This window comes from Micromonospora sp. NPDC004551 (assembly GCF_040609975.1).
Lineage (GTDB): Bacteria > Actinomycetota > Actinomycetes > Mycobacteriales > Micromonosporaceae > Micromonospora.
This window is the reverse complement of the sequence record NZ_JBEXLM010000028.1, coordinates 1-55558: the sequence shown is the minus strand read 5'-3', so window position 1 is coordinate 55558 and position 55558 is coordinate 1. Positions and strand designations below refer to the sequence as shown.

General features: G+C 74.7%; 59 protein-coding genes, 1 pseudogene and 1 riboswitch (1 of these 61 cut by a window edge). Of the genes and pseudogenes, 46 read left to right on the top strand and 14 right to left on the bottom strand.

Annotation, left to right across the window (positions count from 1 at the left end; genetic code table 11):
- The 5 genes from ABZW14_RS26945 to ABZW14_RS26925 all read left to right on the top strand — a co-directional run.
- A protein-coding gene (locus ABZW14_RS26945; RefSeq protein ID WP_355351560.1) for a cytochrome P450 crosses the window boundary here: on the top strand, window positions 1–304 show its end. Its footprint begins 971 nt before the window's first position; 304 of the gene's 1275 nt are visible here — the last part of the coding sequence; its start codon lies beyond the left edge, outside the window; the stop codon is at window positions 302–304.
- Between the two features lie 42 nt (window positions 305–346).
- Window positions 347–907 carry a peptide deformylase gene (gene def / locus ABZW14_RS26940; RefSeq protein ID WP_355351558.1) on the top strand — a complete coding sequence of 187 codons (561 nt, stop codon included), beginning with the start codon at window positions 347–349 and terminating at the stop codon, window positions 905–907.
- Between the two features lie 5 nt (window positions 908–912).
- Entirely contained in the window at window positions 913–1839 is a 927-nt protein-coding gene (gene fmt, locus ABZW14_RS26935; RefSeq protein WP_355351614.1) for a methionyl-tRNA formyltransferase, read from the top strand.
- Complete coding sequence (locus tag ABZW14_RS26930) at window positions 1836–3395, top strand: transcription antitermination factor NusB (RefSeq protein ID WP_355351556.1); 1560 nt, start codon at window positions 1836–1838, stop codon at window positions 3393–3395. The genes fmt and ABZW14_RS26930 overlap by 4 nt, the downstream gene beginning before the upstream one ends.
- A 219-nt stretch (window positions 3396–3614) precedes the next feature.
- Window positions 3615–5354 carry a M28 family peptidase gene (locus tag ABZW14_RS26925; protein WP_355351554.1) on the top strand — a complete coding sequence of 580 codons (1740 nt, stop codon included), beginning with the start codon at window positions 3615–3617 and terminating at the stop codon, window positions 5352–5354.
- Window positions 5355–5397: 43 nt separating this feature from the next.
- Here ABZW14_RS26925 and ABZW14_RS26920 read toward each other — a convergent pair whose 3' ends face one another.
- Window positions 5398–6288, bottom strand: coding sequence for a septum formation family protein (locus ABZW14_RS26920; protein ID WP_355351552.1), 891 nt, complete (start codon window positions 6286–6288; stop codon window positions 5398–5400).
- A gap of 87 nt (window positions 6289–6375) precedes the next feature.
- Window positions 6376–7263, bottom strand: coding sequence for a septum formation family protein (locus tag ABZW14_RS26915; protein WP_355351550.1), 888 nt, complete (start codon window positions 7261–7263; stop codon window positions 6376–6378).
- A 259-nt stretch (window positions 7264–7522) separates the two neighbouring features.
- Between ABZW14_RS26915 and rpe the strand changes: the two genes are divergently transcribed.
- The 7 genes from rpe (at window position 7523) to ribH (ending at window position 13803) form a co-directional block, all read left to right on the top strand.
- Complete coding sequence (rpe, locus tag ABZW14_RS26910) at window positions 7523–8203, top strand: ribulose-phosphate 3-epimerase (protein WP_355351548.1); 681 nt, start codon at window positions 7523–7525, stop codon at window positions 8201–8203.
- Window position 8204: 1 nt separating this feature from the next.
- Window positions 8205–9161: a response regulator gene (locus tag ABZW14_RS26905; protein ID WP_091263806.1), complete on the top strand. Its 957-nt coding sequence runs from the start codon at window positions 8205–8207 to the stop codon at window positions 9159–9161.
- A gap of 81 nt (window positions 9162–9242) precedes the next feature.
- A riboswitch (FMN riboswitch) is annotated at window positions 9243–9415 on the top strand.
- A 173-nt stretch (window positions 9416–9588) separates the two neighbouring features.
- The gene (gene ribD, locus ABZW14_RS26900; RefSeq protein ID WP_355351546.1) at window positions 9589–10650 is read left to right on the top strand and encodes a bifunctional diaminohydroxyphosphoribosylaminopyrimidine deaminase/5-amino-6-(5-phosphoribosylamino)uracil reductase RibD; all 1062 of its coding nucleotides are present in this window, start codon (window positions 9589–9591) and stop codon (window positions 10648–10650) included.
- A gap of 1 nt (window position 10651) precedes the next feature.
- Complete coding sequence (locus ABZW14_RS26895) at window positions 10652–11263, top strand: riboflavin synthase (protein ID WP_355351544.1); 612 nt, start codon at window positions 10652–10654, stop codon at window positions 11261–11263.
- A complete protein-coding gene (gene pnuC / locus ABZW14_RS26890) occupies window positions 11260–11958 on the top strand; it encodes a nicotinamide riboside transporter PnuC (RefSeq protein ID WP_355351542.1) in 699 nt (232 codons plus the stop codon). Before ABZW14_RS26895 ends, pnuC begins: the two co-directional genes overlap by 4 nt.
- Window positions 11959–12034: 76 nt before the next feature.
- Entirely contained in the window at window positions 12035–13300 is a 1266-nt protein-coding gene (locus ABZW14_RS26885; RefSeq protein WP_355351540.1) for a bifunctional 3,4-dihydroxy-2-butanone-4-phosphate synthase/GTP cyclohydrolase II, read from the top strand.
- Between the two features lie 2 nt (window positions 13301–13302).
- A complete protein-coding gene (gene ribH, locus ABZW14_RS26880) occupies window positions 13303–13803 on the top strand; it encodes a 6,7-dimethyl-8-ribityllumazine synthase (RefSeq protein WP_355351538.1) in 501 nt (166 codons plus the stop codon).
- Between the two features lie 90 nt (window positions 13804–13893).
- Here the strand turns inward: ribH and ABZW14_RS26875 are convergent, their stop codons facing one another.
- Window positions 13894–14601, bottom strand: a complete 708-nt coding sequence (locus ABZW14_RS26875) for a hypothetical protein (protein WP_355351536.1) — start codon at window positions 14599–14601, stop codon at window positions 13894–13896.
- Between the two features lie 190 nt (window positions 14602–14791).
- Here ABZW14_RS26875 and ABZW14_RS26870 point away from each other — a divergent pair, with 190 nt between their 5' ends.
- From ABZW14_RS26870 to ABZW14_RS26810, 13 genes are all read left to right on the top strand, one after another.
- Window positions 14792–16795, top strand: a complete 2004-nt coding sequence (locus ABZW14_RS26870) for an ATP-binding protein (RefSeq protein ID WP_355351534.1) — start codon at window positions 14792–14794, stop codon at window positions 16793–16795.
- Between the two features lies 1 nt (window position 16796).
- Window positions 16797–17468, top strand: coding sequence for a response regulator transcription factor (locus tag ABZW14_RS26865; protein ID WP_355351532.1), 672 nt, complete (start codon window positions 16797–16799; stop codon window positions 17466–17468).
- Between the two features lie 52 nt (window positions 17469–17520).
- Window positions 17521–17802: a phosphoribosyl-ATP diphosphatase gene (locus ABZW14_RS26860; RefSeq protein WP_315974656.1), complete on the top strand. Its 282-nt coding sequence runs from the start codon at window positions 17521–17523 to the stop codon at window positions 17800–17802.
- Window positions 17803–17846: 44 nt separating this feature from the next.
- Window positions 17847–18692, top strand: a complete 846-nt coding sequence (gene hisG / locus ABZW14_RS26855) for an ATP phosphoribosyltransferase (protein WP_355351530.1) — start codon at window positions 17847–17849, stop codon at window positions 18690–18692.
- Window positions 18689–19651 carry a DMT family transporter gene (locus tag ABZW14_RS26850; RefSeq protein ID WP_355351528.1) on the top strand — a complete coding sequence of 321 codons (963 nt, stop codon included), beginning with the start codon at window positions 18689–18691 and terminating at the stop codon, window positions 19649–19651. Before hisG ends, ABZW14_RS26850 begins: the two co-directional genes overlap by 4 nt.
- Window positions 19648–20121 carry a PH domain-containing protein gene (locus tag ABZW14_RS26845; protein ID WP_355351526.1) on the top strand — a complete coding sequence of 158 codons (474 nt, stop codon included), beginning with the start codon at window positions 19648–19650 and terminating at the stop codon, window positions 20119–20121. The genes ABZW14_RS26850 and ABZW14_RS26845 overlap by 4 nt, the downstream gene beginning before the upstream one ends.
- 308 nt (window positions 20122–20429) lie before the next feature.
- Window positions 20430–21080, top strand: a complete 651-nt coding sequence (gene infC / locus ABZW14_RS26840) for a translation initiation factor IF-3 (RefSeq protein ID WP_355351524.1) — start codon at window positions 20430–20432, stop codon at window positions 21078–21080.
- An 18-nt stretch (window positions 21081–21098) separates the two neighbouring features.
- A complete protein-coding gene (rpmI, locus tag ABZW14_RS26835) occupies window positions 21099–21293 on the top strand; it encodes a 50S ribosomal protein L35 (protein WP_355351522.1) in 195 nt (64 codons plus the stop codon).
- Window positions 21294–21325: 32 nt separating this feature from the next.
- Window positions 21326–21718: a 50S ribosomal protein L20 gene (gene rplT, locus ABZW14_RS26830; protein ID WP_091263835.1), complete on the top strand. Its 393-nt coding sequence runs from the start codon at window positions 21326–21328 to the stop codon at window positions 21716–21718.
- Between the two features lie 32 nt (window positions 21719–21750).
- A complete protein-coding gene (locus ABZW14_RS26825) occupies window positions 21751–22635 on the top strand; it encodes an RNA methyltransferase (protein WP_355351520.1) in 885 nt (294 codons plus the stop codon).
- A gap of 171 nt (window positions 22636–22806) precedes the next feature.
- Window positions 22807–23880: a phenylalanine--tRNA ligase subunit alpha gene (pheS, locus tag ABZW14_RS26820; RefSeq protein WP_355351518.1), complete on the top strand. Its 1074-nt coding sequence runs from the start codon at window positions 22807–22809 to the stop codon at window positions 23878–23880.
- Between the two features lie 40 nt (window positions 23881–23920).
- On the top strand, window positions 23921–26470 hold the full coding sequence (gene pheT, locus ABZW14_RS26815; protein ID WP_355351516.1) for a phenylalanine--tRNA ligase subunit beta: 2550 nt from the start codon (window positions 23921–23923) through the stop codon (window positions 26468–26470).
- Between the two features lies 1 nt (window position 26471).
- Window positions 26472–26936, top strand: a complete 465-nt coding sequence (locus ABZW14_RS26810) for a S26 family signal peptidase (RefSeq protein ID WP_355351514.1) — start codon at window positions 26472–26474, stop codon at window positions 26934–26936.
- Window positions 26937–26981: 45 nt separating this feature from the next.
- Here ABZW14_RS26810 and ABZW14_RS26805 read toward each other — a convergent pair whose 3' ends face one another.
- Window positions 26982–27197, bottom strand: coding sequence for a hypothetical protein (locus ABZW14_RS26805; protein ID WP_151461614.1), 216 nt, complete (start codon window positions 27195–27197; stop codon window positions 26982–26984).
- 156 nt (window positions 27198–27353) lie between these two features.
- Between ABZW14_RS26805 and ABZW14_RS26800 the strand changes: the two genes are divergently transcribed.
- From ABZW14_RS26800 to ABZW14_RS26790, 3 genes are read left to right on the top strand one after another with little or no spacing between them, the layout of a single operon-like run.
- The gene (locus tag ABZW14_RS26800; protein ID WP_355351512.1) at window positions 27354–27905 is read left to right on the top strand and encodes a MauE/DoxX family redox-associated membrane protein; all 552 of its coding nucleotides are present in this window, start codon (window positions 27354–27356) and stop codon (window positions 27903–27905) included.
- 17 nt (window positions 27906–27922) lie between these two features.
- Window positions 27923–28462, top strand: a complete 540-nt coding sequence (locus ABZW14_RS26795; RefSeq protein ID WP_355351510.1) for a hypothetical protein — start codon at window positions 27923–27925, stop codon at window positions 28460–28462.
- Window positions 28459–30375, top strand: coding sequence for an ABC transporter ATP-binding protein (locus ABZW14_RS26790; RefSeq protein WP_355351508.1), 1917 nt, complete (start codon window positions 28459–28461; stop codon window positions 30373–30375). Before ABZW14_RS26795 ends, ABZW14_RS26790 begins: the two co-directional genes overlap by 4 nt.
- A gap of 158 nt (window positions 30376–30533) precedes the next feature.
- Here ABZW14_RS26790 and ABZW14_RS26785 read toward each other — a convergent pair whose 3' ends face one another.
- On the bottom strand, window positions 30534–32063 hold the full coding sequence (locus ABZW14_RS26785; RefSeq protein WP_355351506.1) for an AfsR/SARP family transcriptional regulator: 1530 nt from the start codon (window positions 32061–32063) through the stop codon (window positions 30534–30536).
- Window positions 32064–32284: 221 nt separating this feature from the next.
- Here ABZW14_RS26785 and argC point away from each other — a divergent pair, with 221 nt between their 5' ends.
- The 8 genes from argC to argH are packed head-to-tail and all read left to right on the top strand — an operon-like array spanning window position 32285 to window position 40703.
- Window positions 32285–33286 carry an N-acetyl-gamma-glutamyl-phosphate reductase gene (argC, locus tag ABZW14_RS26780; RefSeq protein ID WP_355351504.1) on the top strand — a complete coding sequence of 334 codons (1002 nt, stop codon included), beginning with the start codon at window positions 32285–32287 and terminating at the stop codon, window positions 33284–33286.
- Window positions 33287–33341: 55 nt separating this feature from the next.
- On the top strand, window positions 33342–34514 hold the full coding sequence (argJ, locus tag ABZW14_RS26775; RefSeq protein ID WP_355351502.1) for a bifunctional glutamate N-acetyltransferase/amino-acid acetyltransferase ArgJ: 1173 nt from the start codon (window positions 33342–33344) through the stop codon (window positions 34512–34514).
- Window positions 34511–35398 (top strand): acetylglutamate kinase, encoded by an 888-nt coding sequence (gene argB, locus ABZW14_RS26770; protein ID WP_154225885.1) that lies wholly within the window; start codon window positions 34511–34513, stop codon window positions 35396–35398. Before argJ ends, argB begins: the two co-directional genes overlap by 4 nt.
- Window positions 35395–36591 carry an acetylornithine transaminase gene (locus ABZW14_RS26765; protein ID WP_355351500.1) on the top strand — a complete coding sequence of 399 codons (1197 nt, stop codon included), beginning with the start codon at window positions 35395–35397 and terminating at the stop codon, window positions 36589–36591. The genes argB and ABZW14_RS26765 overlap by 4 nt, the downstream gene beginning before the upstream one ends.
- Entirely contained in the window at window positions 36588–37511 is a 924-nt protein-coding gene (argF, locus tag ABZW14_RS26760; protein WP_355351498.1) for an ornithine carbamoyltransferase, read from the top strand. The genes ABZW14_RS26765 and argF overlap by 4 nt, the downstream gene beginning before the upstream one ends.
- On the top strand, window positions 37508–38023 hold the full coding sequence (locus ABZW14_RS26755; protein WP_355351496.1) for an arginine repressor: 516 nt from the start codon (window positions 37508–37510) through the stop codon (window positions 38021–38023). The genes argF and ABZW14_RS26755 overlap by 4 nt, the downstream gene beginning before the upstream one ends.
- Window positions 38020–39225 (top strand): argininosuccinate synthase, encoded by a 1206-nt coding sequence (locus ABZW14_RS26750; RefSeq protein WP_355351494.1) that lies wholly within the window; start codon window positions 38020–38022, stop codon window positions 39223–39225. Before ABZW14_RS26755 ends, ABZW14_RS26750 begins: the two co-directional genes overlap by 4 nt.
- Window positions 39226–39239: 14 nt before the next feature.
- Window positions 39240–40703 (top strand): argininosuccinate lyase, encoded by a 1464-nt coding sequence (argH, locus tag ABZW14_RS26745; protein ID WP_355351612.1) that lies wholly within the window; start codon window positions 39240–39242, stop codon window positions 40701–40703.
- A 40-nt stretch (window positions 40704–40743) separates the two neighbouring features.
- Here the strand turns inward: argH and ABZW14_RS26740 are convergent, their stop codons facing one another.
- Both ABZW14_RS26740 and ABZW14_RS26735 read right to left on the bottom strand, forming a co-directional pair.
- Window positions 40744–41097, bottom strand: a complete 354-nt coding sequence (locus ABZW14_RS26740) for an MmcQ/YjbR family DNA-binding protein (protein WP_355351492.1) — start codon at window positions 41095–41097, stop codon at window positions 40744–40746.
- A gap of 94 nt (window positions 41098–41191) precedes the next feature.
- Window positions 41192–41617, bottom strand: a complete 426-nt coding sequence (locus tag ABZW14_RS26735) for a DNA-binding protein (protein WP_355351490.1) — start codon at window positions 41615–41617, stop codon at window positions 41192–41194.
- A 92-nt stretch (window positions 41618–41709) separates the two neighbouring features.
- Here ABZW14_RS26735 and ABZW14_RS26730 point away from each other — a divergent pair, with 92 nt between their 5' ends.
- From ABZW14_RS26730 to ABZW14_RS26710, 5 genes are all read left to right on the top strand, one after another.
- Window positions 41710–42327, top strand: a complete 618-nt coding sequence (locus ABZW14_RS26730) for a DNA-3-methyladenine glycosylase (protein ID WP_355351488.1) — start codon at window positions 41710–41712, stop codon at window positions 42325–42327.
- Between the two features lie 81 nt (window positions 42328–42408).
- Window positions 42409–43491, top strand: coding sequence for an exo-alpha-sialidase (locus ABZW14_RS26725; protein WP_355351486.1), 1083 nt, complete (start codon window positions 42409–42411; stop codon window positions 43489–43491).
- On the top strand, window positions 43492–43767 hold the full coding sequence (locus tag ABZW14_RS26720) for a MoaD/ThiS family protein (protein WP_355351484.1): 276 nt from the start codon (window positions 43492–43494) through the stop codon (window positions 43765–43767).
- A gap of 136 nt (window positions 43768–43903) precedes the next feature.
- Window positions 43904–45043 (top strand): LLM class flavin-dependent oxidoreductase, encoded by a 1140-nt coding sequence (locus tag ABZW14_RS26715; protein WP_355351482.1) that lies wholly within the window; start codon window positions 43904–43906, stop codon window positions 45041–45043.
- On the top strand, window positions 45040–45666 hold the full coding sequence (locus ABZW14_RS26710) for an FMN reductase (RefSeq protein WP_355351480.1): 627 nt from the start codon (window positions 45040–45042) through the stop codon (window positions 45664–45666). The genes ABZW14_RS26715 and ABZW14_RS26710 overlap by 4 nt, the downstream gene beginning before the upstream one ends.
- 36 nt (window positions 45667–45702) lie before the next feature.
- Here ABZW14_RS26710 and ABZW14_RS26705 read toward each other — a convergent pair whose 3' ends face one another.
- Both ABZW14_RS26705 and ABZW14_RS26700 read right to left on the bottom strand, forming a co-directional pair.
- Complete coding sequence (locus ABZW14_RS26705; protein ID WP_355351478.1) at window positions 45703–46593, bottom strand: universal stress protein; 891 nt, start codon at window positions 46591–46593, stop codon at window positions 45703–45705.
- A 108-nt stretch (window positions 46594–46701) separates the two neighbouring features.
- Window positions 46702–47597, bottom strand: a pseudogene (locus ABZW14_RS26700) (universal stress protein).
- 159 nt (window positions 47598–47756) lie between these two features.
- Between ABZW14_RS26700 and ABZW14_RS26695 the strand changes: the two are divergent.
- Window positions 47757–48233 carry a cyclic nucleotide-binding domain-containing protein gene (locus ABZW14_RS26695; RefSeq protein WP_355351476.1) on the top strand — a complete coding sequence of 159 codons (477 nt, stop codon included), beginning with the start codon at window positions 47757–47759 and terminating at the stop codon, window positions 48231–48233.
- Here ABZW14_RS26695 and ABZW14_RS26690 read toward each other — a convergent pair.
- Window positions 48203–48490 carry a hypothetical protein gene (locus ABZW14_RS26690; RefSeq protein WP_355351610.1) on the bottom strand — a complete coding sequence of 96 codons (288 nt, stop codon included), beginning with the start codon at window positions 48488–48490 and terminating at the stop codon, window positions 48203–48205. The two genes, ABZW14_RS26695 and ABZW14_RS26690, sit on opposite strands and share 31 nt — an antisense overlap.
- Window positions 48491–48733: 243 nt before the next feature.
- On the opposite strand from ABZW14_RS26690, the gene ABZW14_RS26685 reads away from it, so the two are divergent.
- The 3 genes from ABZW14_RS26685 (at window position 48734) to ABZW14_RS26675 (ending at window position 51335) form a co-directional block, all read left to right on the top strand.
- On the top strand, window positions 48734–49237 hold the full coding sequence (locus ABZW14_RS26685) for a GNAT family N-acetyltransferase (protein WP_355351474.1): 504 nt from the start codon (window positions 48734–48736) through the stop codon (window positions 49235–49237).
- 10 nt (window positions 49238–49247) lie between these two features.
- Window positions 49248–49874 carry a hypothetical protein gene (locus tag ABZW14_RS26680; RefSeq protein ID WP_355351472.1) on the top strand — a complete coding sequence of 209 codons (627 nt, stop codon included), beginning with the start codon at window positions 49248–49250 and terminating at the stop codon, window positions 49872–49874.
- Between the two features lie 126 nt (window positions 49875–50000).
- On the top strand, window positions 50001–51335 hold the full coding sequence (locus ABZW14_RS26675) for a hemolysin family protein (protein WP_355351470.1): 1335 nt from the start codon (window positions 50001–50003) through the stop codon (window positions 51333–51335).
- Window positions 51336–51338: 3 nt separating this feature from the next.
- Here the strand turns inward: ABZW14_RS26675 and ABZW14_RS26670 are convergent, their stop codons facing one another.
- The 4 genes from ABZW14_RS26670 to ABZW14_RS26655 all read right to left on the bottom strand — a co-directional run bounded on the left by ABZW14_RS26670 (window position 51339) and on the right by ABZW14_RS26655 (window position 53718).
- Entirely contained in the window at window positions 51339–51656 is a 318-nt protein-coding gene (locus tag ABZW14_RS26670; RefSeq protein ID WP_355351468.1) for a PRC-barrel domain containing protein, read from the bottom strand.
- Window positions 51643–52023 carry a hypothetical protein gene (locus tag ABZW14_RS26665; protein ID WP_355351466.1) on the bottom strand — a complete coding sequence of 127 codons (381 nt, stop codon included), beginning with the start codon at window positions 52021–52023 and terminating at the stop codon, window positions 51643–51645. The genes ABZW14_RS26670 and ABZW14_RS26665 overlap by 14 nt, the downstream gene beginning before the upstream one ends.
- The gene (locus ABZW14_RS26660; RefSeq protein WP_355351464.1) at window positions 52020–53246 is read right to left on the bottom strand and encodes a divalent metal cation transporter; all 1227 of its coding nucleotides are present in this window, start codon (window positions 53244–53246) and stop codon (window positions 52020–52022) included. Before ABZW14_RS26660 ends, ABZW14_RS26665 begins: the two co-directional genes overlap by 4 nt.
- Before the next feature lie 82 nt (window positions 53247–53328).
- Entirely contained in the window at window positions 53329–53718 is a 390-nt protein-coding gene (locus ABZW14_RS26655; RefSeq protein WP_355351462.1) for a PaaI family thioesterase, read from the bottom strand.
- A 97-nt stretch (window positions 53719–53815) separates the two neighbouring features.
- Here ABZW14_RS26655 and tyrS point away from each other — a divergent pair, with 97 nt between their 5' ends.
- A complete protein-coding gene (gene tyrS / locus ABZW14_RS26650) occupies window positions 53816–55099 on the top strand; it encodes a tyrosine--tRNA ligase (protein WP_355351608.1) in 1284 nt (427 codons plus the stop codon).
- Window positions 55100–55558: the final 459 nt, after the last annotated feature.

The window sequence follows — 55558 nt, the reverse complement described above, 5'->3', positions numbered from 1 at the left end:
CCGGGACCCCCGCCGGTACCCGGAGCCGGAGCGGTTCGACCCGTGGCGCCCGCAGGTGCACCCGCTGTCCTTCGGCGCCGGCCCGCACTACTGCCTCGGCGCCGGCCTGGCCCGGCTGGAGGCGCAGGTGGCGTTCCCGCTGCTGCTGCGCCGGCTGCCCGGCCTCGCCCCGGCCGGGCCGGGGGAGCGGCGGATCCGGCTCACCCTGCGCGGGTACGCCACCCTGCCGGTCACCGTCGGTGACGAGGCGTCCCCGATCACCGATCGCGGTACGCCGGCCGGGGCGACCGGATCGACTCCGTAGACTGGTACGGCACCACCCGTCCCAGACAAGGAGCCACTCCGCGTGACCGTCCAGCCCATCCGTCTGTTCGGCGATCCGGTGCTGCGCACGCCGGCCGACCCGGTCGTCGACTTCGACGCCGAGCTGCGCAAGCTCATCGCCGACCTGACCGACACGATGCGCGAGCAGAGCGGTGCCGGCCTGGCCGCGCCGCAGCTCGGGGTGGGCCTGCGGGTGTTCACCTTCGACGTCGACGACGTTCTCGGGCACCTGGTCAACCCGGTGCTGGAGTTCCCCGACGCCGAGGAGCAGGACGGCCCGGAGGGCTGCCTGTCCATCCCGGGGCTCTACTTCGACACCAAGCGCCGGCAGAACGTCATCGCCAAGGGCTTCAACGGCTACGGCGACCCGCTGCAGATCGTCGGCACCGGGCTGATGGCCCGCTGCGTGCAGCACGAGACCGACCACCTCGACGGTGTGCTCTTCGTCGATCGGCTCGACCCGGCCGGCCGCAAGGAGGCCATGAAGGCGATCCGCCAGGCCGAGTGGTACGACGAGGCCGCCCCGCCGACCGTCAGGCTCAGCCCGCACGCCGCCGGCAACCCGTTCGGCCTGGGGCGGTGACCCGGATGCGCCTGGTCTTCGCCGGCACGCCCGCTGTCGCCGTGCCCGCCCTGGACGCCGTCGCCGCCTCCGGTCACGAGCTGCTCGCCGTGGTCACCCGTCCCGACGCCCCCGCCGGCCGGGGGAGAGGACTGGCCCGCTCCCCGGTCGGCGCCTGGGCCGACGCGCACGGCGTCGAGGTGCTCACCCCGGCGCGGCCGCGCGAGCCCGAGTTCCTCGACCGGCTGCGCGAGCTGGCGCCGGACTGCGTGCCGGTGGTCGCGTACGGCGCGCTGGTGCCGCCGTCGGCGCTGGAGATCCCCCGGCTGGGCTGGATCAACCTGCACTTCTCGCTGCTGCCCGCCTGGCGCGGGGCGGCGCCGGTGCAGCACGCCGTGCTGCACGGCGACGAGCTGACCGGGGCCAGCGTCTTCCAGTTGGAGGAAGGATTGGACACCGGCCCGGTCTACGGCACCGTGACGGACGAGGTGCGGCCCGCCGACACCTCCGGCGACCTGCTGGAGCGGCTCGCCCACTCGGGCGCCGGGCTGCTGGTGGCCGTGCTCGACGCGCTGGCGGCCGGCACCGCCCGGGCCGAGCCGCAGCCGGCCGACGGGGTCTCCCTCGCGCCCAAGCTCACCGTCGAGGACGCCCGCGTCCGCTGGGGCGACCCGGCCTTCGCGGTGGACCGGCGCATCCGCGCCTGCACGCCGGCGCCCGGTCCGTGGACGACCTTCCGGGGCGACCGGGTCAAGCTCGGCCCGGTCACCGCGGTGGCCAACGGCCCGGAGCTGAAGCCCGGCGAGCTGCTGGTGGAGAAGTCCCGGGTGCTGGCCGGCACGGGCACCGTCCCGGTGCTGCTCGGCGAGGTGCGTGCGGCCGGCAAGAAGGCCATGTCGGCCGGCGACTGGGCGCGCGGCGCCCGGGTCACCGCCGGCGAGGTGCTCGCGTGACGGGGCCGTCCGAGCCCGGGCGTTTCTCCGAGGGCCCGCGCGGCGGCCGTTCCGGCGACGCCGGGCGCGGCGGCGAGCGCTTCGCGGACCGGGGCCGGCCGGAGCGCGGCGAGCGCCCGGGGCGCCGGGGCGACGGGCCGCCGCGCGAGGGGCGCTTCGGCGCCGACCGGCGCGGTGGCGGCCGGCGACCGGTCCGGCCGGCCGTGGACCTGCCCCGGCACGTCGCCTACCAGGCGATCGCGGCGGTGCACCGGGACGACGCGTACGCCAATCTGGTGCTGCCGGCGATGCTCCGCGACGAGGGGCTGACCGGCCGGGACGCCGCCTTCGCCACCGAGCTGACCTACGGCACGCTGCGCCACACCGGCACCCTGGACGCGATCATCACCGACGCGGCCGGCCGGGACGTGCAGCGGATCGACCCGCCCGTGCGGGACGCGCTGCGGCTCGGGGCCTACCAGCTCCTGCACACCCGGGTGCCGGCGCACGCCGCGGTGTCGTCCACGGTGGACCTGGTCCGGACCGTCGGGCCCGGCGCCACCGGGTTCGCCAACGCGGTGCTCCGCGAGGTGGCCGGCCGGGACACCGACGGCTGGGTGGCCAAGCTCGCCCCGTCCGAGGAGACCGACCCGATCGGTCACCTGGCGCTGGCGTACAGCCATCCGCAGTGGATCGTCCGGGCCTTCGCCGAGGCGCTCGGCGGCGACCTGCGCGAGACCGCCCGCCTGCTCATCGAGGACAACGAGCGCCCGCCGGTGCACCTGTGCGCCCGGCCGGGGCTGGCCGACCCGGTGGCGCTGGCCGACGAGGTCGGCGGGGCGCCCGGCGCCTTCTCGCCCTACGCCGTCTACCTGTCCGGCGGCGCGCCGGGTGAGCTGGCTGCGGTGACCGAGGGGCGCGCGCACGTCCAGGACGAGGGCTCCCAGCTGGTGGCGAACGCCCTCGCGGTGGCGCCGCTGGAGGGCCCCGACGGCCGCTGGCTCGACCTGTGCGCCGGTCCCGGCGGCAAGGCGGGCCTGCTCGGCGCCCTGGCGGCGGAGCGCGGCGCCCGGCTCACCGCGGTCGAGGTCGCCGAGCACCGGGCCCGGCTGGTCGCCCAGGCCACCCGGGGCCTGCCGGTCGCCGTGGTGAACACCGACGGGCGCACGGTCGGGGCCGATCCGAAGCTGCCGGAGGGCCACTTCGACCGGGTGCTGGTCGACGCGCCCTGCACCGGCCTCGGCTCGCTGCGCCGGCGGCCCGAGTCGCGCTGGCGCCGCCAGCCGTCGGACCTGCCGCCGCTGACCCGGTTGCAGCGGGAACTGCTCAGCGCCGCGCTGCGGGCGGTCCGGCCGGGCGGCCTGGTCGCGTACGTGACCTGCTCGCCGCACACGGTGGAGACGCACGTGACGGTCACCGAGGCGTCGCGCCGGTGCGGCTTCCCGGTCGACTTCGTCGACGCCCGCCCGCTGCTGCCGGCCGGCATGCCCGGGCTGGGGGACGGCCCCACGGTCCAGCTGTGGCCGCAGCGGCACGGCACGGACGCGATGTTCCTGGCGGTGCTGCGCAAGGGCTGAGCGCGGACCCGGCCGACGGGTCGAATGTCCACAGGTGAATACAAAAGCGGGACCGGCGACGCCGGTCCCGCTTTGTGTCATGTGACATCCCCGTTGACTCTTACATTGATACATGTAACTGTTCCGATCACCGGTCCGCCGACGCCGGGGCCTCCACCGGGGCCCACGGGTCGCGCCACCCCGCCAGCACGTCCCCGCCGACCCCCACGAGGAGTCTCCATGAGACGCAGAACGCCGACCGCGGGCCTCGCGCTCGCCCTCTTCGCCGCCGTGACGGCGACCCTCACCACCACGGCCGCCTCCGCCGCCCCCGCGCCGGTGAGCGCCGCCCCCGCGCTCGCCGCCGCCGCGCCGGACATCTCGGTGACCAACGTCCAGGCCCATCTCACCCAGCTCAACAGCATCGCCACCAGCAACGGCGGCAACCGGCGGGCCGGCTCGGCGGGCCACACCGCCTCCGTCAGCTACGTGAAGGCCAAGCTCCAGGCCGCCGGCTACACGGTTTCCGAGCAGGTCTGCACGACCTGCACCTACCGGTCGAACAACCTGATCGCCGAGTGGCCGCAGGGCCCGGCCGACCAGGTGGTCATGTTCGGCGCGCACCTGGACAGCGTCTCCGCCGGCCCGGGCATCAACGACAACGGCTCCGGCTCGGCCACCCTCCTGGAGAACGCGCTCGTGCTCGCGCAGCAGAACCCGAGCATGACCAAGCGGGTCCGGTTCGCCTGGTGGACCGACGAGGAGCAGGGCCTCAACGGCTCGGAGTTCTACGTCAACTCCCTCACCGCCACCCAGAAGGGCTACCTCAAGGGCTACTACAACTTCGACATGGTCGGCTCGACCAACGGCGGCTACTTCATCAACCGCCTCACCTCCACGACGGCGGCACCCCTGAAGGCGTACTGGGATTCGCTGAACCTCCAGCCGGAGGAGAACGTCGAGGGCCAGGGCCGTTCCGACGACTACCCGTTCCAGCAGGCCGGCATCCCCACCTCCGGCTACGCGGCCGGCGCCAGCGCCCGCAAGACCACGGCCCAGGCCGCCAAGTGGGGCGGCACCGCCAACACCGCGTACGACTCCTGCTATCACCGCTCCTGCGACACCACCAGCAATGTCAGCGCGACGGTGCTCAACCGCAGCGCCGACGGCGTGGCGTACGCGATCTGGCAGCTCGCGGTCGGCGGCGGCACCCCGACCAACGACTTCTCCGTGGCGGTGAGCCCCACCTCCGGCAGCGTCGCCCCGGGCGGCTCCACCACCGCCACCGTCAGCACCGCCACCACCAGCGGCACCGCCCAGACGGTGAACCTGTCGGCCACGGGCGCCCCGAGCGGGGTCACGGTGAGCTTCAGCCCGTCCTCGGTCACCTCGGGCGGCTCGGCCACCATGACCGTCAGCGCCTCCGCGACCGCGACCACCGGCACCTTCACCATCACGGTCACCGGCACCGGCTCGGTCACCCGCAGCGCCGCCTACACCCTCACGGTGACCGGCATCGGCGGTTGCGCCGGCGGCCAGCTCATCGGCAACAGCAGCTTCGAGTCCGGCAGCACGCCGTGGACGGCCAGCTCCGGCGTCATCACGAACTCGTCGAGCCAGGCGGCCCGCACGGGCTCCTACAAGGCGTGGCTCGACGGCTACGGCAGCACGCACACCGACACGCTGTCGCAGTCGGTGACCATCCCGGCCGGGTGCGCCAGCTACACCCTGTCGTTCTGGCTGCACATCGACACGGCCGAGACCACCACGAGCACCGCGTACGACAAGCTGACCGTGCAGGTCGGCTCGACCACCCTGGCGACGTACTCGAACCTCAACGCGGCGAGCGGCTACGCGCAGCGCAGCTTCAACCTGGCCGCGTACGCCGGGCAGACCGTGACGCTGAAGTGGACCGGGGTGGAGGACGCCTCGCTCCAGACCAGCTTCGTCCTCGACGACGTGACGCTCCAGGTCGGCTGAGCGACCCGGGCGGGGTGGGCCGGGCGGCCCGCCCCGCTCCCGCTCAGTCGATCGGCAGGGCCTTGGTGCCGCCGCCCTTGAGCGAGCGGGTCAGCGTCCGGTCCGACACCCAGAGGAAGCACTGCACGCCGCGGTCGCCGTCCTGCCACTCCTCCTCGTACGGGTGGTAGATGATCGTGCCGGCCCGGTAGACCAGGTCGCCGTTGTTCGGCACCTTGACGTACTTCGCGACCAGCCCGCGGCAGCCCTTGTGGGCCCGCAGCGGGGTGCGCTTGAACTCGGCGTAGCTGACCTCGGGGAAGTGGTAGACCCCCACGAACTCGGCGTGGTGCTTGGCCGTGCAGGCGACCGGCTTCATCTCCTCCACGTCGTCCTTGCGGAGCTTCGGGTCGAAGCAGCCCAGCGCCAGCGGCGAGCCGGCCTTCAGCGCGTCGCGCAGGCTGCCGCGACGCGCGATGACGCTGCCGTCGTCCACGCTGGCCACCTCCGAGACGTCGCAGCGGAACCAGCGCGCCCCGCCCGTCCACGCCTGCGCCGACGGGAAGACCACCGACAGCCGCAGCCGCCCCGAGCGCCAATCGGCGCCGACCGCCTTGTCGACCTGCGCGGCGCACTCGGTGTGCGCGGCCCTGATGCCGGCCGACCCGGCCCGCGGGGGAGCGCCGCGCCCGGCGTCCGGGCCGGTCAGGGTGCCCACGTGCAGCGTCTCGGCGCGGTGCGTGGTGGCGCAGTCGACCGGATTCCAGCCACTGAGGTAGCCGACGTCCTGGACGGTGGGGTGGCATGCGCCGGCCGGGGGCACGAAGGCCACCGGGGCGCCGAAGGCGGGCCAGTCGTCGGTCAGGTCTCGGTCGACCCCGGCCGGCGCGCCGCAGCCGCCGAGCGCCAGCGCGGCCGTGACACCCACGGCGACCGCCGCCCACCATCGCCGCATCGCGACCGACCTCCCCGTCGTCCGTGGCCGCACGACCGGCGCGGAGCGCCGGGTACGCCTCGGCGGTGCAGCATACGGCACCAGGGCTCAGCCGACGGGTAGTCCCTCCGGGCCGGCCCCGCGTACCGACCGGGTCAGCTTCCGGTCGTCGCTCCACAGGAAACAGCGCACCCCCCGGTCGCCCTCCTCCCACTCCCGCTGGGACGGCGGGTAGAAGATCGAACCGGCCCGGTACGGCAGGTCGGCGTTGTTCGGCACCGCGGCGAAGGCGGCGATCAGCGCCATGCAGCGGCGATGCACCTGCGGGGCGGCCCTGCCGAACTCCGCCCAGCTCATGTCCCGTTCCTCGAAGACGCCGACGAACTCGGCGCGGTGCGGCTCGGTGCACAGCACCGGGGCCATGTAGTTCAGGTTCTCGCCGATCAGCTTCGGGTCGAAGCAGCGGTGCACCAGGGGGCTGTCGCCCACCATGGCGCCGCGCAGGCTGCCCACCCGGTTGACCGGCCGGGTGTTGTCGATGCTGTCGGTCTCGGCCAGGTCGCAGCGGAACCAGCGGGCGCCGGCCGCCCAGGCGGTCACCGGGGGAAGCGCGATGTTCAGGGTGAGCCGGGCGGAGTGCCAGTCCCCGCCGATCACCTCCCGCGCCCGCTGGTCGCACTCGGCGCGGGCGGTACGCAGCGCGGGCGAGCCCGGCTCCGGCCGTGCGCCCTGCGCCGCCGGCCCGGCGAAGGTGCCGACGTGCACGGCCTCGGCCAGGTGGCTGCCCCCGCAGTTCACCGTCTCGTAGGTCGCGGCCTGCACCACGGGGGTGAGCCGGGGCAGGCAGGCGTCCGTGGCGGGCACGAACAGGCGCGGCGCCGGCAGCGCGGCCCAGTCGTCGGTGAGGTCCCCGTCGGCCCGGTGCGGTGGGACGCAGCCGGTCAGGGCCACCGTCGCCGTGCCGGCCAGCGCGAGCGCCAGGAGCCACCGTCGCATCGTCCGCCCTTCCCGGGAGATGACAGCCGGTCGCCCGCGGCCCGTGCGTGTTCCCCGGGGCCGGGCGTGCAGCATACGTGACAGTCCCTGTAGGAGTTTCGTCCTGTTTCGAGCGATCGGCCAGTCGCGGGTGCCTATTCGTGCCGACTTTCCGCCGCGGGCCGCCGGATTCTGCACCGAGGGTCACGGCCGGGTCGCAGCGGGTTCCTGGCGGTGCCGCGCTGCGGACGCCCGGTGACCGTCTTCGTACACTGGCCCGGTGACCGTACCGCCGCTGATCGTCGCGCCCAGCATCCTGGCCGCCGACTTCGCCCGCCTCGCCGACGAGGTCCGCGCCGTCGAGCACGCCGCGGACTGGTTGCACGTGGACGTCATGGACAACCACTTCGTACCCAACCTGACCATCGGGCTGCCGGTGGTGCAGAGCCTGCGTGCGGCGACCCAGCTCCCCTTCGACGTGCACCTCATGATCGAGGACCCGCGCCGCTGGGCGCCCGGGTACGCCGACGCCGGGGCGTACAACGTGACGTTCCACGCCGAGGCGTGCGACGACCCGGTGGCGCTGGCCAAGGACCTGCGCTCGGCCGGTGCGAAGGCGGGGCTGGCGATCGACCGGGACACCCCGATCGAGCCGTACCTGGACCTGCTGCCGAGCTTCGACACGCTGCTGATCATGACGATCAAGGCCGGCTTCGGCGGCCAGCGGTTCATCCCGCAGCTCCTGGACAAGGTGCGCACCGCCCGGCGGCACGTCGCGAGCGGCCACCTGGAGCTGCGCATCGAGGTCGACGGCGGGATCGCCGCGGACACCATCGAGCAGGCCGCCGCGGCGGGCGCCGACGCCTTCGTCGCCGGCACCGCGGTCTACGGCGCCGACGATCCGGCCGAGGCGGTCCGCCGGCTGCGCGGCCTGGCGGAACGCGCGACGACCGGGGCCTGACATGGACCCGGCCGGCGACCGACCCGACGTGATCCTGGTCGTCGACGACGACGAGGACATCGCCCGCTTCGTCGAGTTCAACCTGCGGCTGCACGGGTTCGAGGTGCTGCACGCCGGCGACGGCCAGGAGGCCCTGGAGGTCATCGAGCGGCACCGGCCGGACCTGGCCGTGGTCGACCTCATGATGCCCCGGATCGACGGCCTGGAACTGACCCGCCGGCTGCGCGCCGACCCGATGACCTCCGCCCTGCCGGTGATCATGCTGACCGCCAAGGGGATGACCTCCGACAAGGTCAACGGCCTCAGTGCGGGCGCCGACGACTACCTGGTCAAGCCCTTCGACACCGCCGAGCTGGTCGCCCGGGTCAGCTCCACGCTGCGCCGCAACAAGGAGTTCCGGGAGGTCTCGCCGCTGACCGGGCTGCCCGGCAACAGCCGGATCCGGCGGGAGATCAGCGACCGGGTGCGCAGCGGCGTCGACTACGCCGTCGGCTACATCGACATCGACCGGTTCAAGAGCGTCAACGACCGGTACGGCTTCGTCCGCGGCGACGAGTTCATCTCCGCGCTGGCCCGCAGCCTGCACCGGGCGGTGGTCTCGATCGGCCTGCCGCCGGCCTTCCTCGGCCACGTGGGCGGCGACGACTTCGTCATCGTCTGCACCCCGTCCCAGGTGCGGCCGCTGACCAGCCGGGCCGTCGTCGACTTCGAGAAGGCCGCCGACGCCCTCTACGACCCGACCGACCGGGAGCGCGGCTTCGTCGAGCTGAAGGACCGGCGGGGCAACATCCGGCGGGCCGCCCTGGTCACCCTCTCCATCGGTGTCTCCCTGTCCGATTCCGGCAAGCGGTTCACCGATCCGCTGGAGGCGATCGCCGTCGCCTCCGAGATGAAGACGGTCGCCAAGAGCCAACCCGGCTCGTACGTGGCGGTGGACCGCCGCCGCGGAGTTACGTGATCGTGCTCAGTTCCCTGTGAGGTAGCTCGCCTCTGTGGCGTGAGCCCCCACCCGGCGTGTAAGACTTCCCGTGTACCCACCACGCGCTGGCGGGGCTCGGTGAAATTCCGAACCGGCGGTGATCCACGGTCCGACCGTGGTAAGCCCGCGACCCGGACGGCTTCGGCCGGACGGTGGACCTGGTGAGAATCCGGGGCCGACGGTTGGGGTGCGGCTCGTCCGCCCCCAGACAGTCCGGATGGGAGACAGCGCGCGGGACGGGGAGGGCCCTGCCGGGCGCTGAGCACCCTCAGCCGCCGCGTGGGCTCCCCGGGGTCGGCTGTGCCGTCCCCGGATCTCCGCCGCCGCGTGTCCGCGGCACCCCGTGCCGCCCCGCTCCCGTGACCCGCCCGCGCGCGACCGGCGAGCGAGAGGGCAGGACAGGGCGATGGCGAGCGTCTCCGTGGACGAGGCGATGCGTCGCGCGATCGCGCTGGCCGCCCGCGGCCTCGGCGCCACCAGCCCCAACCCCGTGGTCGGCTGCGTCCTGCTGGACGCCGACGGCGAGGTCGTCGGCGAGGGCTTCCACGCGTACGCGGGCGGTCCGCACGCCGAGATCGTCGCGCTGGCCCAGGCCGGCACGCGGGCCCGCGGCGGCACCGCCGTGGTCACCCTGGAACCCTGCGACCACACGGGCCGCACCGGCCCCTGCAGCCACGCGCTCATCGCGGCCGGCGTGGCCCGCGTGGTGGTCGCCGTCCCGGATCCCAACCCGGTCGCCTCCGGCGGCGCCGCCACCCTGCGCGCCGCCGGCGTCCAGGTCGACACGGGGGTACGCGCCGAGGAGGCCGAGGCCGGCAACGTCGCCTGGCTCACCTCGATGCGCCGCGGCTGGCCGTACCTGATCTGGAAGTACGCCGCCACCCTCGACGGGCGGTCCGCGGCGGCCGACGGCACCAGCATGTGGATCACCTCCGAGGCGGCCCGGATCGACGTGCACGCGCTGCGCGGCACCGTCGACGCGGTGATCGCCGGGGTGGGCACCGTGCTCGCCGACGATCCCCGGCTCACGGCCCGCAACCTGCGCGACGGCACCCTGGCCATCCGGCAGCCGCTCCGGGTGGTGGTGGACAGCTCGGGGCGTACCCCGGCCGAGGCCCGGGTCCGCGACGGCGCCGCCCGGACCTGGGTGGCGACCGCCGCGGAGGTCGGCGCCGGCCCGGACGGCCGGGTCGACCTTTCGGCCCTGCTCGCGGAGCTGCACCACCGCGGCGTGCGGGCCGCGCTGCTGGAGGGTGGCCCCACCCTGGCCGGCGCGTTCCTCGCCGCCGGCCTGGTCGACAAGATCGTCGGGTACGTCGCGCCGAAGCTGCTCGGCGCCGGCCCGACCGCGCTGCTGAACGCCGGCGTGACCACCATCGCCGACGCCATCGACCTGGAGCTCACCGACGTTACGCAGGTCGGTCCCGACCTGCGGATCACCGCGCTGCCCCGGAAGAGGGAGGCCTGACATGTTCACCGGCATCGTCGAGGAACTGGGCGAGATCGTCCGGACCACGGAGACCGGGGGTGACTCGGCGCTGGTCGCGGTCCGCGGCCCGCTGGTCACCTCGGACGCCCGGCACGGCGACTCCATCGCGGTCAACGGGGTCTGTCTCACCGTGGTCGACGTCGAGGGCGGGATCTTCACCGCCGACGTGATGGGGGAGACGCTGCGCCGCACCGCGCTCGGGGCGCTGCGCCCCGGCGACCCGGTCAACCTGGAGCGGGCGGCCGCGCTGAACAGCCGCCTCGGCGGCCACCTGGTGCAGGGGCACGTCGACGGGGTCGGCGAGGTGCTGTCCCGGGAGCCCGCCGCCCAGTGGGAGACGGTCCGGTTCCGGCTGCCCGCCGGGCTGTCCCGATACGTGGTGGAGAAGGGCTCGATCACCGTCGACGGCATCTCGCTGACCGTCGCGGAGGCCGGCGACGACTGGTTCTCGGTCGGGCTGATCCCCACCACCCTCAAGCTCACCACCCTCGGCGCCAAGGGCGTCGGCGACCCGGTCAACCTCGAGGTGGACGTGCTGGCCAAGTACGTCGAGCGGCTGCTCGGCGACCGCGTGGCCGGAGGCGACCGGTGACGGGCCCGCTCGGCTGGCTGCTCGACGCCCAGGTGCACGTGGCCGGCTCGCCGGTGCTGGTCCGCGAGATCGTCGGCAACGTCTTCGGCCTCGCCTCGGCGCTGCTCGGGCTGCGCCGCGTGGTCTGGGCCTGGCCGGTCGGCATGATCGGCAACGCGCTGCTGTTCACCGTCTTCCTCGGCGGGGTGTTCGCCACCCCCCAGGCGCACGACCTCTACGGCCAGGCCGGCCGGCAGGTCTTCTTCTTCGCGGTCAGCGTCTACGGCTGGTGGCGCTGGTCGCGCAACCGCCGCTCCGGCGGCGGGGAGCAGCCGGCGGTCGTCCCGCGCTGGGCCACCTGGCGGGAACGGCTGGGCCTGCTCGCCGCTGCGGCGGTCGGCACCGCGGCCGCCTACCCGGTGCTGGCCGCGCTCGGCTCCTGGGGGCCGCTGCCGGACGCCTGGATCCTGGTGGGCAGCCTGCTGGCCACCTACGGCATGGCCCGCGGCTGGGTGGAGTTCTGGCTGATCTGGATCGCCGTCGACGCGGTCGGCGTGCCCCTGCTGCTCCAGGGCGGCTTCTACCCGTCGGCCGCCATGTACCTGATCTACGGCGGGTTCTGCGCCGCCGGCCTGTACGCCTGGTGGCGCACCTCCCGCGCGACCCCGCCCGCCCGCACCCCGATCCCGCCGACGTACTCGGAGGCCGTGGCATGAGCGAGCGAAGCGAGCGAATCAGCAGGTTCAGTGCATTGGTGCCTCATGGGGGCACGGAGCGAAGCGGAGTGCCGGCATGAGTGCCTTTGGGAGCATCGAGCAGGCGGTGGCGGACATCGCCGCCGGCCGGCCCGTCGTCGTGGTCGACGACGAGGACCGGGAGAACGAGGGCGACCTGATCTTCGCGGCCGAGCTGGCAACCCCGGAGCTGGTCGCGTTCATGGTCCGCTACACGTCCGGCTACATCTGCGTGCCGCTCACCGAGAGTGAGTGCGACCGGCTGGACCTGCCGCCCATGCACCACACCAACCAGGACCGGCGGGGCACCGCCTACACGGTGACCGTGGACGCGCGGGAGGGGGTCAGCACCGGCATCTCCGCGGCCGACCGGTCGCACACCATCCGCCTGCTCGCCGCCGCGTCGACCGACCCGACCGACCTGGCCCGCCCCGGGCACGTGGTGCCGCTGCGCGCCCGCGAGGGCGGGGTGCTGCGCCGCCCCGGGCACACCGAGGCGGCCGTGGACCTGACCCGGCTGGCCGGGTTGCGCCCGGCCGGGGTGCTCTGCGAGCTGGTCAACGACGACGGCACCATGATGCGCCTGCCCGACCTGGAGAAGTTCTGCGCCGAGCACGGGCTGACCCTGATCACCATCGCGGACCTGATCGCGCATCGGCGGCGCGCCGAGAAGCAGGTCGAGCAGGTCGCCGAGGCGCGGATGCCGACCCCGTACGGGGTGTTCCGGGCGCTCGGCTACCGCGCCGAGCACGACCCCGCCGAGCACGTGGCGCTGGTCATGGGTGACCTGGGCGACGGGCGGGACGTGCTGGTGCGGGTGCACTCCGAGTGCCTCACCGGGGACGTCTTCGGCTCGCTGCGCTGCGACTGCGGCCCCCAGTTGCAGGCCGCGCTGGCCCGGGTGGCCCAGGAGGGGCGGGGCGTGGTGCTCTACATGCGCGGGCACGAGGGGCGCGGCATCGGCCTGCTGCACAAGCTCCAGGCGTACCAGCTCCAGGACCAGGGCCGGGACACCGTGGACGCGAACCTCGACCTGGGGCTGCCCGCCGACGCGCGGGACTACGGCACCGGCGCGCAGATCCTCTACGACCTCGGCGTCCGCTCGATGCGGCTGCTGACCAACAACCCCGCCAAGCGGGCCGGCCTGGAGGGGTACGGCCTCACGGTGAGCGGCCGGGAGGGGCTGCCCGTGCGGTCCAACCCGGAGAACGTGCGCTACCTGCGCACCAAGCGGGACCGGATGGGCCACCTCCTGGAGGGGCTGGACGAGGTGACCGAGGCGCCGATGGGCCGCCCGGTGGCCGGCGACGAGATCGGAGCGTAGACATGGCGGGATTCGGCGAACCGGGCGTGGCCGCGGTGGACGCCGGCGGGCTGACCGTCGGCATCGTGGCCGCGCGCTGGCACGGCGACCTCACCGACCACATGGTCGACCGGGCGGTGGCCGCCGCCGAGGCGTGCGGCGCGCGGTCCGTGGTGGCCCGGGTGGCCGGCTCGGTCGAGCTGCCCGTGGTGGCCCAGGCGATGGCCCGCCGGTACGACGTCGTGGTCGCCCTCGGCGTGGTGGTGCGGGGTGCGACCGCGCACTTCGACTACGTCTGCCAGTCGGTCACCGAGGGACTGACCCGGGTGGCGCTGGACGAGGGCAAGCCGGTGGCCCACGGGGTGCTCACTGTGGAGACCATCGAGCAGGCCCGGGACCGGGCCGGGCTGCCCGGCTCCGCGGAGGACAAGGGCTGGGCGGCCACCGTCGCCGCGCTGGACGCCGCTCTGGCCATCCGGGGCCTGGACGCCGCCAACGGCCACCGGGTCGGCTTCGGCGCCTGAGACTCCGTTCGCGCACACGGCTGACGGGCCGCCTCCCTGGCGGCCCGTCCGGCGTCTCCCGCGCGGCCGTGCCGCCCGGGCGTCAGCGCCTCAGCGGCGCCGCAGCCGCACCGCGAACGTGATCGACGCGAGCAGCGGCCACAGCACCCAGCCGTAGAGCCCGACCAGCCAGGTGGTCTGGAAGACCGGCGACGGCACGACCACCCCGGCCACGCTGCTGAGACCGGTGACGGCGAGGACGATGCCGAGCCAGCACAGCCAGCGGGCCACGATCCGCCCGCGAAGGGCGGCCAGCGAGAACGCACCCATGAGCAGCGACTGGGCCACCACGGCGACCTCGCCCAGCATCTGCCCGACGTGGGCGGTGGCGTACCAGGTCTGCACCGTGGCGTCGTCGAGCGTGGCCAGGTCGGGCAGCACCCAGAGCAGGGTGAACCCGGTGACGAGCGTGTTGATCGCGGCCAGCAGACCGCCACCGAGCAGCGTGATCCCGCCGAGCACCGAGTTCGGCACGGCCTGCCGGACGAGGTTCGCGAGGGCCGCGGTGAGCACCAGCAGCGCGACGACGGAGAGGACCCCGGCGAACGCGTTGAGCTGCAGGGTGGACGCGGCGTCGGCGGCCCAGGCCCGGATGCCGGCGGCGTCCGTCCGGCCCACCTCCGGCGACTCGGGGGTCCAGGTGCCGAACATCAACGCGAACAGGGCCAGCGAGGCACCAGCCGCGACGCCCAGGCCGGCTCGCGCCGGAGCCTGCGGGGTGACCGGTTCGACGTCGGCACCGGTAGTGATCGTGGACATGCGATCTCCAACGTGGTGAGGAGGGTTCTGCCTGCCCCTCGACTCTTCGCCGGTCCGCGCCCCGGAGGCGATGGACGCCCGTCCCCGCCGTGCCCGCCGACCGCCCGGACGGAACGGGACGAACGTCCCGCGACAGTGGGACACCGGCGACGTTAGGGTCGTCCGCACCGCCGGAAGCGAGGAGGGTCCCGTGGCAGGTCGCGGCGCCGCCCGTGCCGTCGCCATCGGCAGCCTCGGCCTGTCGATCGCCTGCTACGGCCTGACCGTGGTGGGGGCGGCCTTCGTCTCCGGCGTGACCCCGCCGACCGCCGCGGACCTCGTCTGGTTCACCGGGTTCCTGGCCTTCCCGCTGGTGGGCGCGGTGATCGCGGTGCACCGGCCGGCCAACGGCGTCGGCTGGCTCTTCCTCGCCGTCGGTGTGCTCCAGTTCGGTGCCGCGATCCTCGACGGGCTCGCCCAGCACGCCCTGGCGGCCTGTCCCGGCTGCCCGACGGGTCCGATACTGGTCCTCGCGCAGAACGCGCTGTTCGCGGTCGCGTGGGTCTGCGCCACGACCTACCCGCTGCTGCTGTTCCCGGACGGCCGTCCGCCGTCGCCGCGCTGGAGCTGGGTCCGCTCCGCCACGACGGTCGCACTGGTGGTCCTCGTGGCCTCGGTCGTGGTGACGCCGGGCCGGGTGACCGAGGACGACGCGGTGGCCAACCCGTTCGGCGTGCCGGCGCTGGCGGGCCTCGCCCCGCTGATCACGAACGTCACCCTGTTCGCGCTGCTCGCTTTGACCCTGGTGGCGATGGCGTCGTTCATCGTCCGCTGGCGCCGGGCCGGCGGTGTGGACCGACGCCGGCTGGCCTGGTTGGCGCTGGCCGCCCTGATCTTCATCGGCACGACGCTGGTCGGCCTGCTCGTCGACCGGTGGACCGCGCCGTGGGTGGGCGCCCTGCTGGAGGGCGCCGGCATCGCGGCCCTGCCGGTGGCCACCGGGATGGCCGTCCTCCGGGCCAACCTGTTCGACATCGCCACCGTGCTCGACCGCACGCTGACCTACACCGCCCTGTCCGCGATCGTGGTCGTCACCTACCTCGGCTGCCTCGCGGTGACCTCCGCGCTGCTCGACCCGGCGGGGAGCCGGGGTTCCGCGCTGGTGGCGACCGCCGTGGTCGCGGTCTCCCTCAACCCGGTGAAGGACCGCCTGATGAGCGGGATCGACCGGCTGCTCTTCGGCGACCGGGACCGCCCGTACGAGGTGGTGACCCGGCTGGCCGAGCGGCTGTCCCGTACCGAGGCGCTGGAGGAGCTGCTGCACGCCGTCCCGGAGACGCTGACCACCATGCTGCGCGTGCCGTACGCCCGGGTCGTGCCCGGCGACCCGGTCGACCCTCCGGCCGACGCGCAGCCGTTCCCGCTGGTCAGCAACGGCCGGCAGGAGGGGATCCTGCTGGTCGGGCGGCGCAGCGGCGGGACGCCGTTCGAGGCGCGCGAGCTGGATCTGCTGGCTGACCTCGCCGGGCAGATCGCGGTCGCCGTGCGGGCGGCCCGGCTGGAGGAGGACCTGCGCGAGTCGCGGGAGCGCATCGTCCGCGCCCGCGAGGAGGAGCGGCGCCGGTTGCGGCGGGACCTGCACGACGGGCTGGGGCCGCTGCTCGCGGCGGCCAGTCTCCAGGTCGACGTGCTCGCCGAGCGGGTCGCCGCGGACCCCGCCGCGCACCCGCTCGCCACGAAGATCAAGGCCGTGATCGGCCAGTCGGTGTCGGACGTGCGGGAGATCGTGCACGGACTGCGCCCGCCGTCCCTGGACGACCTCGGTCTGCCGGGGGTCGTACGCGAGCACGCCGCCGCGTTGCGGGCCACCGGTCTGGACGTCGAGGTGGACTGTGACCACGAGCTGCGGGTCAGCAGCGCGGCAGTCGAGGTCGCTGCCTACCGCATCGTCACCGAGGCGGTGACGAACGTGGCCCGCCACGCCCGCGCGACCACCTGCCGGGTCCGGATGGCCCTCCGGGACGGCTGGCTGCGGTTGGAGGTCACCGATGACGGGTGCGGGCTGGACGTCCCGCACCGGGACGGTGTCGGCCTGTCGTCGATGCGGGAGCGGGCCGACGAGCTGGGCGGCACGTTCGTCGTCGAGCCGCGTACCGGCGGTGGCACGACGGTGCGGGCCGAACTTCCGGTGCCCGTCGCGGCCGGGAGGAGTTGAGATGCCGGACCCGGTGCGGGTGCTCCTGGTGGACGACCACCCGATCTTCCTCGACGGGCTGTGCACGGCGCTGGACGGGCTGCCGGGGATCGAGGTCGTCGGCACCGCCGCCGACGGCGAGACGGCCCTGCTCGAGGTCGGGGAGCTGCGGCCCGACGTCGTGTTGATGGATCTCGCCATGCCGGGCATCGGCGGAGTCGAGGCCACCCGGCGGATCACCGCCCGGGGCGACGCCGCGGTGCTCGTGCTGACCATGCATGCCGACGACGAGTCGGTCTACGCCGCGATCCGCGCCGGCGCGGCGGGCTACCTGCTCAAGGGCGCCGCCCGCAGCGACGTGACGCGGGCGGTGGCCGCCGTGGCAGCCGGCGAGGCCGTCTTCGGCACCGAGATCGCCCAGCGGGTGCTGCGGTTCTTCGCCGACGGCCCCCGGTCACCGTCGGCCCGGCCGTTCCCGGAGCTCACGCCGCGGGAGATGGAGATCCTCGACCTGGTGGCGCAGGGGCTCGGCAATCAGGCGATCGCCCGCCGGCTCTCCGTCGCCCCGAAGACCGTCCGCAACACCGTGTCGACCATCCTCGGCAAGCTGCACGCCGCCGACCGGGGCGAGGCCGTGGCCCGGGCGCGGGCCGCCGGGCTGGGACAACTGCCGGGCCGGCCGGCGACGATCTGACCGCCATCCTGCGGGAACCGGCCGACCCGGGGGAGAGCGTCACCCGGGGCGGCTGGAAGAATCGCCTTCCGTGAAGACGTTCGAGGAGTTGTTCGCCGAGCTGCAGGCCAAGGCCGCCGCCGGCGCCCCGGGCTCGGGCACGGTCGCCGCCCTGGAGAAGGGTGTGCACTTCATCGGCAAGAAGGTCGTCGAGGAGGCGGCCGAGTCGTGGATGGCGGCCGAGCACGAGGGCCCGGAGCGGGCGGCCGAGGAGATCTCCCAGCTGCTCTACCAGGCCCAGGTGCTGATGCTGGCCACCGGTCTCGAGCTGAAGGACGTCTACCGACATCTGTGAGTGCCCCGTCCGCTGATCACCTCGTCGATCGAAGGAGCACTCCCATGCTGCGTGTCGCCGTACCCAACAAGGGCGCCCTGGCCGAGTCGGCCGCCGGGATGCTGCGCGAGGCGGGCTACCGCCAGCGCACCGACCCGAAGGACCTGGTCTGCCGGGACGAGCCCAACGACATCGAGTTCTTCTACCTGCGCCCCAAGGACATCGCCACCTACGTCGGCTCCGGCGACCTGGACGTCGGCATCACCGGGCGGGACCTGCTGGTCGACTCGGGCGCGCCGGCCGAGGAGGTCGTCGACCTCAACTTCGGCCGGGCCACCTTCCGGTTCGCCGCCCGCCCCGACGACGTGGACTCGGTCCAGCAGCTCGGCGGGCACCGGATCGCCACCGCGTACCCGGGGCTCGTCGAGCGGCACCTGGCCGAGCTGGGCGTCAAGGCCGAGGTGATCCGGCTGGACGGCGCGGTGGAGAACGCCATCCGGCTCGGCGTGGCCGACGTGGTCGCCGACGTGGTGGAGACCGGCGCCACCCTGCGCCAGGCCGGCCTCGTGGTCTTCGGCGAGCCGCTGCTGCGCTCCTCGGCGGTGCTGGTCCGCCGGGCCGGCGCGTCCGGCGGCGCCCAGCAGGAGCAGCTGCTGCGCCGGCTGCACGGCGTGCTGGTCGCCCGCCGCTACGTGATGCTCGCCTACGACGTGCCGGCCGGCCTGCTGGACCGGGCCAGCTCGCTCACCCCGGGCATCGAGTCGCCGACCGTCTCCCCGCTGCACCGCGAGGGCTGGGTGGCCGTGCAGGCCATGGTGCTCCGCGACGACGTGCACCGGATCATGGACGAGCTGTACGAGTTGGGCGCCCGGGCCATCCTGGTCACCAACATCCACGCCTGCCGCCTGTGAGGCCGCTGCCGGTCCCGGCCGCCCTGGCCGTCGTCGTCGTGGGCGGGGTGGCCTCGGCCGCGCAGGGCGTGGTCAACGCCGAGCTGGGGGAGCGGGCGGGTGACCCCCTCGTCGGCGCCATGGTCAACAACCTCGGCGGGTGCCTCATCGTCCTGCTGGGGCTGGTCACCGTCCCGGCCATGCGCGCCGGTCTGGCCGGGCTGCGCCACTCCGGCCTGCCCTGGTGGGCCTACCTGGGCGGGCTGGGCGGCGCCGCGATCGTGGTGATCGGCCCGATCGTGGTGCCGGCGCTCGGGGTGGCGGTCTTCACGATCGCCCAGGTGGCCGGGGGCAGCCTCGGCGGGCTGGCCGTCGACCGGGCCGGCCTGGCCGCGACCGGCCGGCTGCCGCTCACGGCGTCCCGGGTCGTCGGTGCGCTGCTCGGGATCGGCGCGGTGACCATGGCCCAGCTCGGCCGGCCGGTCGGCGACCTGGCGGTCGGGCTGGTGCTGCTCTCGGTCGTCGGCGGCCTGGCGGTGGCGCTGCAGTCCGCGCTCAACGGGCGGGTCGCCGCGGCGATCGGGCCGGCCGCCGGGCTGGCGCTGAACTTCGCGGTCAGCACGTCGGTGATCGCCGCGGTGGCGGCGCTGGCCGGGGCCCTGGCCACCCGTCCGAGCTGGCCCGCCCAGTGGTGGCTCTACGTCGGCGGCCTGTTCGGCGTCGGCATCGTGCTCGCGCTGCTGGTCGGCGTCCGCGCCGCCGGGGTGCTGCGCACCGGCCTGGCGCTGGTGGCCGGGCAGCTCGGCGGGGCCCTGGTGCTGGACGTGGCGCTGCCCGGTGGCGCCGGGGTGCGGCTGCCGGTGCTGGCCGGGGCGGTGCTCACCGGGGTGGCCGTGGTGGTGGCCGGCGGGCGGCGGCGCGCCCCGCGCCGTGTGGCGGCAGAACGCGAGCCCCGGCCGGATGGCAGACTGGTTCCGTGAACGAATCAGTGGTGACCGTGCGGCCGCGGCGGGTCCGGGTGGTCTGCTGGGCGTCGGCCGTCACGCTGCTGGTGGTGTTCAGCCTGGTGGCCACCTCTTTGACCGGCGCGACCGGCGACGGCTACGGCACCTTCCAGCGGGGCGACCAGCTCGCCATGGTGGGGCTGGGCGTCTTCGGTGCCCTCGGCTTCCTGCTTTTCACCCGCCCCCGGGTGGTGGCCGATGTCCGGGGTGTCCGGGTCCGCAACGTGATCAGCTCCTACGAGCTGCCCTGGGAGGTGATCCGCGGGGTCCGGTTCGACCGGGGCGCCCCGTGGGCCAGCCTGGAGCTGCACGACGACGACCTGCTGCCGATGGTCGCGCTCCAGGCCGCCGACAAGGAGCGGGCGGTGGAGGCCGTCCGCGCCCTGCGCCGCCTGCACCAGGCCCACCTGGCCGCCCTGGCCGGTGACCCGGCCGCCCCGCGCTGACCCGGTTTGGGGCGGCCTGGGCCGAGGGTGTAGTGTTGCGGGGTCGACCAGACTGCCCTGCGGGCGGTCCTGAAGCGGAGCGCCTGCTCCCACCCGAGTCGCCCCCGTAGGTGGCCGGGTCCCGGTCTCCCGGTTCCGGGCACGTCCCGGTCCCGGATGCGCGATCCTGTGATCGTGCCGACCGGTCGAGTGGGCCCTGGCATACGCCGGGGCCTTCTGCTTTCCGGGTCGGCTCCCGTCCGGGAGCCCGCGGAGTCGGCACCGTAGGAGACTCGACTCGAGGAGGCCCCATCAGCGTCGAACCACGCGTGAACGAGCAGATCCGGGCACGTGAGGTCCGACTGGTCGGCCCTGAGGGTGAGCAGGTGGGCATCGTCCCGCTGGAGCGCGCCCTGCAGCTGGCCGCGGACGTCGACCTGGACCTGGTCGAGGTTGCGCCGATGGCGCGCCCGCCGGTGTGCAAGCTCATGGACTTCGGCAAGTTCAAGTACGAGAGCGCACTGAAGGCGCGCGAAGCGCGGCGTAACCAGCAGCAGACCGTCATCAAGGAGATGAAGCTCCGGCCGAAGATCGACCCGCACGACTACGAGACCAAGAAGGGTCACGTGGTGCGGTTCCTGAAGGCCGGCGACAAGGTCAAGGTGACGATCATGTTCCGCGGTCGCGAGCAGAGCCGCCCGGAGCTGGGTTACCGGCTCCTGCGCCGGCTCGAGTCCGAGATCACGGACCTGGGATACGTCGAGGCCGCGCCGAAGCAGGACGGCCGAAACATGATCATGGTTCTCGCTCCGCACCGGGCCGTGAAGGCCTCCGCGGTCGCCGCCACGGCGTCCCGCGGCGGGCCCCGCGACCGCGCGGCGGAGGAGTCGGCCGCCCCGGCAGGTGGCGAGACCCCGGCGGCCGGCGAGACCGCAGCAGCCGGTGAGACCGGCCCGACCGCTGAGACCAGCGGCCAGTAACAGGGAGAGACGTTCCACATGCCGAAGATGAAGAGCCACACGGGTATGGGCAAGCGGGTCAAGGTGACCGGCAAGGGCAAGATCGTTGCCCAGCAGTGCGGTCTCCGCCACAACCTGGAGAAGAAGCCCTCCACCCAGACCCGGCGGCTGACCGGCACGGTCGAGCTGGCCAAGGCCGAAACCAAGCGAATCAAGAAGCTGCTCGGCCGCTGACGCGCGCCACCTGAACCGAAGAAGGAGTTGAGATGGCACGCGTCAAGCGGGCTGTTAACGCCCAGAAGAAGCGTCGTACCCTGCTGGAGACCGCGAGCGGCTACCGCGGTCAGCGCTCCCGGCTCTACCGCAAGGCCAAGGAGCAGGTGCTGCACTCGATGCAGTACTCCTACCGGGACCGTCGCGACCGCAAGGGCGACTTCCGGCAGCTCTGGATCCAGCGGATCAACGCGGGCGCCCGGGCCAACGGCCTGACCTACAACCGGCTGATCCAGGGCCTGCGCCTGGCCGGCATCGAGGTCGACCGCAAGATCCTGGCCGACCTGGCCGTCAACGACGCCGCGGCGTTCGCCGCGATCGTCGAGCTGGCCCGTGCCGCCGTGGCGGCCGAGGGCACCGGTGGCGCCGCGGCCCAGGCCGCCTGATCCACCCGTACCAGCAGATCGAGGCGTCTCCCATGCCGTCAGCACCGCACGGGAGGCGCCTCGACGCTGTTCCCGGTCCGTTCACCCCGCGTACCCCGCGGGTGGTCGCCGCCCGCCGGCTCCAGCGCCGGCGGGACCGGGAGACCACCGGCCGGTTCCTGGCCGAGGGTCCGCAGGCCGTCCGCGAGGCGCTCGCCCGGGCCGGCACCGTGGTCGAGCTGTTCGGCACCCCGGCCGCCCTGGACCGGCACGCCGACCTCGCCGCGCTGGCGGCCGGTGCCGACGTGCCGGTCTCCGAGGTCACCGACGAGGCCCTGGCCGCGCTCGCCGAGACCGTCGCCCCGCAGGGCCTGGTGGCCGTCTGCCGGCACCTCGACGTACCCCTGGACGCCGCCCTGGCGCGCGGGCCGCGCCTGGTCGCGGTGCTGGCCGAGATCCGGGACCCCGGCAACGCCGGGACCGTGCTGCGCACCGCCGACGCGGCCGGCGCCGGCGCGGTGGTCTTCGCGGGCGACGCCGTCGACCCCTACAACGGCAAGTGCGTGCGGGCCTCCGCCGGCAGCCTGTTCCACGTCGACGTGGTCCGCGCCACCGACCCGGTCGCCGTGGTCGCGGCGCTGCGGTCCGCCGGGCTCACCGTCCTCGCCACGACCGGGTACGGCGACAGCGACCTCGACGACCTCGCCGACGCCGGCCGGCTCGCCGCACCGACCGCCTGGCTCTTCGGCTCGGAGGCGCACGGGCTGCCCGCGGAGCTGACCGCCGCGGCCGACGCCCGGGTCCGGGTGCCGCTGCACGGGCGCGCCGAGAGCCTGAACCTGGCTGCGGCCGCGGCCGTCTGCCTGTACGCTTCAGCGAGAGCTCTGCGCCGACCCGCGGGTCCGCGCGGCCACACAGCAGGGGAGTCAGCCGGATGATGAACGCGCCACGGCGTTCGTTTAGCCAGCCCGCCGGTGTCGGCGGGCGGCGGGCCTGACCCTTCCTCCTGCGCGATCTCCCACCGGCGGGCTGCGGCGAAGCCGCGCGTCCGTAGACTCGCCTAGCCGCCCGTGAGGGCCGGCGCCGCCGTGAGGGAGTGCCCGTACGCCATGAGCTACCGCAACGATCCGTACGACCCGAAGCAGGTCGCCCTGCTCGACCCGGACGCCCTGGCCGCGGCCGTGGCCGACGCCGAGAAGGCGTTCGCCGCCGCCGCCGACCCGGACGCGCTGACCGCGCTGCGCCCGGCGCACCTCGGGGACCGGTCCCCGGTGTCGCTGGCCCGCCGGGAGATCGGCGCGCTGCCGCCGGCCGCGAAGTCCGACGCCGGCAAGCGGGTCAACGAGGCCCGCCGCGCCGTCGAGACCGCGTACGCGGCCCGCCAGGAGGTCCTGGAGCGTGAGCAGGCCGAGCGGGTGCTGGTGGAGGAGCGGGTCGACGTGACCCTGCCCTACGACCGGCGGCCGCGCGGCGCCCGCCACCCGCTGAGCACCCTGATGGAGCAGATCAGCGACCTGTTCGTCGGGATGGGCTACGAGGTGGCCGAGGGGCCCGAGGTCGAGCTGGAGTGGACCAACTTCGACGCGCTGAACATCCCCGCCGACCACCCGGCGCGTGGCCTCATGGACACCTTCCACATCGCGCCCCCGGCCGGTGCGGACAGCTCGGGCCTGGTACTGCGCACCCACACCTCGCCGGTCCAGGCGCGCACCATGCTGACCCGCAAGCCGCCCATCTACGTGGTGGTGCCCGGCCGGGTCTACCGCACCGACGAGCTGGACGCCACCCACGCCCCGGTCTTCCACCAGGTCGAGGGCCTGGTGGTCGACAAGGGCATCACCATGGCGCACCTGCGCGGCACGCTGGACCACTTCGCCCGCGCAATGTTCGGCGAGGGCGCGAAGACCCGGTTCCGGCCGCACTACTTCCCGTTCACCGAGCCGTCCGCCGAGTTCGACGTCTGGTTCCCGGAGCACCGGGACGGTCCGCAGTGGGTCGAGTGGGGCGGTTGCGGCATGGTGAACCCGCGGGTGCTGCGCGCCTGCGGCATCGACCCGGAGGTCTACTCCGGATTCGCCTTCGGCATGGGCATCGACCGGACGGTGATGTTCCGGCACGGCGTCAGCGACATGCGGGACATGGCCGAGGGCGACGTGCGGTTCACCCGCGCGTTCGGGGTCTGACGGTGCGGGCACGAGTTACGGAGACGGTGGTTTAACAGTCATGCGAGTTTCTGTCAGTTGGCTGCGGGAGCACGTCGACCTCCCGGCCGACCTGCCCACCGGCGACCTGGAGCAGGCGCTGGTCGACCTCGGCATCGAGGTCGACTCCGTGGTGGACCTGCGGCAGACCGTCACCGGGCCGCTGGTCGTCGGTGAGGTGCTGGAGATCGAGGAGCTGACCGGCTTCAAGAAGCCGATCCGGTTCTGCCGGGTGGACGTCGGCGCCGCCAACGGCACCGGCGAGCCGCAGGAGATCGTCTGCGGGGCGCGCAACTTCGCCCAGGGCGACCGGGTCGTGGTGATCCTCCCCGGCGGCGTGCTGCCCGGCGACTTCCACATCGGCGCGCGGAAGACCTACGGGCGCAACTCCCACGGCATGATCTGCTCCGCCAAGGAGCTGGGCCTGGGCGACGACCATTCGGGGATCATCGTGCTGCCCGAGGACAGCCCGGCCAAGCCCGGCGACGACGCCCGCCCGGTGGTCGGCCTCGACGACGTCGTGGTCGAGCTGGAGATCACCCCGGACCGCGGGTACGCGCTCAGCGTCCGGGGCCTCGCCCGCGAGCTGTCGCACGCCCTCGGGGTGCCGTTCCGCGACCCGGCCGACCTTCCGGCGCCGGGCGCGACCGCCGAGCCGGCGTACCCGGTCGAGGTGCGCGACACCGTCGGCTGCGACCGGTTCGCCGCGCGGATGGTCCGCGGCGTCGACCCGACCGCGCAGACCCCGGGCTGGATGTCCCGGCGGCTCACCGTGGCCGGCGTCCGCAGCATCTCGCTGCCGGTCGACATCACCAACTACCTGATGCTCGAACTCGGCCAGCCGATGCACGCCTTCGACGCCGACCGGATCAGCGGCCCGCTGGTGGTCCGCCGCGCCGAGCCGGGGGAGAAGCTGACCACGCTGGACGGAGTCACCCGCACGCTGGCCGCCGAGGACATGGTCATCTGCGACGACACCGGGCCGGTCTCGCTGGCCGCAGTGATGGGCGGCGAGACCAGCGAGGTCGTCGCCACCACCACCGACGTGCTCTTCGAAGCGGCGCACTGGGACCCGGCCATGGTGGGGCGCACCGCGCGGCGGCACAAGCTGTTCAGCGAGGCCGCCAAGCGCTGGGAGCGGGGCGTCGACCCGGCCCTGCCGCTGGTCGCGCTGGAGAAGGCGGTCCGCCTGCTCACCGAGCACGCCGGTGGCACCGTCGGCGACGAGATCCTCGACGTCGACCACGTCCGGCCGCGTACCCCGGTGACCCTGCCGGTGGACCTGCCGTCGCGCCGGGTCGGCGTGGCGTACCCGCCGGAGCGGGTCGTGGAGCTGCTGGAGCAGGTGGGCTGCGCGGTCACCGCGGGCGCCGACCGGCTCGGGGAGGACCCGGGCGAGACCGGCGTCGCCACCGCGGCCGGCGGTGCCGTGCTGAGCGTCACCCCGCCGACCTGGCGGCCCGACCTCACCGACCCCGCCGACCTGGTCGAGGAGGTGGTCCGCCTCGACGGCTACGACCGGGTGCCGTCGGTGCTGCCCACCGCGCCGCCCGGCCGCGGCCTCACCGCGCCGCAGCAGCGCCGCCGGGCGGTCGCCCGGTCGCTCGCGGAGCGCGGGTACGTCGAGGTCCTGGCGCACCCGTTCGTCTCCGCGGAGCTGGCCGACCAGCTCGGCCTGCCGGCCGACGACCCGCGCCGCCCCGCGGTGCGGGTGGCCAACCCGCTGTCCGAGGAGGAGCCGCTGCTGCGCACCACGCTGCTCGGCCCGCTGCTCGGCATCCTCAAGCGCAACGTCGGCCGGGGCCAGCGGGACGTGGCGATCTACGAGATCGGCGTGGTGTTCCACCCGCGTCCCGGCGTGGGCGCCCCGCCGGCCATGGGCGTGGACCGGCGCCCCACCGACGAGGAGTTCGCGCGCGCCGACGCCGTCGTGCCGGCCCAGCCGCGGCACGTCGCCGTGGTGCTCACCGGGGAGCTGGAACCGGCCGGCTGGTGGGGCGCGGGCCGCCCGGCCGGCTGGGCGGATGCCGTCGAGACGGGCCGGACGGTGCTCGCCGCCGCCGGCATCCCGGCCGACCGGGTCACCGTGCGGGCCGCCGAGCGCGCGCCCTGGCACCCCGGCCGCTGCGCCGAGTTGCTGGTGGACGGCACCGCCGTCGGGTACGCCGGTGAGCTGCACCCCACCGTGGTGGCCACGCTGGAGCTGCCCCGGCGGACCAGCGCCATGGAGCTGGACCTGGACGCGCTGCCCGAGGCGCCGGTGGTGTCCGGCCCGGCCGTCTCCACCTTCCCGCCCGCCCTCATCGACGTGGCGCTCGTGGTGGACGAGTCGGTCCCGGCCGCCGAGGTGGAGCGGGCCCTCGCCGAGGGGGCCGGCCCGCTGCTGGAGGACGTCCGGCTCTTCGACGTGTACGCGTCCGAGCAGCTCGGCGCGGGTCGCCGGTCACTGGCGTACAAGCTGACGTTCCGGGCCCCGGACCGCACCCTCGCGGGCGAGGAGGCGGTGGCCGCCCGCGACGCGGCGGTGGCCGAGGCGGCCCGCCGCTTCGGCGCCACCCTGCGCGGCGCCTGACGTGTGGGCGGTCCTCGGCCTGGTGGCGGCCGGCGCGCTCGCGTCGGCCGTCGCCGGCCTGGGCTGGGCCCGGCGGCACCTGCTGCTGGTCTCGGTGGTGGGGCGCAGCATGGAACCCACGCTGCGCGCCGGTGACCGGGTGCTGGCCCGGCGGGTCCCGCTGGACCGGGTGCGGGCCGGCGACGTCGTGGTGGTCCGCGCGCCCGAAGCGATGACCGCCGGGCGGCCCGGCCGGCCCGACGAGGGGCCGGGGCTGCTCATCAAGCGGGCGCACGCGGTGCCCGGCGACCCGGTGCCGGTGCAGCGGGTGCCGCTGCTGCGGCAGGGCGCCGAGGCCACCGTGCCGGCGGGGCGGCTCGTGGTGCTCGGCGACAACCCGCCCTTCAGCTACGACTCGCGCGAGTGCGGCTACATCCCCGAGCCGGACGTGCTCGGCGTGGTGATCCGGCCCCGCCTCGGCCGCTGACGAGGGAATGCCGCGCGACCGGGACCGGCCGCGCGGCACACCCGATCAGCAGAGAGTGGTCATCGTGCTGGCCCCGGCCGTGCAGTAGTAGCCGCACCCGCCGCAGTTCACCGCGCACGAGCCGCTGTAGCTGCACCGCTTGAGGTAGCAGGTGCCGCACACGGCGCACCACGGGTCCGGCGGACAGCCGGCCGCGGCCGTCACCTTCGGCACGAACACGCCGAGCATCCGCTCACCCAGGCTCTCGAGTCGACGGAACATTCGTTCACCTCCTTTCGACACCGGTCGATGCGGGGACGCTACGGCCGCCCGGTACACCGGGCCTACAGCGGCGGCCGGCGCCCGCCCGCGTCGATGTATCCCGGATGTATCCACCGCTGGAAGCGTGGGCCTCCCCGCGCCGAGGAGGTGGTACGGATGCGAGCGGTGGAGCTGACCGCGCGGCTGCTGCTGGCCCTGGTGTTCCTCACCGCCGTGATCGGCAAGCTGCGGACCCGGGCGGGTTTCGCCGGTTTCGTCACCTCGGTCGTCCAGTTCGGCGTGCCGCGCCGGTGGGCCGGTCCGGTCGCCCGGCTGGCGGTCGCCGCCGAGGCGGCCGTGGTGCTGCTGCTCGCCCTGCCCGGCACGGTGCCCGCCGGCCTGCTGCTCGCCGCCGGCCTGCTCGGTGTCCTCACCGCCGCGATCGCCCGCGCGCTGCGCCGCGGCGCCCGCCCGGCCTGCCGCTGCTTCGGCGCCGGCGACGCCCCGATCGGCGCCCGGCACGTGGCGCGCAACCTGGCCCTCGTCGCGGCGGCGCTGCTCGGCCTGCTGGCCGGGACGGTCGGCGGGCCGGCGCCGGGCCCGGGGGGCCTGCTGCTCGCCGCCGGGCTGGCGCTGCCGCTCGCCGCGCTGGTGGTCCGCCTCGACGACCTGGTCGCCCTGTTCGCCCCGAGCCCGCCCCGGGCGGCCCGCCCGGCCGGCCGCTCCTGACCACCCAAGGAGACCCCATGCCCCTGCTGACCGTCGCCGTCGTCCTCGTCGCCGCTCTCGGCGTGCTCAACCTGGTGCTGCTGCTCGGCGTGATCCGCCGGCTCCGGGAGCACACCGACCTGCTCAACGAGCGGCAGTCCGCGCCACCGGAGGTGATGCTGGAGGTCGGTTCCATCCCCGGCGACTTCGTCTCCACCACCGTGGACGGCCGCGTCCGGACCCGCGCCGACCTCCCGCCCATGACCCTCGTGGCGTTCATCTCCCCTGGCTGCGACCACTGCGAGGAGCAGCTGCCGTTGCTGCGTGAGCGGGCCGCCGAGATGCCCGGCGGCGCCGAGCACGTGTGGGTGGTCGTGGTCGGCAAGGGCCCGGAGACCCAGACGTACGCCGACCTGTTCACCGGCCTCGCCACGGTGTTCATCGAGCCCGGCAGCGGGCCACTGCCCACGGCGTTCGCGATCAAGGGCTTCCCGGCGTTCGGTCTGCTCGACGAGCGCGGCATCGTGGCGTCCACCGCCTTCGGCATCGCCCGGTTGGACCTGCCGGTGGCGCCGTGACCGAGCCACGGCTGACGCCCCGCCGGGCCGTCCGGCACGCCCGGGCGGCCCTCGGGCTCACCTGGCGGGCGGCCCCTGCCGGCACCCTTGTCGACCTGCTGCTCGCGCTGCTGGCCGGCGCCGCGCCGGTGGCCGTGGCCGGGCTGACCAAGCTCGTGCTGGACCGGCTCACCGGCGCGGCCGGCCGGGACCTGCCGCTGGCGCTGCTCGGGGCCGGCCTCGCCGGGGCGGCGGCGGCCGGTGTGGTCCTGCCGCACCTGCGCCGGTACGTCGAGGCCGAACGGACCCGGGCCGTGTCCCGCCTGGTGCGCCGCCGCCTGTTCGACGCCGTGTCCCGCCTCGTCGGCCTGGTACGCCTGGAGGACCCCGCCTACCAGGACCGCCTCCAGGCGGCCCAGCAGACCGGGCACCTCGGGCCGACGCAGCTCACCGGGAGCCTGCTCGGCGGGGCGCAGAGCGTCGTGGCGATCGGTGGCTTCCTCGGCGTGCTGCTCGCGCTGAGCCCGCTGACCGGCCTGCTGGTGCTGCTGGCCGCCCTGCCCACGCTGTGGATGCAGCTCCGGCTCAACCGGGCCCGCGCGGCCATGGTGCTGCGGCTGGAGCACTTCCAGCGGCGGGACCTGTTCTTCGCCCAGCTCATCACGGGGGTGCCGGCGGCGAAGGAGGTGCGGCTGTTCGGGCTGGGCCGGTTCTTCGGCGAACGGATGCTCGACGAGCTGCACGGCATGCACCGGGTCGAGCGCCGGTTGGACGCCCGGGAGACCCGAGCCCAGGCCCTGCTCGCGCTGCTCGGGGCCGTGGTGGCCGGCGTGGGTGTGGTCTGGGTGGTCACCCGGGCCGCCACCGGGCGGGTCGGCGTCGGCGACGTGGCCCTGTTCCTGGCGGCGGTGCCCGGCGTGCAGGGCGCGCTCGGCGCCCTGGTCGGCCAGGTCGGGTCCGTCCACCAGGCGCTGCTGCTGTTCGACCACTACGACGAGGTGGTCCGCGCCGAGTCCGACCTGCCGGTCCCGGCCGCGCCGCGTCCCGTGCCACCGTTGCGGCAGGGCATCGAGCTGCGGGACGTCTGGTTCCGCTACTCCCCGGAGCACCCCTGGGTGCTGCGCGGGGTGGACCTGGTCCTGCCGGCCGGCGCGACCACCGCCCTGGTCGGGCTCAACGGCGCCGGGAAGAGCACGCTGGTCAAGCTGCTCTGCCGGTTCTACGACCCGGAGCGCGGCGCCATCCTCTGGGACGGCGTCGACCTGCGCGAGTTCGACCCGGCGGCGCTGCGCAAGCGGCTCGGGGCCGTGTTCCAGGACTTCATGCCGTACGACCTCACCGCCACGGAGAACATCGCCGTCGGTGACCTCACCGCCCGCGACGACCCGGACCGGCTGCGGGCCGCCGCGCGGCAGGCCGGCGTGGACGGAGCGCTGGCCGCGCTGCCGCACGGGTACGACACCCTGCTCACCCGGATCTTCTTCGGCGGGCCGGACCGGGACGACCCGCGTGCCGGGGTGGTGCTCTCCGGCGGGCAGTGGCAGCGGGTGGCGTTGGCCCGGGGCTTCCTGCGGGCCGACCGGGACCTGCTCGTCCTCGACGAGCCCAGCTCGGGGCTGGACGCCGAGGCCGAGCACGACCTGCACACCCGGCTGCGCACGCTGCGCCGGGGCCGGACCAGCCTGCTCGTCTCGCACCGGCTCAACGCGGTCCGGGACGCCGACGCCATCGTGGTGCTCGCTGACGGGCGGGTGGCCGAGCACGGCGACCACGACACGCTGCTCGCCGCCGGCGGCGGGTACGCCCGGCTCTTCGCCCTGCAAGCCCGCGGCTACCGCCAGGACACCCCACCACCCGACGCCACACCGGACACCGCCCGGCCCGCCGCCGGGCCGGAGGCCGAGCCGACGGCTGCCCCCGTGGCCGCGGCGTAACGGCGACCGCCCACACACCCGCGCCCGCCGCCGTCGGTGGGACGCCAGAAAGGCTTCCCGGGTGGTTTGACCTCCATGGCGTTCCACCGAGCCGGCCGGGACCGCACGCGTGCGGCGCCGCGCCGACCAGCGCGCCGGCCGTCCTGCGGGGGCGGGGGTCAGCTGGCGTGCAGGTGGGCGGGACCGTGCAGGCGGCAGTGGTCGGCGCGCAGGAGCCGGGCCAGCCGGGCGAGCGTGGCGTGCGGGCCGTCGCCGAGCCGCCGCGCGGCCGCCCGCAGCGCCCGCGGCAGCCCCTGGCAGAGCGCCACCACGGCGGCGGCCGCGGCCGGCTCGCCGTCGACCCGGCGGTCGCCGACCAGCGCGCGCAGCAGCGCGAGCCCGTCGCACGGCGGCAGCGGGTCCAGCCGCAGCGCCCGGCCGTGCCCGTCGGGCAGCCGCGCGCGGCCGGTCACCAGGAGGGCGCAGCCGCCGCGTGCCGGCAGCAGGCCCTCCACCTGCGCCGGGCCGGCGGCGTTGTCGAGCACGAGCAGCACCCGCCGGCCGAACAGCGCGGAACGGACCCGGGCCTGTGCCTCGGCCACTGTGGTCGGCTCCGGGTCGGACGTCGGGCACAGCGCCCGCAGCACCCGGCCGGCCACCTGGCGCGGCGGCAACGGCTCGCCGGCCACCGAGCCGCCGAGGTCGAGGTGGAGCTGCCCGTCGGGAAAGGCGTCCAGCGCGGCGGTCGCGGCGCGCAGGGCCAGGGCGGACTTGCCGGCGCCGGCCGGGCCGTGCACGGACAGCACCACCGGCCGGTCCCGGTCCCGGGCCAGCGCGGCGCCGAGCTGGGCCAGCTCGGCGTGCCGGCCGACGAACGGCCCGGGGGCGTACGGCAGCTCGTGCGGGACCGCCGTGGCACGGGTCGGGGCGGCGGGTCGGCCGGCGTCGGGTCGTGACCCGGGTCCGGCGTGGACGACGGCGCGGTACCGCGCGGTCAGCTCCGGACCGGGCGCCACGCCCAGCTCACCGGCGAGCGCCCGGCAGGCCCGGCGGTACGTCCCCAGCGCGGCGGCCCGGTCACCGGCCCGCTGCTCGGCGCTCATCAGGAGGGCCCAGCCGGTCTCCCGCAGCGGGTTCTCGGCCAGGTGCTCGCGGAGCAGGCTGCGCAGCTCGGCGGAGCCGCGGTCGCCCAGCTCCAGCCGGCAGGCGGCGTACGCCTCCCGGGCCACGGCCCGGCGCTCGCGCAACCGGTCGTACGCGGCCGCGGTGTCCGGCCCGTACGCCGGCGGCGGCGCCTCGGCCGACCAGAGCGCGAGGGCGCGGCCCAGCCGGTCCACCGCGACGGCCGCCGCTCCCCGGGCCTGGGCGGCCAGGCCCTCGGCGGTGAGCCGCTCGAACTCGGCGGCGTCCAGCTCGCCCGGCCCGGTGCGCAGCAGGTAGCCGCCGCCCTCCGCCCGGAGCCGGGGCGGCTCGCCCGGCCCGGCGAGCAGCCGGCGCAGCTGGCTGGCGTGGCTGCGCAGGTTCGCCACGGCCGACGCCGGTGGTCGGCCGCCCCACAGCTCCTCGCGGAGCCGTTCGACCGGCACCGGCGTGCCGGAGTGCAGCAACAGGACCATCAGCAGCGCGGTCGGGCGGCCCGGGGGCAGCCGCAGCCACCGCCCGTCGCGGCACGCTCGCACCGGACCGAGGATCTGCAGCGTCAGGCCCATACGTCCTCCGTGCGCCCCCGCGGGCCGGCCGGCCCGACCCCGCACCTCCGTGAAACAACAATGTTAATCGATGGAAGCCGTGTGTCATGGAATTTGTTCGGACAGTGACGGTGTCTGCGGCCGCAATCCCCGCTTGTGCAGGTTCATGCGCCACACCGTATGAACTTGCAGCAGCGGATCATCGCTGCTAGCCTTCTTTGCATAGTCATGCGGAGGTGAGTATGGGCATCCGAGTCGCGGTCGCGGGCGCGAGCGGGTACGCCGGCGGCGAGCTGCTCCGGCTGCTCGCCGGGCACCCGGAGTTCGAGCTGGTCGCGGCCACCGCGCACGCCTCGGCCGGCCGGCCCGTCGCCGCCGTGCACCCGCAGCTCGCCGGGCTGGACCTGGTGTTCGGGGCGACCGACCCGGCCACCCTGGCCGACGCGGACCTGGTCTTCCTGGCCCTGCCGCACGGGCAGTCGGCGGCCCTCGCCGCAGCCCTGCCCGGCGCGGTCAAGGTGGTCGACCTCGGCGCGGACCACCGGCTGCGCGACGCCGGCGCCTGGGCCCGCTACTACGGCGGCGAGCACGCCGGCGCCTGGACCTACGGGCTGCCCGAGCTGCCCGGCCAGCGCGCCGCGATCGCGGCGGCCACCCGGGTCGCGAGCACCGGCTGCTACGCGGTCGCCACCACCCTGGCGCTCGCGCCGCTGATCGCCGCGGGCGCCGTCCTCCCCACCGACGTGGTGGTGGTCGCCGCCTCCGGCACCTCCGGCGCCGGCCGGGCCGCCAAGCCCCACCTGCTCGGCAGCGAGGTGATGGGCGACCTGTCGCCCTACAAGGTCGGCGCCCACCAGCACGTGCCGGAGATCAAGCAGGCCACCGGGGCGACCAGCCTCTCCTTCACCCCGGTCCTGGCCCCCATGCCGCGGGGCATCCTGGCCACCGTCACCGCGGTGCCCGCCGGCGACGCCGACCCGCGCGAGGTGCTCGCGGCGGCGTACGCCGACGCGCCCTTCGTGCACGTGCTGCCGGAGGGGACCTGGCCGCACACCGCCGCCACCGCGGGCGGGAACTCCTGCCACCTCCAGGCCACGGTCGACGCCGACTCCGGCCGGGTGATCGTGGTCAGCGCCGTCGACAACCTCGGCAAGGGCGCGGCCGGCCAGGCCGTGCAGAACGCCAACCTGATGTTCGGCCTCCCCGAGACCACCGGACTCTCCGCGTTCGGAGTGGCACCGTGAGCGCGAGGAGTGCAGCGAAGCGGAGCGCCGTAGTCGCGAACGAAAGGACGGCCCAGTGACCGTCACCAGCCCTCGGGGCTTCCGCGCCGCCGGCGTGGCCGCCGGCCTGAAGGCCAGCGGCGCCGGCGACGTCGCCCTCGTCGTCAACGACGGCCCCGACGCCGGGGTCGCCGGCGTCTTCACCGCCAACCGGGTCAAGGCCGCCCCGGTGCTCTGGAGCCAGCAGGTCGTCCGGGGCGGCGTGGTCCGCGCCGTGGTGCTCAACTCCGGCGGCGCCAACGCCTGCACCGGCCCGGCCGGCTTCCAGGACACCCACGCGACCGCCGAGCACACCGCCGCCGTGCTCACCGCCAGCAGCCCCCGGCTCATGGTCGGCGCCGGCGAGGTGGCGGTCTGCTCCACCGGCCTGATCGGCGAGCGCCTGCCCATGCAGAAGCTCCTCCCGGGCGTCCGCGACGCGGTGCGCGGCCTGTCCCGCGACGGCGGCGGGCCGGCCGCCGAGGCGATCATGACCACCGACACCCGGCCCAAGACCACGGTGGCCCGGGGCAGCGGCTGGACCGTCGGCGGCATGGCCAAGGGCGCCGGCATGCTCGCCCCGGCCATGGCCACCATGCTCTGCGTGCTCACCACCGACGCGGTGGCCGGGCCGGAGACCCTGGACGCCGCGCTGCGCGCCGCCACCCGGGTCACCTTCGACCGGATCGACTCCGACGGCTGCATGTCCACCAACGACACGGTGCTGCTGCTGGCCAGCGGCGCCTCCGGCATCGAGCCCACCGCCGCCGAGCTGACCGACGCGGTGACCGCGGCCTGCCACGACCTGGCCCAGCAGCTGATCGCCGACGCCGAGGGCGCCACCAAGCAGATCGCCATCGAGGTGGCCGGCGCCGCCGACGAGGACGACGCCGTCGAGGTGGGTCGCTCGGTGGCCCGGAACAACCTGGTCAAGACCGCGCTGTTCGGCAACGACCCGAACTGGGGCCGGATCCTCGCGGCCGTCGGCACCACCGCCGCCGCGTTCGAGCCGGACGGCGTGGACGTCGCGGTCAACGGGATCTGGGTCTGCCGGGGCGGCGCCGCCGCCGAGGACCGGGCCAAGGTCGACCTCACCGGCCGGGACGTCACCATCCGCATCGACCTGCACGCCGGCGACGCGGCGGCGACGATCTGGACCAACGACCTGTCGCACGCGTACGTGCACGAGAACTCGGCGTACTCGTCATGAGTCTCACCGCCGACCTCACCCGGGCCCAGGCCAAGGCCGAGACGCTGATCGAGGCCCTGCCCTGGCTGGCCCGCTTCTCCGGCGCCACCGTCGTGGTCAAGTACGGCGGCAACGCCATGGTCGACCCCGAGCTCCAGCGGGCGTTCGCCGCGGACATGGTCTTCCTCCGGTACGCCGGCCTCAAGCCGGTCGTCGTGCACGGCGGCGGCCCGCAGATCTCCGCCATGCTCGGCCGGCTCGGCATCGCCAGCGAGTTCAAGGGCGGCCTGCGGGTCACCACACCCGAGGCCATGGACGTGGTCCGGATGGTTCTCGTGGGTCAGGTCGGCCGGGAACTGGTCGGGCTGATCAACGCGCACGGCCCGTTCGCCGTCGGCCTCTCCGGCGAGGACGCCGGCCTGTTCACGGCGGTGCGCCGCCCGGCGTACGTGGACGGGGAGCCGGTCGACGTCGGGCAGGTCGGCGACGTGGAGTCGGTCGACGTCTCGGCGGTGGCCGACCTCATCGCGGCCGGCCGGATCCCCGTCATCTCCACCGTCGCGCCCGACGCCGACGGGGTGCTGCACAACCTCAACGCGGACACGGCCGCGGCCGCGCTGGCCGTCGCCCTCGACGCCCGCAAGCTGGTCGTCCTCACCGACGTGCCCGGCCTCTACGCCGACTGGCCCGACACGGCCAGCCTGGTCAGCGAGATCACCACGGACGACCTGGCGAAGCTGCTGCCGTCCCTGGAGTCCGGGATGGTCCCCAAGATGGAGGCCTGCTTGCGGGCGGTGCGCGGGGGAGTGCCCGCCGCGCACGTCGTCGACGGCCGGGTCGCCCACTCCACGCTCCTCGAAGTGTTCACCTCGGAAGGATTCGGCACGATGGTGGTGGCGGAATGAGCACGCTGGTGCAGCGCTGGGGCGCCGCCATGATGGACAACTACGGCACCCCGCCGCTGGCGCTCGTCGCGGGCTCCGGCGCCGTCGTGGTCGACGAGGCCGGCCGGGAGTACGTCGACCTGCTCGGCGGCATCGCGGTCAACGCCCTCGGCCACGCCCACCCGGCCGTGGTGGCCGCCGTGTCCAAGCAGGTCGCCACCCTCGGGCACGTGTCGAACCTGTTCGTCGCCGAGCCGCCGGTGGCCCTGGCCGAGCTGCTGCTGGCCCTGGCCGGCCGCCCCGGCCGGGTGTTCCTCGCCAACTCCGGCGCCGAGGCCAACGAGGCCGCGTTCAAGCTCTCCCGGCTCACCGGGCGCACCCACGTGGTGGCCACCCACGGCGGCTTCCACGGCCGCACCATGGGCGCCCTGGCGCTGACCGGCCAGCCGGCCAAGGCCGACCCGTTCCGCCCGCTGCCCGGCGAGGTCACCCACGTGCCGTACGGGGACGCCGCCGCCCTGGCCGCGGCGGTCACCGACGCCACCGCCATGGTGATCGTCGAGCCGATCCAGGGCGAGAACGGCGTCGTCGTCCCGCCGCCCGGCTACCTGGCCGAGGCCCGCCGGATCACCGCCGCGCACGGCGCGCTGCTGGTGCTCGACGAGGTGCAGACCGGCGTCGGCCGCACCGGGCACTGGTTCGCCCACCAGGCCGAGGGCGTCGAGCCGGACGTCGTCACCCTGGCCAAGGGGCTCGGCGGCGGGCTGCCGCTCGGCGCCTGCCTGGCCTTCGGGCGGGCCGCCGACCTGCTCACGCCCGGCTCGCACGGCACCACGTTCGGGGGAAACCCGGTCAGTTGCGCCGCCGCGCTCGCCGTGGTCGCCACCATTGCCAACGAGGGGCTGCTCGACCACGTGAAGCGGATCGGGGAGCGGCTGCGGCGCGGCGTCGAGGGGCTCGGCCACCCGCTCGTCACCGAGGTCCGCGGCGCCGGCCTGCTGCTCGGCATCGTGCTCGACGCGCCGGTCTCCGGCGCGGTGAGCGGCGCGCTGCGCGAGGCGGGCTTCCTGGTCAACCCGGTGCAGCCGGGCGTGGTCCGGCTCGCCCCGCCGCTGATCCTCACCGCCGAGCAGGCCGACGCCTTCGTCGCCGCGCTGCCCGCCGCGCTGGACGCCGCGGCGCCCGCCCCCACCACCACGGAGGTCCCCGCATGACCCGGCACTTCCTCCGCGACGACGACCTCACGCCCGCCGAGCAGGCCGCCGTGCTCGACCTGGCCGCCCGGATGAAGGCCGACCGGTACGCGTACAAGCCCCTGGCCGGCCCCAGGTCGGTGGCGGTGCTCTTCGACAAGCAGAGCCTGCGCACCCGGATCTCCTTCGACGCGGGCATCGCCGAGCTGGGCGGGCACCCGCTCGTGGTGGACACCCAGGTCACCCACTTCGGGCGGGGCGAGACCCTCGCCGACGCCGGGCGGGTGTTGTCCCGCTACGTGGCCGCGATCGTGCTGCGCACCCACGGCGACGACCGGATCGCGGAGGTCGCCACGCACGCCGCCGTCCCGGTGGTCAACGCGCTCACCGACACCTACCACCCCTGCCAGCTCCTCGCCGACCTGCTCACCGTCCGGGAACGCTTCGGCGCCACCGCCGGGCGCACCCTGGCGTACCTGGGGGACGCGGCGAACAACATGGCGCACTCCTATCTGCTGGCCGGGGCGACCGCCGGGATGCACGTGCGGATCGCCGGCCCGGCCGGCTTCCAGCCGGATCCGGAGATCGTCGCCCGGGCCGAGAAGATCGCCGCCGGCACCGGCGGTTCGGTCCAGGTGCTGACCGACCCGGTGGAGGCCGTCCGCGCGGCCGACGTGGTCGCCACCGACACCTGGACGTCGATGGGGCAGGAGTCCGACGGCCTGGACCGGATCACGCCGTTCCTGCCCTACCAGGTCAACGACGCGTTGCTGGGCCACGCCGCCGCCGACGTGATCGTGCTGCACTGCCTGCCCGCCCACCGGGGCGAGGAGATCACCGACGAGGTGCTCGACGGGCCGCACAGCGCCGTGTTCGACCAGGCGGAGAATCGCCTGCACGCCCAGAAGGCGCTGCTGACGTTTCTCCTGGAGGCATCATGACCGCCCCGCTGACCCGTGCCGCGCGGCACGCCCGCATCGTCGAGCTGATCCGCGACAAGGCCATCCACTCGCAGACCGAGCTGGCCGACCTGCTCGCCGGTGACGGCATCCAGGTCACCCAGGCCACCCTCTCCCGGGACCTCAAGGAGCTGGGTGCGGTCACGGCGCGCGGCGGCGACGGGCGGGGCGTCTACCTCATCCCCGAGGACGGCCACCGGCCGCTGCGCGAGGCCGAGGCCGCGCCGGCCCGCCTCGTCCGGCTGCTGCGCGAGCTGCTCAACGGGGTCGACTCCAGCGGCAACATCGCCGTGCTGCGCACCCCGCCGGGCGCAGCCCATTACCTGGCCAGCGCGTTGGACCGCGCGGGCCTGTCCGAGATCGTCGGCACCATCGCCGGCGACGACACCATCCTCGTCGTGGCCCGCGAGGCCGACGGCGGCGCCGCGTTGGGCGACAAGCTCGCCGCGTGGGCACGCCGGGAAGAGAACGTTGAAGGGAGCACCACACCATGACCGAGCGGGTCGTCCTGGCGTACTCCGGGGGTCTCGACACCTCCGTCGCCATTCCCTACCTGGCCGAGCAGACCGGCGCCGAGGTGATCGCCGTGGCGGTCGACGTCGGCCAGGGTGGCGAGGACCTGAACGCCATCCGGCAGCGCGCCCTGGACTGCGGCGCCGTCGAGTCCGAGGTGGTCGACGCGCGCGACGAGTTCGCCGCCGAGTACTGCCTGCCGGCGATCCGGGCCAACGCCCTCTACATGGACCGCTACCCGCTGGTCTCCGCGCTGTCCCGGCCGCTGATCGTCAAGCACCTGGTGGCCGCGGCCAAGAAGCACGGCGGCACCATCGTGTCGCACGGCTGCACCGGCAAGGGCAACGACCAGGTCCGCTTCGAGGTCGGCCTGAACGCGCTCGCCCCCGACCTGAAGATCATCGCCCCGGCGCGCGACTTCGCCTGGACCCGGGACAAGGCGATCGCCTTCGCCGAGGAGAAGGGCCTGCCGATCGACGTGTCGGCGAAGTCGCCGTACTCCATCGACCAGAACCTGTGGGGCCGCGCGGTGGAGACCGGCTTCCTGGAGGACATCTGGAACGGCCCGATCGAGGACCTCTACTCCTACACGTCCGACCCGGCCCAGGAGCGCGACGCCGACGAGGTGGTCATCACCTTCGACGCCGGCGTGCCGGTCGCCGTCGACGGCGAGACGGTCACCCCGTACCAGGCGATCCTGGAGCTCAACCGACGCGCCGGCGCCCAGGGCGTCGGCCGGCTCGACATGGTCGAGGACCGCCTGGTCGGCATCAAGAGCCGCGAGGTCTACGAGGCCCCCGGCGCGATCGCGCTGATCGCCGCCCACCAGGAGCTGGAGGCGGTCACCGTCGAGCGGGACCTGGCCCGGTTCAAGCGCGGCGTCGACCAGCGCTGGGGCGAGCTGGTCTACGACGGCCTCTGGTTCTCGCCGCTGAAGAAGGCGCTCGACGCGTTCATCGACGACGCCCAGCAGCACGTCTCCGGCGAGGTGCGGCTCACCCTGCACGGCGGCCGGGCCACCGTCACGGGCCGGCGCTCCGAGGCCAGCCTCTACGACTTCGGCATGGCCACCTACGACACGGGCGACACCTTCGACCAGTCCCTCGCCAAGGGCTTCGTGCAGCTCTGGGGCCTGCCCAGCAAGATGGCCGCCGCGCGGGACGCCCGGCTGGGCGGCTCCTGATCGTGAACAGCACAATGGGTGGGGTGGACGACAAGAGCCTGACCGAGAACAGCGCCCCCGCCAACCGCACGAGCCTCTGGGGCGGCCGGTTCGCCGGCGGCCCCGCCGAGGCGCTCGCGCGGCTGTCGGTGAGCGTCCAGTTCGACTGGCGCCTCGCCCCGTACGACATCGCCGGCTCCCGGGCGCACGCCCGGGTCCTGGCCGGCGCCGGCCTGCTCGACCCCGACGAGCTGGGGCGGATCCTGGCCGCGCTGGACGACCTGGAGGCCGCGTGCGCCGCCGGGACGTTCCGCCCCACCGTCGACGACGAGGACGTGCACACCGCCCTGGAGCGCGGCCTGCTGGAGCGGCTCGGCAGCCTCGGCGGCAAGCTGCGCGCCGGCCGCTCCCGCAACGACCAGGTCGCCACCGACCTGCGGCTCTACCTGCGCGACCACGCCCGCGGCGTGGCCGCCCGGCTGGTCGAGCTGGCCGAGGCCCTGGTCGAGCAGGCGGAACGGCACGTGGACACCGCCGCGCCCGGCATGACCCACCTCCAGCACGCCCAGCCGGTCACCTTCGGGCACTGGCTGCTCGCCCACGTGCAGCCGCTGCTGCGGGACCTGGAACGGCTGCGTGACTGGGACCACCGGTGCGCCGTCAGCCCGCTCGGCGCCGGCGCGCTCGCCGGCTCCGGCCTGCCGCTGGACCCGGTGGCGGTCGCCAAGGAGCTGGGCTTCCGCACGTCCTTCGCCAACTCGATGGACGCGGTGGCCGACCGGGACTTCGTCGCCGAGTTCCTCTTCGTCACCGCCATGATCGGCGTGCACCTGTCCCGCCTCGGCGAGGAGGTGGTGCTCTGGACGTCGCAGGAGTTCGGCTGGGTCGAGCTGGACGACGCGTTCGCCACCGGATCGTCGATCATGCCGCAGAAGAAGAACGCGGACATCGCCGAGCTGGCCCGGGGCAAGTCCGGCCGGCTGGTCGGCGGCCTGATGAGCGTGCTCACCATGCTCAAGGGCCTGCCGATGACCTACGACCGGGACATGCAGGAGGACAAGGAGCCCGCCTTCGACGCGGTGGACACCCTGGAGCTGCTGCTGCCCGCCCTCGCCGGGATGATCTCCACGATGACCGTCCGGGTCGACCGCCTGGTGCCCTCGGCGCCGGCGGGCTACTCGCTGGCCACCGAGGTCGCCGACTGGCTGGTCCGCCGGAACGTGCCGTTCCGGGAGGCGCACGAGATCACCGGCCGGCTGGTGGCGCTCTGCGTGGCCCGCGACTGCGCCCTGGACGAGGTCTCCGACGACGATCTCGCCGCGGTCAGCGAGCACCTCGACCCCTCGGTGCGGGACGTGCTCTCCGTGCGCTCCGCCCTGGCCGCCCGCACCACCCCCGGCTCCACCGGCCCGGGGCCGGTGGCCGACCAGCTCGCCACCGCCGCCGACAAGCTGGCCGGCTGGCGGGACTGGGCCGCCGAGCGGGTCGTGCCCCGCTAGACCCGACGCCCCGCGCGGTGGCCCCGGCCGCCGCGCGGGGTCAGGCCGTCGGCCGCTCGCGCCTGGGCAGCTTCGCCACCACCGCGTCGTACGACCCGTCGACGGCCTCGATCAGTTCGTCGTCCGGGATGCCGCCTCCGAGCCGCAGCGTGTTCCAGCCGGAGCGGCCGATGTAGGGGGAGGAGCGGGCGTCGTCGGGGAACCGGTGCAGCCACTCGTCGGCCACCTCCCGGGACGGGCCGCACTTGAGCCCCACCCGGGCCTCGCCATCGGGTGAGCCGAGGAACGCGAAGATGCGGCTGCCGACCTTTACCACCTCGTCGCCCTCCCACGGCCGGTCCAGCCAGGCGCCCGGCTTGGCCAGGCAGTAGGACAGCATCTCCTCGCGCGTCATCGCACCCCTCCCGTGCCGTTCACCGGGACAGTCTCACCCGCCGCTGTGACAGTCGCCGGGCACCGCCACCTCGCCGATCCCCGGTGGACCGAGGTCAGTCGCCGGTGCCGGTGCGCACGGTGAGCCGCTCGTAGCGCTGCCGGGCCGCCTGCGCGCTGCCCAACCCCAGCCCGAAGGCGATCGCCTGCCAGGTCATGCCGCGGCCGCGCGCCACCTGCAGCAGCCCCGCCTCCAGCGCGTCGACCTCGGCGCGCACGTGCGGGATCAGGGTCAGCGCGGCCATGAGGTCGGCCTGGTCGACCGGCTCCTCGCCCTCCGCCAGCTCCGCCCCGCCCGCGAGTGCCATCACCAGCGTCGCCGCCTCGTAGGCGTCGGGGACGTCGGGGTGCGCGTAGCGCCGGCGGCGGGCGTCGGTGCCGGCGTGCCGCTCGGCGATCCGCAGCAGCGCCGCGTAGTTGCGGTGCGCCCGGGCCTGGGCAGCATCCGGAGCGGCGAACGGGTCGTTGTCCATGGTGACCATGCCGTCGATCCCACACCCTTGAACGGCATTTTGTCAACACCCCGTTGAAAGCAATCTGTGCTCATCTTCCGGCTTCCGGCTAGGGTTTCCCGGTGACCACGACCGACCTCTCCGCCCTCTCCGACCTGCTCGCCGGCCCGGTGGTTCCCGCCGCCCGCGGGTTGCTCGGCTGCCGGCTCACCGGGCACGGGGTCACCGTCCGGATCACCGAGGTCGAGGCGTACGCGGGCACCGCCGGTGACCCGGCCTCACACGCCCACCGGGGCCGCACCCCGCGCAACGCGGTGATGTTCGGCCCCGCCGGGCACGCCTACGTCTACTTCACCTACGGGATGCACTGGTGCGTGAACGTGGTGACCGGACCGGACGGGGAGGCCTCGGCGGTGCTGCTGCGGGCCGGTGAGGTGGTCGACGGCCTCGACGCCGCCCGGGAACGCCGCCCGGCCGTACGCCGGGACGTGGATCTCGCGCGCGGGCCGGCCCGGCTCTGCGCGGCGCTCGGCATCGACCGGACCGTCTACGGCGCCGACCTGCTCGGCGACGGCCCGGTGCGGCTGCGGCCCCCGCTCGCGCCGGTGCCCGCGGCGGCGGTCACCGCCGGTCCCCGGGTCGGCGTCACGGGCGCCCACGACGTGCCCTGGCGCTTCTGGCTCACGGGCGACCCGACGGTGAGCGCGTACCGGCGCCACGTGCCCCGGACGCGACGCTGATTCGCGCTCGGCGCGGCGGGTGGGAATCCTGTCGGTGGGTGTGGCGATAATCACGTCACCTGTCGACGAGGGAGGACCGGCATGACGACGCTGCTCGCGATCGGCACCGGCAAGGGACTCTTCCTGGCCACCAGCACCGGCCGTCGGGACTGGGCGGTGAGTGGCCCGCACTTCCCGATGACCGGGGTCTACGCGGTTGCGGTCGACAAGCGCCCCGGCCGGCCCCGGGTGCTCGCCGGCATGACCAGCTCGCACTTCGGACCCAGCGTGGCCACCAGCGACGACCTGGGCGGCTCCTGGCAGGAGCCCGAGCAGGCGCCGGTGGCGTTCCCGGCCGACACCGGGGCCAGCCTGGGGCGGGTCTGGCAGCTCATCCCCGCCGGCCCGGACCGGCCCGACGTGGTGTGGGCGGGCGCCGAGCCGTCCGCGCTGTTCCGCTCCGACGACGGCGGGCGCAGCTTCAGCCTGGTCCGGGCGCTCTGGGACCACCCGCACCGGGAGCGCTGGGGTGCCGGCTTCGGCGGCCAGGCCGTCCACAGCGTGCTCCCGCACCCGCGTGATCCGAGCCGGATGGCGGTGGCGATGTCCACCGGCGGGGTCTACCGCACCGAGGACGCGGGAGGGAGCTGGGCGCCCGGCAACAGCGGGATCCGGGCCTACTTCCTGCCCGACGAGTGGCCCGAGTTCGGCCAGTGCGTCCACAAGATCGCCCGGGACGCCGGGGACCCCGAGCGCCTGTACGCGCAGAACCACCACGGGGTCTACCGCTCCGACGACGACGGGCGCACCTGGACCTCGATCGCCGCCGGCCTGCCCAGCGACTTCGGCTTCCCGATCGTGGCCCACCCGTCCCGCCCCGGCACGGTCTACGCCTTCCCGCTGACCGCCGACGGCGAGCGGTTCCCCACCGACCGGCGCTGCCGGGTCTACCGTTCGGCCGACGCGGGCGGGAGCTGGGAGGCGCTCACCGCCGGCCTGCCCGACGGGCCGTTCTACCCCTCGGTGCTGCGCGACGCCATGTGCGCCGACGACCACGATCGGGCCGGCGTCTACTTCGGCACCCGCTCCGGCGAGGTCTACGCCAGCGCCGACGAGGGCGACTCCTGGTCGCTGGTCGCCGCGCACCTGCCCGACGTGCTCTGCGTCCGGGCCGCGGAGGTCTGAGTGGCCACCGTGCTGCTGCCCGGCCCGCTCCGGTCCGAGGCGGGCGGGGAGAGCCGCTTGACCGTGGCCGCCGGCGGCACGCTGCGGGCGGTCCTCGACGAGGTGGCCACCATCTGGCCCCGGCTGGGCCGCCGGATCCGCGACGAGGGCGGCGACCTGCGCCGCTACGTCAACGTCTACGTCGACGGTGAGGACTGCCGCCACACCGGCGCCCTCGACACCCCCGTCCCGGACACGGCCGAGGTCCAGATCCTCCCCTCGGTAGCCGGCGGCTGACCCCGCCCGGCGTACTGATGCCGGGTGAGCTGCGCCACCCCGGATCGGCCCCGCGGCGGAATAGTTGCTTCGTCAAATATGTTGTGCGGAGCGATTCCGGGCCGGAGCGGTCCGGACCCCACGCGAGGAGCTGGTCATGCAGTTCGGGATCTTCACCGTCGGCGACGTCACGGTCGACCCGACCACCGGGCGGCCGCCGTCCGAGCATGAGCGGATCAAGGCCATGGTGGCCATCGCGCTCAAGGCCGAGGAGGTCGGGCTGGACGTGTTCGCCACCGGCGAGCACCACAACCCGCCGTTCGTGCCGTCGTCGCCGACCACCATGCTCGGCTACATCGCGGCCCGCACCGAGCGGCTGTTGCTGTCCACCGCCACCACGCTGATCACCACCAACGACCCGGTGAAGATCGCCGAGGACTACGCGATGCTCCAGCACCTGTCCGGCGGCCGGGTGGACCTCATGATGGGCCGCGGCAACACCGGCCCCGTCTACCCCTGGTTCGGGCAGGACATCCGCAACGGCATCCCGCTCGCCATCGAGAACTACGACCTGCTGCACCGGCTGTGGCGGGAGGACGTGGTCGACTGGAAGGGCCGGTTCCGCACCCCGCTGCAGTCGTTCACCTCGACCCCGCGCCCGCTCGACGGCGTGCCGCCGTTCGTCTGGCACGGCTCGATCCGCAGCCCCGAGATCGCCGAGCAGGCCGCCTACTACGGCGACGGCTTCTTCGCCAACCACATCTTCTGGCCCAAGGAGCACACCCAGCGGATGATCGGCCTCTACCGGCAGCGCTTCGCGCACTACGGCCACGGCTCCGCCGACCAGGCCATCGTCGGCCTCGGCGGCCAGGTCTTCATGCGGAAGAACTCCCAGGACGCGGTCCGCGAGTTCCGGCCGTACTTCGACAACGCCCCGGTCTACGGGCACGGGCCGTCCCTGGAGGAGTTCACCCGCGAGACCCCGCTGACCGTGGGCAGCCCGCAGCAGGTCATCGACCGCACGCTGGGCTTCCGCGAGTACGTCGGCGACTACCAGCGCCAGCTCTTCCTCATGGACCACGCCGGGCTGCCGCTGAAGACGGTCCTGGAGCAGCTCGACATCCTGGGGGAGGAGGTCGTCCCGGTGCTGCGCAAGGAGTTCGACTCGCTGCGCCCGGCGCACGTGCCCGAGGCGCCGACGCACGCCTCGCTGCTGGCCGCCGCGGGCGGCGCCAAGGACAGCACCGTGCACGCCGTCGACGACGTGACCGGCAAGGCGCCCGAGGAGGCCCGATGACCAGCCGCAGCCTGACCGTGGTCTCGGCCGGCCTCAGCCAGCCCTCGTCGACCCGGCTGCTCGCCGACCAGCTCGCCGCGGCCGCCCGCGACGAGCTGGTCAGGCGCGGCGCCGAGGTGGAGATCCGCACGCTGGACCTGCGCGAGCACGCCCACGACATCGTCAACAACCTGCTCACCGGCTTCCCGCCGGCCGCCCTGCGGACCGCGCTGGACGCCGTCGCGGGCGCGGACGGGCTGATCGCGGTCACCCCGATCTTCAACGCCTCGTACAGCGGGCTGTTCAAGTCCTTCTTCGACGTGGTCGAGAAGGAGGCGCTGGCGGACCGGCCGGTCCTGATCGGCGCCACCGGCGGCACCGCCCGGCACTCGCTCGCCCTGGAGCACGCGGTCCGGCCGATGTTCGCGTACCTGCGGGCGGTCGTGGTGCCGACGGCGGTCTTCGCCGCGTCGGAGGACTGGGCCGGCGACGGCGACGACAGCGCGCTGCGCGCCCGGATCCGGCGGGCCGGCACCGAGCTGGCCGAGCAGGTGGACCGCCGTCCGGCGGCGACCGGCCCGGCCGACCCGTTCGCGCTCACGACCAGCTTCGAGGACCTGCTCGCCGGCCGCGACCCCGCCTGAGCCGGCCGCCTTTCAGCCCGCTGCCGGCCGGCGACCTCAGTCGTCGGCCGGCTCGTACGGGTGGGCCACCAGCACCGGACAGTGGGCGTGCTGCACCAGCGCCTGGCTCACCGAGCCGAGCAGCAGCCCGGCGAAGCCGCCCCGGCCCCGGGAGCCGACCACCACCAGGGCGGCCTCGCCGCTCGCCTCGATGAGCGCCTGCTCCGGCGACTCGCCCCGCAGGGGCCGCTCGACCACGCGCAGCACCGGATGGTCCGTGCGGATCCGGGCGGCCGCCCCGGCCAGCAGCTCCGCCGACTCGGCCTGCGCGGCGGCGGTGGCCTCCGCGGCGGCGTCCGGCGCCACCGCGCCCCGCTCCGGCGTGCGGACCTGCACCAGCACCAGCTCGGCGTCCCGGCGGACCGCCTCGTCGGCGGCGAGCCGCACGGCGTGCCCGGCCGGCTCGGAGCCGTCCACCCCGACCAGCACCGGCCCCTGCACCGGGATCGGCTGCTCCGCCGGGCGGACCACCAGCGCCGGGCAGTGCGCGTGCTGCGCCACCTGGTTGCTGACCGAGCCGAGCAGCAGCCCGGCGAAGCCACCCACGCCCCGGCTGCCCACCACCACGAGCTCCGCCCGGCGGGACTCCTCGATCAGGGTGACGCCCGGACCACCGGCCACCTGGCGCACCTCCACCCGCAGGCCCGGATGCCGGTCGGCCAGCTCGGCGCCCACCTGCTCCAACATCTTCCGCGACTCCTCGGTCGGCGCGGGCACCCCGAGGTCGTACGGGTTGAGCGGCACGCCGTAGCCGAGCGGGTGCAGGTAGCCGTGCACCACGTGCAGCGGCCGGGACCGCGCCACGGCGGCCCGGGCGGCGTGTTCGGCGGCGGTGAGGCTGGTCGACGATCCGTCGACGCCCACCACGACTGGTCGGTTCATCGGCATCCCTCCGGTCGGCTCCGCCCATTGTCGACGACGACCCCGCCGTCCGAGCCCGAACCCGGCCGTCCGCGCCGGCCGAGGGGGATGAGGGCCGGCGCGGACGGGGGTCGGTCAGCCCGCGGCGGGGCCCCGGCGGTGCCGGACGATGGCCAGCGGGCTGCGCGCGTGGTGCAGCACGGCGTGGCTGACCGAGCCGAGCAGCAGCCCACCCAGGCTGCCCCGGCCGTGCGCGCCGACCACGACCAGCTGCGCGCCGGCGGACTCCGCCACCAGCGCCGCCGCCGGGGCGCCGGCGACCACCTTCCGCCGTACCCGCACCTCGGGATGGCGCTCGGCCCAGCCGGCGATCGCCTCGGCGAGCACCCGCTCCTGCTCCGCGCGCAGCTCCTCAGGGTCGTACGTCAGCGGCACGAGGTCGCCGGGGCCGACCGGGGCCGGGTAGAGCCAGGCATGCACCGCCACCAGGTCCGCGCCGCGCTGCGCCGCCTCGGCGAACGCGAAGCCGATGGCCTCGGTGGACAGGGCGGAGCCGTCCACGCCGACCACGACCGGCCCGTCGGCGCGCGGCTCGCCCCGCACCACCAGCACCGGGCAGTCCGTGCGGGCGGAGAGCCCCACGGCGGCCGAGCCGACCAGCAGCTCGGCGAAACCACCGAGCCCGCGGTGGCCGAGGACCAGCAGGGCCGCGTCCCGGCTCTCCTCCACCAGCACCGGGACGGCGGCGCCCTCGCCACCGCGCCGCTCACCGGCACCTCGGCGTCGACCTTGCGCGCCTCGTCGAGCGCCTCGGCGACCAGCTCCTCCGCCTCCTGCCGCAGCTCCTCGTGCGGCAGCGTGGCCGCCACGGGGCCGAGCGGGGTGCCGAGCAGCGGCCACTGGAACGCGTGCACCACCCGCAGGGGCCGGTGCCGGTCGGCCGCCTCCCGCGCGGCCACCCGGACCGCGTCCAGGGCGGTGGGGGAACCGTCCACGCCCACCACGACGGGGGCGCCGGATCTGTCGGTCATCACGTCCTCCTTCGTCCGGCTCCAGGCTGCTCCGGCGCGCGGCCGGCCGGCAGAGGCGATGCGCCCGGCCGGCCCGGGACCAACGGCCCTGCCGCTCCGGGCCGGACGGGTGTGCACTGGTGTCGGGACGAGCCCCGACCCGTGGGAGGCGTGCGACCGATGACCCCGCTGGAGATGCTCCGCGTACACCCCTTCCTCGCCGGGCTGCCCGAGGAGTGGCTGCCCCCGCTGACCGGCTACGCCCGTCCGGTGGTCTGGCACCCCGGGCACCGGCTGTTCCGGGCCGGGCAGCCGGCCGAACGGTTCTGGCTGGTCCGCGGCGGCCAGGTGGCGCTGGACTTCCCGGTGCCCCGCCGCGGCGACGTGGGGATCGAGACGATCGGCCCGGGCGGGGTTCTCGGCTGGTCGTGGCTCTTCCCGCCCTACCGGTGGCAGTTCGGGGCGGTGGCCGCGCAGCGCAGCACCGCGGTCGAGTTCAACGCCGCGGGGGTGCGCCGGCTCATGGAGTCCGACGACGCCCTCGGCCGGCAGCTCACCACCCGCTTCATGAGCGTCGTGGTGGACCGCCTGCACGCGTCCCGGGTGCGGCTGCTGGACCTGTACGGCTACCCGGCGGCGCTGCCGCCGACCGCCTGACCCGCCGAGTGCCGGTGGACGACCAGGTCGTCCACCTCCAGCCGGCCGATCCGCAGCTCACGGATCACCGCCCGGCGGACGGCCAGGCGGGCGATCACCAGCCGGCCGATCGCCACCGCCCCGATCGCCGCCACGGCGAGCGCCAGCGGCGCGGCCGCCGTCGGGCCCAGGGCACGCGGGCCGGCCGCCGTCGGGCCGACGACGCGGGCCCGGGGAGTACGGATCGGAAGCGCCCGGCTCCGCGGGCGCTGAAGCATCCTGTTCACCCGACGATCCTGCGCTTCCACCCGGTCCGCCCGGCGCCGGTCGAGCCGCCGGTCCACCCGCCGTGTGACGTGCGGGCCCGGTCCGCACGGCGATCCGCGCTCCGCCGGCTCACCCACCCGCCGGGCCAATGGTGACGGTGCGGATCGCCGGCGGCCGGCGCCGGGCCGATCGGCGCGGCCGGGACCGGCGCGGGGCGTCCCGAACCTGTCGGGGGGTCCGCGTATCCTCCGGCCGTGACCAGTGAGATGCAGCTCCGCCCGGTGCGCGACGAGGACCTGCCGGCGTTCTTCGCCCACGAGCAGGATCCGCAGGCCACCTGGATGGCCGCGTTCGGCCCGAAGGACCCGGCCGACCGGGCCGCCTTCGACGCGCACTGGGCCCGCATCCGCGCCGACCCGCGCATCGTGAACCGCACGGTCACGGTCGACGGCACGGTGGTCGGGCGCGTGGCCGCCTTCCCGGTGGGGGAGCGCACCGAGGTCAGCTACTGGATCGACCCGGCCCGCTGGGGCCGGGGCCACGCCACCGCGGCGCTCGCCGCGCTGCTGCGCGAGCTGCCGCAGCGGCCGGTGCACGCCCGCGCCGCCAAGGACAACGCCGCCTCCCTCGCCGTGCTGCGCAAATGCGGCTTCGTCGTGGTCGGCGAGGACTCGGGCTACGCGGCGAGCCGCGGCGCCGAGGTCGAGGAGTACGTCCTGGAGTTGCCCGCCCGGGCGGGTGAGCAGGCCGACCACTAGTCTCCCCCGGGTGAACTGGCTGGAACTCGTCGGCTGGGCCGGCTCCGCGCTGCTGGTCTGGTCGCTGCTGCAGACCCGCATCCTGCGGCTGCGTGCGCTCAACCTGCTCGGCTGCCTCATCCTGATCGGCTACAACGCCGCCGTGCACGTGTGGCCCATGGTCGGGCTCAACGTGGTGCTCGCCGTGATCAACGTCTGGTACCTGCGGCAGATGCTCGCCACCCGGCACGACGCGCAGACCTACGAGGTGGTCGAGGTGGGCACCGGCGACGCCTTCCTGGCCCACACCCTGCGGGTGCACGCCGCCGACATCGCCCGGTTCAACCCCGACTTCCGCTGGGACCCGCGCGCCACCGACCGCTCGGCGTTCCTGGTCGTCCGCGCCGACGAGGTGGTCGGCGTGGTGGTCTCGCACGCCGAGGCCGGCGGCGTGGCGCAGATCGACCTGGACTACGTGACGCCGCCCTTCCGCGACTTCACCCCCGGCGAGTTCGTCTACCGGCGCAGCCGGCTGTTCACCGACCGCGGCTTCCGCCGGGTGGTCAGCCCGCCCGGCATGGTCGCCCCCTACTACCACCGGCTCGGCTTCCGCCCCGAGGGCGACGCCTACGTGCTCGACCTGCCCGCCGCCACCTGAGCCGCGCCGGGAGGATTGCGTGACCCACCCGCGGGGCACAGAGGGGCGACGCCGCCCGGGCCACGGCCGGCGGCGGGGCGGCCACCGCGGTCCGCCCGGGTCGGGTCGAGGGGGAGAGAAGCGGGCGTGCAGAGCTACTGGAGCCAGCTGGCCCTGGTCGGAGTTCTGGTGATCGTCAACGCGGCCTTCGCCGGCAGCGAGATGGCCCTGGTCTCGCTGCGCGACAGCCAGCTCCAGCGGCTGGAACGCGGCAGCCGCGCCGGCCGCACCTTGGCCCGCCTGGCCAAGGACCCCAACCGGTTCCTCGCCACCATCCAGATCGGGATCACCCTGGCCGGATTCCTGGCCTCCGCCGCGGCGGCGGTGTCCCTCGCGAAACCCCTCGTCCCCCTGCTCGGGGTGTTCGGCGACGCCGCCGAGACGGTCGCCATCGTCGCGGTCACCCTGGTGCTGACCTTCGTGACGCTGGTCTTCGGTGAGCTGGCGCCCAAGCGGATCGCCATGCAGTCCGCCGAGCGGTGGGCTCTCGTCGTGGCCCGCCCGCTCGATCTGCTGGCCGCCGTCACCCGGCCGGCGGTCTGGGCCCTCGGCGCCACCAGCGACCTGGTGGTCCGCCTGTTCGGGCTGAACCCGAAGCACGAGCCGGACGAGATCGGCCCCGACGAGCTGCGCGACATCGTGGCCGGCAACCACGGCTTCACCAAGGAACAGCGGACCATCATCGCCGGCGCCGTGGAGATCGCCGACCGGCAACTGCGCGCCGTGCTCGTACCCCGGTTGCAGGTCTTCACCCTCGACAGCGGGACGACCGCGGAGGCCGCCCGGCTGGTCCTGGCCGCGACGGGCCACTCGCGGGCACCGGTGGTCCGGCACGGCGGCCTGGACGAGGCGGTCGGGGTGATCCACCTGCGCGACCTGGTCGGCGTTCCCGACGACCGGCCGGTGGACGAGATCGCCCGGCCGCCCATGCTGCTGCCCGACTCGCTGCCCGTGGTCGACGCGCTGCGCCAGTTCAAGGCGGAGCGCCAGCACATCGCGCTGGTGGTCGACGAGCGCGGCGCGGTGGACGGCATCGTCACCCTGGAGGACATCCTCGAGGAGATCGTCGGCGAGATCTACGACGAGACCGACCGGGACCTCGGCTCGGTCCGCACCGAGGAGGACGGGACGCTGGTGCTGCCCGGCACCTTCCCGGTGCACGACCTCACCGACCTCGGCGTCGAGCTGCCCAACCGGCCGCCCGGCGACTACACCACGATCGCCGGGCTCGTCCTCATCTGCCTGGGGCACATCCCCACCGTGACGGGGGAGCGGGTCCGCGTCGACGGCTGGGACCTGGCCGTGGGGGGCGTCGACCACCACGCCATCACCGAGGTACGGGTTCGCCGGCACAGCCGCCGCGACCGCACGGGGGACGGCGACGCCGGAGACGTCCCGGTGCTCGACGAGGCCCGCGGCTGACCCTCACCGGCGCCCGGCCGGCGGGCCGAACGGGAAGCCCGGCACCGGAGGGCGCAACTCCACCGAGTCGGCGGGAACCTGGACGGTGCTGCGCGCCAGCACCCGGGTGGCCGCGCGCAGCAGCCACGGCCCCGACGTGTGCCGCTCCGGCCCGAACAGCCGGCTGGTGACCCGGGTCCACCAGTGGCCGGTGACGATCACGTCGGTGATCCGCAGCCGTTCCGGCGGCCAGCCGCCCCGCACCACCACGTCGACCACCCGGCCCAACCGCCGGCCGCGCAGGTCGTACGCCGTCCGGCCGAGCAGCTCACCCGCTCGCACGGTGCGCTCCCGGGATCCGGTCGATCAGGTGCCGGCGCAGCCAGGTCTCCACCGGCGAGGGCGGCAGGTCGGCCGCGGGACAGCGCAGCCGCACCACGCTGTCCACCCGGTCGACCTGCGTGAGCGCGACGCGCAGCGGCGGCACCGGGCCGTCGTCGGTGAACCGGTTGGCGACGGCCACCAGCAGCCGCCCGATCCGGCCCCCGATCCGCTCCCCGAGCGCCGTCTGCCCGGTGAGCAGGCAGTCCACGTACGGGTGACCCTCTTCGTCGACGGCGAACGCGATGTCGTCGACCCGGCCGACCAGCCGGCCGTCGACGTCCACGATCTGCCGGTCGAGCAACTGTTTGGCGAGCTGGATCCTCATCGCCCCATCCTCGTGATGATCGCCAACGGGATCGCCGCCACCGAGGCGGCGATGATGAGCAGCAGGAACAGCGCCCCGAGCAGATTCGTCCACCACCCGTTGACCCGGTCGCCCAGGTAGATGCGGTCGTTCGCCACCACGAGGATCGGGAGGTAGGTCAGCGGCAGCACGACCGCGCTGAGCACCAGCATGTACTCGGTGAGCTGAACCGGGTCGACCGCGGTCATCAGCAGCAGCACACCGAGCAGCAGCCCGACCAGCAGCACACTGTGGAACCGGGCCGCCTCCCGCGGACTGACCCGCTTGCCCCACTGCCAGCCGAAGTACTGCGACGCCGCGTACGCGGCCGACAGCCCGGTCTCCAGCGCCGCCCCGAAGGTCACCGCGAAGAACGCCAGCACCGCGGCCGCCAGCCCGGCCCCGCCGAGGGCGGTCACCACCGGCCGCGCGACCGCGTCGAGGGTGTCCGGCGACGTCCCCGACGGGTGGTACGCCACGGTCGCCACGGCGATCAGCGACAGCGCCAGGAAACCGCCGACCGGGAAGCCGATCAGCACGTTCGAGCGGGCGTGCGCCAGGTCGGCGGCGCTCCACCGCTCCTCGACCCCGCCAGAGGAGAAGAAGAACACCTCGTAGGGGCTGACGGTCGACGCGAACAGGGCCACCGCCACGAACCAGTACACCGACCAGCCCGCCCCCGAGGATCCGACCCGCAGCGCCCCGTGCCCCAGCTCCGCCCAGTCGGTGGGCAGGGCGAACAGCGCGACCGCGAAGACCAGCAGCGCCAGCCCGGCCAGGCCGAAGACCCGCTCCATCAGCTCGAAGCGCATCCGCCACAGCACCAGCCAGACCGCCACCGCGGCCACCGGCACCCAGAGCAGGTGGCTGAGCCCCGTGGCGAGCTGCAACGCCAGCGCCACCCCGCCCAGCTCCGCGGCCAGGGTGATCACCGTGACCAGCCAGGAGGCGACCAGGTTGAGCAGCGCCACCCGTGGCCCCAGCCGCTCCCGGACCAGGTCGAACACCGCCCGGCCGCTCACCGCCGCGATCCGGCCGGCCATCTCGGCGTACGCGCAGATGCCCACCACCCCGACGAGCAGCACCCAGGCGTGGGCCATCCCGAAGCGGGCGCCCGCCTGGCTCGCCGCCACCAGGTCGCCGATGTCGACGAAGCCGCCGACGGCGGACAGCACGCCGAGCGTGGCGGCGAAGAGCTTCCTCACGTCGGTTCGGGCGCGGGCGGTCTCATCGACGCGACGATATCGGCGTCAGATCCCCCTTTTCGGGCGAATCGAGCAGCTGGGGTCAGGCCGGCGTGAGGTTCTGGAGCCGTACCTGGCCGCGCGCCACCAGCCGGCCGCCGTCGTCGGTGATCTCCACGAGCCAGAGCTGCTGGCTGCGGCCGCGATGGATCGGGGTGCCGACCGCGGTCAGCTCGCCGTCGCGGACGGCGCGCAGGAAGTCGGTCTGGTTGGACACGCCGACCACCTTGCCCTTGTCACCCAGCCACAGGGCGCCGCCGATGCTGGCCGCCGTCTCCACGACCGAGCAGTAGACCCCGCCGTGCTGGATCCCGTACGGCTGCTGCAGCTCCGGACGGACCTGCCAGCGGATGACCACCCGGTCCCCGCTCACCTCGTCGAGCTTCAGGCCCAGCAGGGCGACGAAGCCCCCGGTCACGTCCGGCGCCTCCACGGCGGCCCCCTCCTGTCGGTGGAGCCGCCAGCCTAGTCGCCCGTCGTCGCCAAACCCGGTACGGGCCGGGACCGCCGATGGGGGAGAATCGGTGACCGTGACCGACAGCAACCTCCCGCACGGGCGGGACTCCCTGACCGAAGACCTGCGGTGGCGGGGCCTGATCCAGGACTCGACCGGCCTCGACGAGCTGCGTGAGCTGCTCGACGGCGGGAGCGCCACCTTCTATGTGGGCTTCGATCCGACCGCGCCCAGCCTGCACGTCGGCCACCTCATGCAGGTCACCACCGCCCGCCGGCTCCAGCTCGCCGGGCACCGGCCGCTGCTGCTGGTCGGCGGCGCCACCGGCCAGATCGGCGACCCGAAGGAGAGCGCGGAGCGCACCCTCAACCCGCCAGAGGTGGTGGCGGGCTGGGTGCAGCGCATCCGCGACCAGCTCTCGCCGTTCGTCTCGTACACCGGGGAGAACGCGGCCCAGATGGTCAACAACCTGGACTGGACCGGCGAGATGTCGGTGGTGGAGTTCCTCCGGGACGTCGGCAAGCACTTCCCGGTGAACAAGATGCTGGCCCGCGAGGTGGTCAAGGCCCGGTTGGACAGCGGCATCAGCTTCACCGAGTTCAGCTACCAACTGCTCCAGGCCAACGACTTCTTCGAGCTGCACCGACGGCACGGCTGCCAGCTCCAGTACGGCGGCTCCGACCAGTGGGGCAACATCACCGCTGGGGTGGACTACGTCCGCCGGCGCGGCGCCGGGCCGGTGGAGGCGTTCGTGACGCCGCTGGTGACCAAGGCCGACGGCACGAAGTTCGGCAAGACCGAGGGTGGCGCGGTCTGGCTCGACCCGCAGATGACCAGCCCGTACGCGTTCTACCAGTTCTGGGTCAACGCCGACGACCGGGACGTGACCCGCTACCTGCGGTACTTCAGCTTCCGCTCCCGTGAGGAGCTCGAGGAGTTGGAGAAGGCCACGGCGGAACGGCCGCAGGCGCGACTCGCCCAGCGGGCGCTCGCCGAGGAGTTGACCACGCTGGTGCACGGCGAGCGGGAGATGGCCCAGGCGGTCGCGGCCAGCCAGGCGCTCTTCGGCCGCGGCTCGCTCGACGAGCTCGCTCCGGAGACCCTGCGCGCCGCGCTCACCGAGGCCGGCCTGGTGCACCTCGATGACCTGCCCGACGTCGCGGGGCTGCTCAAGGAGTCGGGCCTGGTGCCGAGCATGAAGGAGGCCCGGCGGGTCATCGCCGAAGGCGGCGCGTACGTCAACAACGTTCGCATCGCCGAGGTGGACGCGACGGTGTCGCCGGCGGACCTGCTGCACGGCCGCTACCTCGTGCTGCGCCGAGGCAAGCGCAACTTCGCGGGCGTTGAGCTGGGCAGATAGCCCCACATCGACGGTGTGACGCGGGACGCGCCCGGCGGATTTGACGATCAATCCGCCGGGCGCGTAACTTTCTCTCTGCCAGCGCGGAACGGACGAAACAGGGCGAAGCACCTGGAAGGCCGGAGCGCGGGACCGAATACGGGCGGTGCCCCGGATTCGCCGGGAGGCGGATTTGGTGAGGCGGAGCCGACCGGGTAAGGTTATTGGCCGGCAGGGATACGGACGAGCAAGCGGGAAACCGCGGCGGCCGTCCTGCCGAAACCCATGAAGCGTCCGGTGCGAACCGGTCGAATTGTGGTGCCCGGTAAAAGGGTGGAAGCACGACAAACCGCGAAACACCGGTTTGACACGGCAGAAACCACCGGGTAACGTAGTAAAAGTGCCCGGCGCGAGAGCGGCGGGTGTGGTTGGACGAAATGCCCCGGACGGGGATCCTGCTGAGCGGGATTTCTGGATGGT

Coding starts and splice junctions, on each gene's coding strand:
- fmt (WP_355351614.1), top strand. CDS start 913: ATGCGCCTGGTCTTCGCCGGCACGCCCGCTGTCGCCGTGCCCGCCCTG.
- ABZW14_RS26925 (WP_355351554.1), top strand. CDS start 3,615: ATGAGACGCAGAACGCCGACCGCGGGCCTCGCGCTCGCCCTCTTCGCC.
- ABZW14_RS26920 (WP_355351552.1), bottom strand. CDS start 6,288: ATGCGGCGATGGTGGGCGGCGGTCGCCGTGGGTGTCACGGCCGCGCTG.
- ABZW14_RS26915 (WP_355351550.1), bottom strand. CDS start 7,263: ATGCGACGGTGGCTCCTGGCGCTCGCGCTGGCCGGCACGGCGACGGTG.
- ABZW14_RS26905 (WP_091263806.1), top strand. CDS start 8,205: ATGGACCCGGCCGGCGACCGACCCGACGTGATCCTGGTCGTCGACGAC.
- ribD (WP_355351546.1), top strand. CDS start 9,589: ATGGCGAGCGTCTCCGTGGACGAGGCGATGCGTCGCGCGATCGCGCTG.
- ABZW14_RS26895 (WP_355351544.1), top strand. CDS start 10,652: ATGTTCACCGGCATCGTCGAGGAACTGGGCGAGATCGTCCGGACCACG.
- ABZW14_RS26885 (WP_355351540.1), top strand. CDS start 12,035: ATGAGTGCCTTTGGGAGCATCGAGCAGGCGGTGGCGGACATCGCCGCC.
- ribH (WP_355351538.1), top strand. CDS start 13,303: ATGGCGGGATTCGGCGAACCGGGCGTGGCCGCGGTGGACGCCGGCGGG.
- ABZW14_RS26875 (WP_355351536.1), bottom strand. CDS start 14,601: ATGTCCACGATCACTACCGGTGCCGACGTCGAACCGGTCACCCCGCAG.
- ABZW14_RS26865 (WP_355351532.1), top strand. CDS start 16,797: ATGCCGGACCCGGTGCGGGTGCTCCTGGTGGACGACCACCCGATCTTC.
- hisG (WP_355351530.1), top strand. CDS start 17,847: ATGCTGCGTGTCGCCGTACCCAACAAGGGCGCCCTGGCCGAGTCGGCC.
- rpmI (WP_355351522.1), top strand. CDS start 21,099: ATGCCGAAGATGAAGAGCCACACGGGTATGGGCAAGCGGGTCAAGGTG.
- rplT (WP_091263835.1), top strand. CDS start 21,326: ATGGCACGCGTCAAGCGGGCTGTTAACGCCCAGAAGAAGCGTCGTACC.
- ABZW14_RS26825 (WP_355351520.1), top strand. CDS start 21,751: ATGCCGTCAGCACCGCACGGGAGGCGCCTCGACGCTGTTCCCGGTCCG.
- pheS (WP_355351518.1), top strand. CDS start 22,807: ATGAGCTACCGCAACGATCCGTACGACCCGAAGCAGGTCGCCCTGCTC.
- pheT (WP_355351516.1), top strand. CDS start 23,921: ATGCGAGTTTCTGTCAGTTGGCTGCGGGAGCACGTCGACCTCCCGGCC.
- ABZW14_RS26805 (WP_151461614.1), bottom strand. CDS start 27,197: ATGTTCCGTCGACTCGAGAGCCTGGGTGAGCGGATGCTCGGCGTGTTC.
- ABZW14_RS26800 (WP_355351512.1), top strand. CDS start 27,354: ATGCGAGCGGTGGAGCTGACCGCGCGGCTGCTGCTGGCCCTGGTGTTC.
- ABZW14_RS26795 (WP_355351510.1), top strand. CDS start 27,923: ATGCCCCTGCTGACCGTCGCCGTCGTCCTCGTCGCCGCTCTCGGCGTG.
- ABZW14_RS26785 (WP_355351506.1), bottom strand. CDS start 32,063: ATGGGCCTGACGCTGCAGATCCTCGGTCCGGTGCGAGCGTGCCGCGAC.
- argC (WP_355351504.1), top strand. CDS start 32,285: ATGGGCATCCGAGTCGCGGTCGCGGGCGCGAGCGGGTACGCCGGCGGC.
- argB (WP_154225885.1), top strand. CDS start 34,511: ATGAGTCTCACCGCCGACCTCACCCGGGCCCAGGCCAAGGCCGAGACG.
- ABZW14_RS26765 (WP_355351500.1), top strand. CDS start 35,395: ATGAGCACGCTGGTGCAGCGCTGGGGCGCCGCCATGATGGACAACTAC.
- argF (WP_355351498.1), top strand. CDS start 36,588: ATGACCCGGCACTTCCTCCGCGACGACGACCTCACGCCCGCCGAGCAG.
- ABZW14_RS26755 (WP_355351496.1), top strand. CDS start 37,508: ATGACCGCCCCGCTGACCCGTGCCGCGCGGCACGCCCGCATCGTCGAG.
- ABZW14_RS26750 (WP_355351494.1), top strand. CDS start 38,020: ATGACCGAGCGGGTCGTCCTGGCGTACTCCGGGGGTCTCGACACCTCC.
- argH (WP_355351612.1), top strand. CDS start 39,240: ATGGGTGGGGTGGACGACAAGAGCCTGACCGAGAACAGCGCCCCCGCC.
- ABZW14_RS26740 (WP_355351492.1), bottom strand. CDS start 41,097: ATGACGCGCGAGGAGATGCTGTCCTACTGCCTGGCCAAGCCGGGCGCC.
- ABZW14_RS26735 (WP_355351490.1), bottom strand. CDS start 41,617: ATGGTCACCATGGACAACGACCCGTTCGCCGCTCCGGATGCTGCCCAG.
- ABZW14_RS26725 (WP_355351486.1), top strand. CDS start 42,409: ATGACGACGCTGCTCGCGATCGGCACCGGCAAGGGACTCTTCCTGGCC.
- ABZW14_RS26715 (WP_355351482.1), top strand. CDS start 43,904: ATGCAGTTCGGGATCTTCACCGTCGGCGACGTCACGGTCGACCCGACC.
- ABZW14_RS26710 (WP_355351480.1), top strand. CDS start 45,040: ATGACCAGCCGCAGCCTGACCGTGGTCTCGGCCGGCCTCAGCCAGCCC.
- ABZW14_RS26705 (WP_355351478.1), bottom strand. CDS start 46,593: ATGCCGATGAACCGACCAGTCGTGGTGGGCGTCGACGGATCGTCGACC.
- ABZW14_RS26695 (WP_355351476.1), top strand. CDS start 47,757: ATGACCCCGCTGGAGATGCTCCGCGTACACCCCTTCCTCGCCGGGCTG.
- ABZW14_RS26690 (WP_355351610.1), bottom strand. CDS start 48,490: ATGCTTCAGCGCCCGCGGAGCCGGGCGCTTCCGATCCGTACTCCCCGG.
- ABZW14_RS26665 (WP_355351466.1), bottom strand. CDS start 52,023: ATGAGGATCCAGCTCGCCAAACAGTTGCTCGACCGGCAGATCGTGGAC.